This is a genomic window from Paracoccus liaowanqingii (assembly GCF_004683865.2).
Lineage (GTDB): Bacteria > Pseudomonadota > Alphaproteobacteria > Rhodobacterales > Rhodobacteraceae > Paracoccus > Paracoccus liaowanqingii.
In genome coordinates, this window is sequence record NZ_CP040761.1 from 1 (window position 1) to 56,882 (window position 56,882).

Genomic DNA, 56,882 nt, shown 5'->3' on the forward strand with positions numbered 1-56,882 from the left:
GAAAATCGCTCACCGGGCCCTGTCCCCTTGCCCGGCGGCGGAACAACTGACGGCGATTCCGGTTGCGTTCCTATCCAGAGGAAAAAAACGATGATCCGAGCGTTTCTTGCCATGGCCTTCACCGTTGTCGCCGCGTGGCAGTCGAGCGGCCTTGTGTTCACGCAGGCGGACGAGCGTGTGACGGGCGGGCAGGCGCAACTCGGGACGAATTCCGATGCGCGGGGCACGGCCCCGGCCGAGCCGCTGGCGCTTGCCGCGACCCCCTATGACCCCTGGGCGCCGCTTGTCGTCCAGCCGGCCCCTCTGGCACAGGACACCCCCGGCGCCCCGTCCCCGCAGGACCCTGCGCTGGTCCTTCGGGGATCGCAGATGCCGCTGCCGCGTCCGACAGGCGTGGTCACCACGCGCCCGCATCCGCGCCCGCCCTCGGCCGCGCAGATCCTGGACGGGGCGCGCATTCCCGCGCCGCCGGCCAGCCTGCAGAATGCCAGCGACCTGACCTGCATCGCCGTCGCCATCTATCACGAGGCGCGCGACCAGACCGATCTGGGCCAGCGCGCCGTGGCTTCGGTGATCCTGCAGCGCGCGGCGGTCCCGCATCGGTGGGGCCGGACGGCCTGCGACAGCGTCGTGCCGGTCCAGTTCAGCTTCATGACCTCGCGCTACGACTATCCGCCGATCAAGGACATGGAGTCCTGGAAGAAGGCCGTGCAGTTCGCGGCCGAGGCGTTCCTGCAGGGGCCGATGCGCGAATTGCGCGGGGCCGATCACTATCACACCACCGCCGTCTCTCCGGATTGGGCGCCCCGGATGATCCGCGTGCGGGTCATCGACGACCACGTGTTCTATGCCGACCCGAGGTCGCGCCTGTCGCTGTAGGCTCTGCCGATCGAGGGAACGCCCCCTCTGGCAAGATCACGATATCATTGACTGAAATCGCCTTGCGCGCGAAGGATGGCCCCAAGGCCTCGCGACATCGTCGGGGCGGGGATCGGGGGCATGATGGGCGATGACAGAGGGCCGGGCGGGGCATGAAGACCCGGCGCAGGCTGCGCGATCCCTACAGGTCGGCACGGGCGATCGTCGCGCGGCGCCGGTCGGCGGGCAACGACCTGATCCTGGCGACGATCCTGGCGGGCATCGCGGGGGCGGCGAATGCCGGGGGGTTCTTCGCGCTCGGGCAGTACACCTCGCACATGACCGGCTATCTGGCCGCGCTGGCCGACAATGTCGCAATCGCGAACCTGGGGATCGTCGCGATCAGCGCGCTGGCCGTCGCGGCCTTCATCGCCGGGGCCGGGTTCAGCGCGATCCTGATCACCTGGGCGCAGGGCCATGCGGCCAGCCGCCAGCAATATGCCTGGCCCCTGGTCGTGCAGGGTGTGTTCCTGGGCTGCTTCTCCATGGGCGGCCTGCTGACCGGAGAGGTGGGGCGGATCTTCTCGCTGGCCTGCCTGTGCTTCATCATGGGCATGCAGAACGCGACGATCACCCGGATCTCGGGCGCGCGCATCCGCACCACCCATGCGACGGGCATCGTGACCGATATCGGGATCGAGATCGGGCGCGCCATCTGCGGCCGCCTGCGGCCCGGCCTGGGCGTGACGGCCGACCGGGACAAGCTGCGCATGCTGCTGCTGCTCGTGGGGGCGTTCCTGGCGGGCGGCGTCTTCGGGGCGATCGGCTTCGGGCTGACGGGGTTCCTGTTCGCGATCCCGCTGGCGGCGTCCCTTCTGGCCCTGGGCCTGCCCGGCGTGATCGGGACGTGGGCGCGCTGAGCCGGCCGATGCTGAACCGTCACACCCCGCCCCGACATCGCCGCCGCCGCCCCGCCGGGGCGCTTGGTACGGGACTTACACAGGCCGCCCGACCCCCGCATCGTCACGGAACGGACGCAGGACTGTCGTCCCTCTGTCGTCTTCGTCTCGTAGCCGGTCCCCACACCCACCGCCCCGATCTTGCGAGGACGACCGATGACCCGTACCATCCTGACCGCCGCCACCGTCAGCCTGCTGGCCCTGCAGTCCGCCCATGCCGAATTCGCGCTGGACGCGCGCTATGCCGATGCCGACGGCGACATGATCGCCGACATCCCCACCGACGCGGCGCAGCTGTCGGATCCCGACACGCTGGTCTTCGCCTATACCCCGGTCGAGGATCCCGCCGTCTATGCCGAGGTCTGGCAGGAATTCCTGGACCACATGGCCGAGGTCACCGGCAAGCAGGTGCAGTTCTTCCCGGTCAACAGCAATGCCGCCCAGATCGAGGCGATGCGCGCGGGCCGCCTGCATGTCGCGGGCTTCAACACCGGCTCGAACCCGCTGGCCGTGGCCTGCGCGGGCTTCCGGCCCTTCGCGATGATGGCGGCCGAGGACGGCAGCTTCGGCTATGAGATGGAAATCATCACCCATGCCGACAGCGAGATCCAGGAGGTCGAGGACATCCGCGGCGGGCAGATGGCCTTCACCGCCGAGACGTCGAACTCCGGCTTCAAGGCCCCTTCCGCGCTGCTGCAGGCGGAATACGACATGGTCGCGGGCACCGATTTCGAGCCGGTCTTCTCGGGAGCGCATGACAACTCGATCCTGGGCGTGGCCAATCGCGACTATCCGGCGGCGGCCATCGCCAATTCGGTCAAGACCCGCATGACCGAGCGCGAGGTGGTGACCGAGGATCAGTTCCGCACGCTCTATACCTCGGAAACCTTCCCGACGACCGGCTACGGCGTCGCCCACAACCTGACCCCCGAGCTGCAGGAGAACATCCGCCGCGCCTTCTTCGACTTCGACTGGTCGGGCACCGCGCTGGAGGAGGAATTCAGCAATTCGGGCGAATCCCAGTTCATCGAGATCAATTTCGCCGAGACCTGGTCCGTGGTGCGCCAGATCGACGAGACGATGGGCGTGGAATATTCCTGCAGCTGACGCCGCCCGCACGATCCGGGGCCGGGGGTGCCATGCATCCCCGGCCCCCCGCTTTCCAGGAACGGACCCTGCCATGCTGGACCTTCACGGCCTGACCAAGACCTACAAGACCGGCGACCGGGCGGTGAACGATGTCAGCCTGTCGGTGCCCAAGGGGCAGATCGTCGGGCTGATCGGGCCGTCGGGGGCGGGCAAGTCCTCGCTCATCCGCTGCATCAACCGGCTGGTGGAACCGACCGCGGGCCGCATCACCCTGGCCGGGACCGAGCTAACCGGTCTGGGCCCGCGCGCGCTGCGCCGCCAGCGCCGCCGCATCGGGATGATCTTTCAGGAATACGCGCTGGTCGAACGCCTGACGGTGATGGAGAACGTGCTGTCGGGCCGCTTGGGCTATGTCAGCTTCTGGCAGAGTTTCACCCGCCGCTTTCCCCCCGCCGACATCGCGCGGGCCTATGCGCTGCTGGACCGCGTGGGCCTGCTGGACCATGCCGACAAGCGCGCCGACGCGCTGTCGGGCGGCCAGCGCCAGCGCGTGGGCATCGCGCGGGCCCTGGCGCAGGACCCGGAACTGCTGCTGGTCGACGAGCCCACCGCCAGCCTGGACCCCAAGACCAGCCGCCAGATTATGCGCCTTCTGACCGAGATCTGCGCCGAGCGCGACCTGCCCGCCATCGTGAACATCCATGACGTGGCCCTGGCCCGGCAGTTCCTGCCCCGCATCGTCGGCTTGCGCGCTGGTCAGGTGGTTTTTGACGGCACGCCCGCGGATCTGACCGACACCGCCCTGACCCGCATCTATGGCGACGAGGACTGGGACGCCATGCGCCGCGCCGAGGCCGAGGACGAGGCCGAGACCCGCGAGGCGCTGGCCGCCCGCGACGCGATGGTCCTGGCATGACGGCGGCCTATCCGACCCGCTGGCGCCGCCCGCCGCAGATCATCCGGAACCGGCGCCTGGCCCGCGCGCTGCAGCTGGGCTTCGCGATCTGGCTCATCGCGGCGCTGGCCACGCTGGACCTGGACTGGGCGCGCGTGGCCGAGGGCTGGTCCCGGGCCCTGCGCTTCGTCGAGGGCTTCCTGCAACCCGATTTCACCAGCCGCTGGCGCGACATCTCGCGCGGGCTGGTCGAAAGCCTGACGATGACGCTGACCTCGACCGTGGTGGGGGTGGCCATCTCGATCCCCATCGGCATCGGGGCTGCGCGCAACATCGCGCCGCGCTGGATCTATGCGGTCTGCCGGTCGATCATCGCCGTCAGCCGCGCGGTGCAGGAGATCATCATCGCGATCTTCTTCGTGACCATGTTCGGCTTTGGCCCCTTCGCGGGCTTCCTGACGCTGTCCTTCGCGACCATCGGCTTCATCGCCAAGCTGCTGGCCGACGACATCGAGGATCTGGACGAGGCGCAGGTCGAGGCCGTGCGCGCGACCGGCGCGGGGTTCCTGCAGGTCATCAACTATGCCGTCCAGCCGCAGGTGATGCCGCGCCTGATCGGGCTGTCGGTCTATCGCCTGGACATCAACTTCCGCGAAAGCTCGGTCATCGGGATCGTGGGGGCGGGCGGCATCGGGGCGACGCTGAACACCTCGATCGACCGCTACGAATACGACAGCGCGGGGGCCATCCTGCTGATCATCATCGCCATCGTCCTGCTGGCCGAATACGGCAGCTCGTATCTGCGAAAGCACCTGCAGTGACCGAGGCGACCGAGCATCTGGCGGGCAACCGCATCTGGACCTTTCGCACGCCCCGCGCCCGGCTGGCGCTGTGGGCGGGCTGGCTGGGGCTGGTCGCGCTGTTCGTCTTCTGCTGGCAGGTGATGACGCGCGGCACGATCTGGGCCTTTGTCTGGGACGCCCCCACGCAGGCCCGGGACATCTTCGGGCGCATGTTCCCGCCCGCCCTGGCCTATGTCCCCGAGCTGATGGTGCCCCTGTGGGACACGCTGAACATGGCGACGCTTGGCACCATGCTGGGCGTCGCGATGGCGGTGCCGGTGGCGTTCCTGGCGGCGCGCAACACCTCGCCCGCGCCGCGCCTGCTGCGGCCGGTGGCGATGTTCGTCATCGTCGCCTCGCGGTCGATCAACGCGCTGATCTGGGCGCTGCTGCTGGTGGCGATCCTAGGGCCGGGGCTGCTGGCGGGCATCATCGCCATCGCGCTGCGGTCCATCGGCTTCATCGGCAAGCTGCTGTACGAGGCGATCGAGGAGACCGACGCCCGCCAGGTCGAGGCCGTCACCGCCACCGGCGCCAGCCGCGCGCAGGTGGTGGGCTATGCGATCGTGCCGCAGGTACTGCCCACCTTCTGGGGCATCACGGTCTTCCGGTGGGACATCAACATCCGCGAAAGCGCCATCCTGGGGCTGGTCGGTGCGGGCGGGCTGGGGCTGAAGCTGCAGGCCTCGCTGAACACTCTGGCCTGGCCGCAGGTCACGATGATCCTGATCGTGATCCTGGGCACGGTGGTGGTGTCCGAGGGGATCTCGGCCAAGGTGCGCCGGGCGCTGATCTGAGGGGCGGCGGCACCCGAGGGGGTCCGGTCTTGCGTGCGGGGCCTTGCGATGTCACGCTAGGGGGACCCCGGATGCAGGCGCTTGCGGCGATGCGCGGCATCGCCCCGGGCGGAGGACGCCGACAAGAGGATGCCCAGATCCATGACCAAGCCGCCCGCCGCCCCGGATCCAGACGCCCCGAACCTTGATGTCCCGAACCCCGATGCACCGCCCGTGCTGAAAAGCGCCACGCGCCAGGCCAGCTGGCGCCGGGCCAATCCCGCGATGTACAGCGCCCATCTGGCGGTGCAGCGCGCGCTCGGCTCGGGGCAGCTGACCCGGCAATGCTGCGAGGTCTGCGGCGCCAAGACGGTGGACGCCCATCACGACCGCTATGACGAGCCGCTGAACGTCAGGTGGCTCTGCCGCCGCCATCACGTCAAGCTGCACCACTATGGCGAGGACATGTTCCCCATCGGCCGCCGCCGCGAGGCCTGACCTGGCGCCCGGCTGATCCGACCCGACGGCGAAACCGGCGCGCTTGGTAAGGCCAAGGTTAGAGTTCGGGAAGAATCCCCGCCTCTCCGCGCCGCGGCCTTTGCCCACCCCGCCGCCTGCCCTAGCTTCCGACCGAGAGCCCGCAGGCCGATCCGGCGACCGGGCATCGCGCACAGGAGGATATCATGGCGACCATCAACGGCAACGACGAGGCGAACACCCTGACCGGCACGGCCCTGGCCGATGTGATCCGCGGACGCGACAGCGCGGATCTGCTGCGGGGCTTGGGCGGCAACGACCGCCTGTTCGGCGATGATGACGAGGACCGGATCTATGGCGGCGACGGCGCCGACACGATCGCGGGCGGCAAGGGCGAGGACCGCATGTGGGGCGATGCGGGCAATGACGTCATCACCGACGAAAGCGGCAACGACGCCGCCTATGGCGGGGCGGGCAACGACCGCATCTCTCTGGGCGAGGGCAATGACACGCTGGATGGCGGCAGCGGCGACGATTACCTGAACGGCGGCGAGGGCGACGACCGGATGTCGGGCGGCACCGGGCGCGACACGATGATCGGCGGCGAAGGCAACGACACCCTGAACGGCGGCGCCGGGAACGACATCCTGACGGGCGGCGAGGGCAACGACGTGCTGATTGCCGGCGCGGGCAACGACATCCTGACCGGCGGCGATGGCGGGGACCGCTTCGTCTTTTCCAGCGGCAGCGACCGGATCACCGATTTTGAAAGCGGCGACGACGATCTTGACCTGTCGGCGCTGGCCTCGGTCGGCAATTTCTCGCAGGCCATGGCCCGCGCGCGGCAGGTGGGCGACGACGTCGTCTTCACCTTCGCCGAGGGCACGGTCCGGCTGGAGGATGTCCGCCGGTCCAGCCTAGACAGCGACGACTTCATCTTCTGAACCCGCGGCGACCGCTGCCGGCCCTTGACCAGACGGCCCGGGGGGTGGGATGACGATGTCTCTGACCGCCCGGTCCATGAAGGCGAAGATGGCAGAGCCGGATCCCCCCGCCGACGTCACCCTGTCCCCGCGCGATCCCGTCCGGGGCGGGGCCCGCAGGCTGGGCGCCCTTCTGGGCTTCCTGCCGGCGGCCCTGGCCGGGTGGCGCCCCACCTTGGGCGCGCGGGTCGCGGTCTTCCAGGCGATCGTCGTCGCGGCCCTGGGGATCAGCGCCGCGGCCACGCTGTTCGCCATCGAGCGGCTGGACTATTACATCGACCGCGATCGCGTCGCGGGCCGCCAGCTGAGCACCATCGTCCGGCTGTCGGGGCACCTGAACCGCTATTCCGAGAACATCGCCGAACTGCTGCTGCTGGGCCGCACGGTCATCGACGACTTCACCGATGCCCGCGCCCAGGTCGATGCCGGGCTGACCGAATTGCAGCGCCTGATCGAGCAGGAGATCGCGCTGATCCGCGATCCCGCCGACGCCGCGATCAAGCGCTACGAACGGATCCGCGCCGCGCAGATGCGGTCGCTGTTCGAACAAATCGACCGGACAGCGCAGCGCCTGCTGCTGCTGCGCGAGGACGACCGGACGGACGAGGCCATCGTGCTGTTCCGCAACTCGATCGAGGAGGGCCTGGACGCCGAGCTGGAACGCCTGGTCGCTGCCTCGCTGCAGGAGGAGGAGGCCGAGCTGCGCCGCATCGAAGAGCGGACCAACCGGCTGCAGGCGCGGCTGACCTGGTTCGTGGCGACGGTCTGCAGCGCGACGGTGATCATCGCGGTGCTGGCGGGCTTCGGCCTGACCCGCAGCCTCCGGCGGCCGCTGGCGCGCTTTGTCGCCGCCACCCGCGCCATCGGGGCGGGCGATTTCGCCGTGCGGCTGGACGAGGACCTGCCCGGAGAGCTGGGCGATCTGGCGCGGCAGGTCAACCGCTCGGCCGACCGGCTCGGCACCGAGAAGCAGCGGCTGCTGGAGGTGCAGGCGGGGCTGGAGGACGAGGTCGCGCGCCGCACCGCCGAGCTGGCCGAGGCCAATGCCCGGCTGCAGCGCCTGGACCAGATGCGGATGCTGTTCTTCGCCGATATCAGCCACGAGCTGCGCACGCCCCTGACCGTCCTGCGCGGCGAGGCCGAGGTGGCGCTGCGGTCGGGCCAGTCGGATGGCGTGCGCCGCGAGGCCCTGTCGCGGGTGGCCGAGATCGCGCGCCAGATGGGTCGGCTGGTCGAGGACCTGCTGTTCCTGGCCCGCGCCGAGGTCGGCGCCGTCCGGTTCGACATCGAGCCCCTGGACCTGCGGGACGTGGTCGATGTGATGCTGGCCGAGGCCCGCATCCTGGGCCGCGACCGCGCGGTCGAGTTCGACATCCGGATCCCCGACGCGCCCGTCACCGTGGATGCAGATGCGGGGCGCCTTGGCCAGGCGCTGCTGATCGTGATCGACAATGCCGTGAAATATGCCGATCCGGGCACGGTGATCGGCCTGCGGCTGGTTCGCGAGGGACCGGTGGCGGTCTTCACCCTGGCCAATGACGGGCCGACGATCCCCCCGGCCGACCTGCCTTTCATCTTCAGCCGCTTCCATCGCGGCCGCAACGTCCTGCCGGGCGAGGTCGAGGGCAGCGGGCTGGGCCTGTCCATTGCCAAATGGATCGTCGAGACGCACAAGGGCGCGATCGCGCTGACCAGCACCGGCGGGCGGACCCTCGTGTCGATCCGCCTGCCCCTGAAGGACTGAGGAGGCCATCATGGCGCAGCTGCTGCTGGTCGAGGACGACCCCCGGATCGCCCGCTTCGTCCGCAGCGGGCTGGAGGCCGAGGGCCACGCCGTCGAGGTGGCGACAACCGCCCTGGACGGGCTGGCCCTGGCGCGGCGCGGCGATTTCAGCCTGGTGATCCTGGACCGGATGCTGCCCGACATGGACGGGATCGAGATCTGCCGCCAGCTTCGTTCCGAGCATGTCGATATCCGCATCCTGATGCTGACCGCGCGCGACGCCCTGGGCGACCGCATCGGCGGGCTGCGGGCCGGGGCCGACGACTATCTGGCCAAGCCCTTTTCCTTCGACGAGTTCGTGGCCCGGATCGAGGCGCTGCTGCGGCGCGGCGAGCTGCGCCGCCACGAATCCGAATTGCGCGTGGGCGATCTGGTGCTGGACCCGATCACCCGCCGCGTGACCCGGGGCGGGCGCCGCCTGGACCTGACGCCGCGCGAATATGCGCTGCTGCGCTATCTGATGGAGAATGCCGGGGCGGTGGTCAGCCGGACGCAGCTGCTGAACGCGGTCTGGGGCCTGGGCTTCGAGCCGGGCACCAAGGTCGTCGAGGTCTATATCCGCTATCTGCGCCGCAAGCTGGACGAGGCCGACGCGGCCCCCCTGCTGCACACGATGCGCGGCGCGGGCTACGTGATCTCGGCAGAGGCGGAGATGCCGGAGGGCTGAACCTGCGGCCCTGCCTCAGGCGGCGAACTGCATCCGGCGCTTGCGGATCGTCGTCCGGTGGCGCAGCAGGAAGCGGACCATCTCGCGCGAGGCGTCGGGGCCCGACGGATCGACGAAGCGCCCCGCCGGAGAGCCGCCAGACCAGGCATGCCCGCTGCCCTCGATCAGCCAGTGCTCGACGAAGGCACGCCCCTGGCCCACGCGATGGCTGGTGCGGACATAGCTGCGGCCCTTGGGGACCTGCCGCTTCTGCTGCGTCTCGCGCAGATAGGCGAAGGGCTCCAGCGCCCGGAGGGCCACGAAACGGCCGTTTCGGGCGTTCACGACATGGTCCTTGCTGCCGTGGAAGATGATGGTCGGAACCGGATGCGGGCTGGGAATGCCGGGATTGCCCTGCCCCATCGCCGTCATGGCAAAGGCCTTGCCCTGCGCCGCGCCCACGGGCAGGCCGGAATGAACGCCCACGCCCGCGAACAGGTCGGGATAGGCCTGCGCCAGCACCAAGGCCGCCGATCCCCCCGCCGACAGCCCCGCCACATAGACCCGTGCCGGATCCGCCGGGTTCTGCTGCAGCACCTCGCGGGTCAGGCTGGCCAACAGCGCGGGCTCTCCGGCGCCCCGGTGCTGGTCGCCGGGCTGGAACCAGTTCCAGCACCGCTTGGGATGCGCCTCGCGCGTCTGCGCGGGATAGACGACCAGCATCCGGAACTCCTCGGCCAGCGCGTTCATGCGGGTGCCCTTGGCGAAATCGTCCGGCGTCTGGCCGCAGCCATGCAGCATGACCAGCACCGGCAAGGGATCCGCGGACCCCGCCGCCGAGGCCGGGGTATAGATCTTGTAGCCGCGCTGCCCGAAGGCGCAGTCATGGGTCAGGGTGCGAAACGACGCCCGCGCCGGGGCCGTCACCAGACGTGGGCGGGCCGGGGCCTTGACCGCCGCCGTCCTGGCCTTGGCCTTTGTCGCGGGCTTCGACGCCTTGGCGGGCGTCAGCACCAGCGCGGGCACCTTCAGGGCCGAGCGGAAGAATGCGGCCATCATCCGGGCGGCAACCGGGGCTGCGGCCTTCTTTCGACGGCCCCTGGAGGCGGAAAACATGCTCTTGCTCACGCGGACGGCTCTTTCTGCGACATGGCCCCTGTTCGAGGTGGCACCTCTGCAGGGCCGCGGCAAGGCGCAAAGACGGTTCCCGCGCGCAAGGCAGCCATGCCGGCGGCCATCGGCCTGCGGCATGTGCAAATCCGTCATCCGGGCCGCGGCCTGCCGCCCTTGCGCTGCCGGGCCGGCATGCGGGCGACGCGCCCCCCGCGGACGATCTTGCCGCCGCCCGGGCAGGGGCGGAACATTACAGGCGTGAGCGCGCTTGACACCCATGATCCGCATACGCAAGTCCCTCGCCCTTCTTCTGATCGTGGCGACCGCCGGCCTTCCCGCCCTTGCGCAGGATGCCGTCTTCGAAACCCCCGCGCTGAACACCGGCCTTGGCCCCGTGCCCGACCGGATCGACCGCGACACTCCGCGGGCCGCGATGGCCAGCTTTCTGCGGGCCGCCGATGACGAGGATTGGTCCGCCGCCGCGCATCTGCTCGATCTGGGCGAGCTGCCGCCGTCGCGGCAGGCCGCCGAGGGGCCGCGTCTGGCCCATCACCTTTATGACGTCATCGACCGCAAGGCGGTGCTGGACTGGTCCGCGCTGCTGAACCGTCCCGACGCGCTGCAGATCCAGGGCGGCGACACCGAGGCCACCGCCGGCGATCCCCGCCGGTCGCTGCTGCTGCGCGACCTGCCCCTGGACGTGGCCCCGGTCGAGATCCGCCTGAACCGCCTGCAGCCCGAGGGAACGGACCAGCCGGTCTGGGTCTTTCCGGTCGAGACCGTCCGCCACGTGCCCGCCCTGCACGAGATGTACGGCCCCTCGCAATTCGAGCTGGCCCTGCCCGAGGCGATGCGCACGAAGACCGTCGGCGGCCTGATGCGGTGGGAATGGATCGGCCTGCCAGTGCTGATCGTCGCGGCCGTTCTTTTGGGCTGGACCGTGCACCGGACCCTCAGGCTGGCGCGGCGCCATGCGCAGGGGCGGATCGCGACGGGCATCCTTGCGGCCTCGTCCAAGCCGCTGATCATCGCCAGCGTGACGGGGCTGATCTGGTGGGTCACCAGCAACGTCTTCGTCTTCTCGGGCCGGATCGACGTGTTCCTGGCCCCCGCCATCGCGACCGGCTTCGTGACGGCCGCGCTGCTCTTCATCGTCAGCAGCATCGAGGCGCTGCTGAACGGCCTGGTCGCGCCGGGCGAGGATGTCGACCTGACCCTGGCCAAGCAGGCCGAATCCCGCGTCCTTGCGACCCGCCTGAACGCGGCGCGGCGGGTGCTGGTGGTCGTGGTCTTCCTGATCGGCGCCGGGGTGGTCCTGTCCTCGGCCGATCTGGCCAGCAATCTGGGCCTGTCGCTTCTGGCCTCGGCGGGGGCGGTGACGATCGTGCTGGGCTTTGCCGCGCGCAATGTGCTGGGCAACATCATGGCCTCGCTGCAGATCGCGCTGAACCAGTCGGCCCGGGTCGGCGACCGTGTCGTCTACAAGGGCGAGCTGTGCCATGTCGAGCGGATCAACATGACCTTCGTGCAGCTGCGCAACTGGGACAGCACGCGGCTGATCGTGCCGGTCGAGGAGTTCGCCTCCGAGACATTCTCGAACTGGACCCTTCAGGACCCGGCCATGCTGCGGGTCCTCAAGCTGAAGCTGGACCCGCATGCCGATATCGATGCCCTGCGCAGGGTGTTCGACGAGGTCCTGGACCACGTGGCCACCCTGGAGATCGGCCAAAACCTGGGCGATCTGGACGGATCCAGCGTCAATGTGGCCGAGCAGGACATCTTCGGGATCGAGGTCTGGTTCAGCATCCCTTGCGCCGATCCGAACTCCTCGTGGGAGGTGGCTTGCGCCGTGCGCGAGAAGCTGGTCGCCCGGGCGGCGCAGATGGAGAGGGACAGCGGGACCCCGATCTTCGCATCGGCCGCCGCAGCCGGGGCGGCCTGATCGCATGGGGCCCGCAGATCTTGCCAGCATCTGACGCGGCCCCTGCGATGTGTCACGGGCGGCATCCGGGACCGTCATCGCGCGGAATGCGCGCATCCGCGTCCCTGTCGCGGGTCTGGTCTCCGCCAGCGCCGGCAATCTCACAACGGCCCCCTGGCGACATCCTCGGGCCAGATCTCGCTGCCGTGGTCCACCACCTTGACGCATGCCGCCCCCGACAACCGGCCGATCTGCTGCTGCAGGGACAGCTGCAGGGCCGGCGACGGGTTGCAGGATGTGCCCGGCGACGCGTCCTCGGCCAGACGGCCCAGAAACCGCGCCAGCCCATCGGCCTCCTGGCGCAGCAGATCCGCCCGCTGCAGAAGGGCCAGGACTGCGGGTGGCAGATGGCCCAGTGCCATGCCTAGGGCGGTGTCCAGTTCCGCCAAGTCGTCGTAGATATGCTGCGCCTCAGCGGCGGCGCGGGTCAGGACTTTCTTCAGGGACTGGGGTCAGACCCCCTGCTGCGCCGGCGTCACTGCAGCTTTTCAGTCACGGTTTCGATGCAGCGCAAGAGCGCCTCCTCGGTGAAGGGTTTGGCGATGAAGTTGTTCATGCCGGCCTTCTGACCCGGCTCGATCATCTCGCGGGTAGCGGTGCCGGTGATCAGGATGAAGCCCACCCGTTGCGTGCCGGGGTTCCCGCGCAGCGCCTCCAATAGGGCCAGGACGTCCATGCCCGGCATGTTGTAGTCCGAGATGACCAGGTGGACCGGCGCCGCCGCCAGCCTGCGAAACGCTGTCTCGCCATCGGCCTCGGAATCCGCACGCGAGATCAAGGCGCTGGTTTTGGACAGCGCGGCGCTGGTCATGGCGGGATCCGCGCTGGTGGGACGGACGGGCGAAAGCTTGGATCTGATCCTCGGGCGCGCCCGGGAGGTGTCCGAACAGGTCTCCGTCATTGCCCGGGCCGCCAACGAGCAGTCGGTCGGCCTGTCCGAGTTCAATGCCGGCGTGAACCAGCTGGACCAGGTCACCCAGCAGAACGCCGCCGTCGCGGAAGAGACGAACGCAGCCGCCGTCTCGCTGCAGCAGCGAGCCGAGGATCTGCTGCATGACATCTCGGGCTTTCGGGTCAGCGGCAAGGGACGGGCACCGGTCGGTCGGCCGCAAGGGGGTCGTCCAAGCCCTGTCGACCATGGGCCCGACCCTTGCGGGTTGTCGCGGGGCGAAGCGAGGCTGCGGCGCAGCTGTACGAGTTCTGACGGGATGCCGGGCGTGATCTGTGGTCGGGGACATGCTGGCGGGCCGGATCGCCCGTCAGCGACCCTGCGGTCCTCGCCCCTCGCGTCCCTCGTTCGATGCGGTCGGACGGCAAGGTTGCAGCGGGGCGGTGCATCTGCCTCGCCTGCTCCCCATCCTGGCCGAGGCGCCATCGACGTGACGCGGCTGCCGGAGCGCAGACGATCCGTCCGGCAGGGAGGGCCCCTCGGGTCATACCTGCGCCGCGGCCTGACCCTGAGGATGGACGTAGAGCAGGTTGGAGCGGTCCAGATGGGCCTGCATCGCGCGAACGGCGGCATCGGGATCGCCATGCCCGATCAGGTCCGCCATGTCGCGATGTTCGGTCAGGGTGACCTCTTCCTTGCCGGACCAGTGCAGCAGGACCCCGTGATACTGGAACAACCAGCGCAGCATCGACTGGCTGGTCGCCACCAGGATCGGGTTGCCCGTGATCGCCGCGATGCGGTTGTGAAAGGCGATGTCCAGCGTCACGAACTGGGCCGCATCGCCGATGCAGGCGCTCTGGCGGTCGATCAGCGCGTGCAGATCCTGCAGATCCTCAGGCGTGGCCGACCCGGTCGCGACGCGGACGAGGCCGCATTCGAACATGCGCCGCGCCTCCTTCAGATGGTCCAGCTGGTCGGGTTCGGAGGACAGCAGCATCCGTGCCACGTCGTCCACCCGGTTCAGGACGCTGTCGGCGCTCAGCGCGTTCACGCGGCTGCGCTCTCCGTGGTTGATGGTGATGAGGCCCATCGACTGCATGTGCTGCAAGGCCTCGCGCACGGCGGGGCGCCCGACGCCGAAGCGCTCCATCAGATCCCGCTCGGAGGGCATGGGCGCGCCGGGCGCCAACTCTCCGCTGGCCATCAGGTCGCGCAGGCGTTCGAACACCTGATCGGACAGCTTGCGCCGCAGGATGCGATCGGGGGCCTGTCCGTTGCTATTCCTGCTCATCCTGACCCTCCTGTCGCGACATCCCCGACCTATGCGCGATGGGGGGCCAAGGCAACTGCCCGGCGGGCAGGATCTGCCAGCCGAAGCCGGGCAGCGACATGCCGTCCGCCATCGTGCGGGCCTGCGGGGACAGGTTGGCGACGATCACCTCGTCCCCCAGATGCAGCAATGCAAGGTCATCCATGATGTGCGCCGCGTGGACCGGATGACCCGCCCGCACCGATAGGGCCGCGACGACCGCCGCCACGGGGCGCAGCGAGCCGTCAGTCCTGACGAGGCCGCGCGGGCCGTACAGCTCGGCGGGGGTCCAGACGGTCAGCCCGGCCCGGGCCAGCGCGGTGGCCAGCCCGCAGGTCCAGGCCGCGGCGAAGGCGGCGTCTTGGCGCGGGTCGTCATCTGACAGGCAGATGCGCCGGCGGTCGGGATTGGGCACGGTGCGGCTGCCATAGGGGTTGTGGCGCATGGCGATGGTCGAGGGGCCAAGCCGGTACTGGGCCGCGCCGGCGATGGCGCGGACGGAGGCGAGGATCTGGGGCACCGCCTCCAGTGTCTCGATGACCGAGGCGTCGTCGGCGGCATGAACGATGGGGCAGAGACCGTGAGTGACAAAATCAAGCAGCTCCGCGGGCGGGCGCTTGCGGTTCAGTTCGGGAAAGAAGCTGGCGCTGCCGCCGCCCAAGGGAAGGCCCGGCAGGGCGCGGCGGGCGGCGGCATAAATCTGGGCCAGCGGCGGGCAGGCGGGCCAGTCGGACCCCGGCGGGGTCGACTGGCGGTCAACGGCGGGCGTGACCATGATCGCGGCGGCCCGCAGCCCCGAGGCGGCCAGCGCATCGGCATAGGCGCGGAACTCGGCATCAAGATCGCCGTCCGGGGGGCAGGCGGCGATCAGTTCCAGATCGTACGCGGGGCCGGGATGGACCGCCTGCAGGGCGGCGAAGGCCTGCAGATCGGCGGCAAGATCGCCCGCACCGGTGTTCAGATGGCACAGCAGGCGCTGCGGCGCGAGGCTCCGCAGGGCGCCGGGGTCGGCCGCCGCGCGCCGGGCATCGGCGCCGGTCAGCAGAAGCGCGGTCTTCGGAAAGCGCGGATGCGGCGGCGCGGTCTGCAGGGGCGTGCGTGGCCGGGTCTGCGCCAGCGGCCTGTCGGATGCCGGGCCGTGACGGGTCGAGAGGGATGGCTCGGCCCGGCTTTCAGGCGTCGGCCCCGAGCCTTCCGCGGGCGGGGTCAGGGCGGTCGGGACAGCGGCATCCTCCCGCCGCGACCCATCGACAGGACTCAGCCCGGCGCCCTCCGCCTGCCACCAGCGGATCGAGACGGACTGGTCCAGCCCTGCCTTCGGGGTCAGCCGGTAGGGCCAAGGCAGGGCCAGCGGGCGGTTGTAGGTCTTGAACGAGGCGTCGCCCCATTGACGCTGGTCCTCCATCTCGAAGACATCGCCGATGAAGCGGCAGGCGATGCGCCAGGGTCCGGCCTGATGGGTCAGGGCGACGATGTCGCGGAAGGGCTGCCACGGCGCGATCAGGTCGGGGAACTGCCCGCTTGTCCGGGTGCCGTCGGCATGATCGACCTGCAGCGGCGCGCCCGCCACGCCCAGGATCGGGTGCAGCAGGGTAAACCCCGCGCGGTTCGTCCAGACCTCTCCCGCCGCCACCGCCTGCACCCGGGCGTCGAGCCCTTGGGCGGTCAGCTGCACCGTGACCCGCGCCGACAGGCCCGCGTCCAGATCGTGATCGGCACGATAGGTGACGCGGGTGGCCCGGGGCGTCTCGTCGATCCGCAAGTCGCTGATCCGCGGCGCGACGGTGCCCCAATCGCGGTCGCGGACCAGGAAGGCCAGCCCGCGGATCGCCTCCACCCCGTCCACGCGCAGGTGGCGCAACCGGCCCTCCTCCAGCGTGACGCGGGAGGGGCCGCAGGACAGGCTGCGGCGGTCGGGCTGCGGCTGGTCGGTGCCGGCGAGGCTGCGCGGATCGGTCATGGCAGCGCGATCCGGCTGCCGGCCGCGGCCGAGGCATAGGCGGCCTCGACCAGCGCCAGCGTCTGCAGGTTGTCCTGCCCCGAGGTTTCGGGGGTGCCGCCCCCCCGCAGGCAGTCGACGAAATGCTGCTGGATGACCTGCACGCTGTGCTGGATGTTGTGCCACGGCGGCGTCGCCCAAGGCAGAAGCGGCGGGGCCACATCGCGGATCTCCTCGGCCGCGCCGTCGCGCTGGATCACCAGGCGATAGCCCGCATCCAGCCGCAGCGTGCCCGCGCTGCCCTCGACCTCGATCAGGGTCTGGGGGAAGGTCTCGGGCTGGCGCCGCGTGGCATAGGAGCAGTCGACGACCGAGGTCGCGCCGCCCGCATGGTCCAGCAGGATCGTCGCCACATCCTCGCCCCGGATGGCGGGGTTGATGCGCGCGGTGCTGGCGGCCAGCCGCGTCGCGTCGCCCAGGGCCGCGCGGGCGATGTCCAGGATGTGGATGCCCAGGTCCTGGATGATGAAGCGCGGATCCGTGGCCAGATAGGGCTGGCCGGAAAACACGTCATGGCCCGACCGGAAGCTGAAGCGCCCGAAGAAGGGCCGGCCCACCGCGCCGCCCCTCAGGGCCATGATCGCCGCGCGGACGGGCGCCTGCCAGCGAAAGTTCTCGTGCACCATCAGGGTCCGGCCCGCGCGGTCCATCGCCTCGACCATGGCGCGGGCGTCGGCCATCGTCTCGGCGAAGGGCTTTTGGCAGATGGCGTGCAGGCCCGCCTGCCCCGCCGCCTCGACCAGCGGGCGATGCGCGGCGACGGTGGTGGCGATGTCGACGAAATCCAGATCCTCGGCCGCCAGCATCGCCCCGGCATCGGCATAGGTCCGCGCGACGCCGAAGCGCGCGGCGGTTTCGGCCAGCCGAACCGGATCGCGGTCGCAGATGGCGGTGATCCGCACGCCGTCGATGGCCTGCCAAGCCTGCATCTGGTTCTGCGCAAAGAAGCCGCAGCCGATTAGGGCGCCCTTCATGGCATCATCCACCAGCCCAGGCCAAGCGAGATCACCGGCAGGTAGGTGATCAGCGCAAGCGCGATCAGCACCGTCAGGATCGGCCAGAGCAGCGCGCCGAACAGCGCCTGCACCGGCACCCGCGCCACGGCGGCGGCGGCGAACAGGTTCACCCCAAGGGGCGGCGTGATCATGCCAAGCGCCAGGTTGACCACGATGACGATGCCGAAATGCACCGGGTCGATGCCGAAGCCGATGGCCACCGGGGTCAGGATCGGCGCCAGCACCAGGATCGCGGCCGAGGTCTCGATGAACATGCCCACGACCAGCAGCAGCAGGTTGACGCCCAGAAGGAAAGTCAGGGCCGAGCCGAAATTCTCCTGGCTCCAGGTGCCGACCGCGCCGGGCAGGCCCGACAGGCTGATGAGAAAGCTGAACAGCGCCGCGGCCGAGATGATCAGCATCACCGCGCCCGAGGACACCGCCGCCGCGCGGAAGATGGCGGGCAGGTCGCGCCAGTGCAGCTCGCGATAGACCAGGATCGACAGCAGCAGCGCATAGACGACCGAGACCGCCGCGGCCTCGGTCGGCGTGAAGACGCCGCCATAGATGCCGCCGACGATGATCAGCGGCATCAGAAGCGCCCCGAAGGCGCGGCGCAGCGCGGGCCAGACCGGCTGGCGCCCGGCGCCGTCCTGCCGCCCGTGGCCGGTCGCGCGGCACCAGATCTGCACCATCACCACCAGCCCCGCGGCGATCAGCAGCCCCGGCACCAGCCCCGCCAGAAACAGCCGGGTGATCGAGGTCTCGGTCGACACCGCATAGAGGATCAGCGGCACCGAGGGCGGGATGATCACCCCCAGCTCCGCCGACGAGGCCTGGATCGCCCCCGCCATGCCCACCGGATAGCCGTGCTTCAGCATCGCCGGGATCAGGATCGAGCCCACCGCGAAGGTGGTCGCCACCGACGACCCCGAGATCGCCGCGAACAGCATGCAGGTCAGCACGCAGCAGCAGGCCAGCCCCCCCTGCACATTGCCCACCAGCGACTTCACCAGCTCGACCAGCCGCGCCGAGATGCCGCCCTGCGTCATGATCGCGCCCGCCAAGATGAAGAAGGGCACCGCCATCAGCGGAAAGCTGTCCAGCCCGGTGAACATCTTCTGCGGCACGACCAGCAGCGGCAGGTTGGAAAAGAAGTGGATCGCGATGACCGAGGCCAGCGCGATGGACACCGCCACCGGCACCGACAGCGTGAACAGGGCGACAAGGCCGGCAGCGAGGGCGGAGTTCACGGGGTGTCCCTTTCCTGATCCAGATGGCGCAGCAGCACGCCGGGCACGGCCATCAGCGCGCCGAGGGGAATGGCGGCATAGAACCAGCTCATCGACACGCCCATCATCGCCACGCGCTGTCCCTGCACGCGCAGGGTCATCGCCCAGCCCTGCCAGATCAGCACCGCCAGCAGGACCAGCGTCAGAAGGGTGACCAGCCGGATCACCCAGATCTGCGCGCGGGGCGGCAGCAGGCTGCGGATGAAATCGATGGGGATCATCGCGCCAAGCCGGAAGCCGGCGGCGGCGACCAGCAGCGTCGACCAGATGATCAGTCCGCGGGCCAGGATCTCGGACCAGCCGGCCGCATGGCCCAGACCGAACCGCGTGACGACCTGGAAGAAGACCAGCCCGGTCGCCACCGCCAGCAGCAGCGCCGCCAGGTTGTGCGCCAGCCGGACGATCCCCTCGGCCAAGGCCTCGACATGTGTCATGATCGGCTCCGATGTGACGGGCGGGGCCGAACCTGGCCCCGCCGCGGCGGCGTCAGTCCTGCGCGGCGCGGATGCGGTCGATCAGCTCGGGCGCGTAGCGCTCGGCATATTCGTCATAGGCGGGCTGCACGGCGGCGGCGAAGGCGGCCTTGTCAATGTCCTCGATCACCTCCATGCCGTTCTCCTTCATCTGCGCGATGCCGGTGGCCTCGTTCTGGGCGACCGTCTCGCGCGAGGCGGCGGCGGCAGCTTGCGCGGCCTCGACGAACCAGCCCTGCTGCTCTTCGGTCAGGGTGCCCCAGTGGATCGCGGACATGGCGACCACGGCGGGCGAATAGACATGGCCCGTCAGGCTGATATTGTCCTGGATCTCCCACATGTTGTTGGCGGTGACGATGGGGATGGGGTTTTCCTGCCCGTCGATGGTGCCCTGCTGCAGCGAGGTCAGCACCTCGGTCCAGCTCATCGGCGTGGGCGCGGCCCCGGCGGCGCGGAAGGCGGCGATATGGACCTCGTTCTCCATCGTGCGCAGCTTGAGGCCTTCCAGATCGGCGGGCTCGCGGATCGGGCGGACCGAGTTCGTGATGTGGCGGAAGCCGTTCTCGGCCCACGCCAGGCCGATGATGCCATGCGGCTCGAAGCTGGCCAGCAGCTCCTGCCCGATCTCGCCGTCCAGCACCGCATGGGCGCTGGCGTAGTCGTCAAACAGGAACGGGAAATCCAGGGCATAGATCTCGGGCACGAAATTCCCGATCGGGCCGGTGGACGAGATGACCAGCTCGACCGTGCCGATCTGCATCCCCTCGATCACGTCGCGTTCGCCGCCCAGGGCGCCGGCGGGGCGCAGCGCGATCTCGAAGGCGCCGTCGGACAGCGCGTCGATGGTCGCGGCGAAGGCGCGGGCCGCGTCGCCGTAATGGCTGTCGGACGGCACGGTGAAGGCCAGGTTCATGACCTTGGCCTGCGCCAGCGCCGGACCCGCCCCCAGCATCATGGCCAGGACCGAGGCCGCGGTGAACATCTTCGTCATGGTGTCTCCTCCCGTGTTGCGATGGCGACGGGCCCTCCCCGGCCCGCGCGGTGGTCGTCAGGTAATTCTGCGGATGCTGGCCTCGATCTCGTCCCATTCGAGGACGCGTTTCCAGTCGTCGCGCATCAGCATCGGCTTGCCGAACTCGATGGCCTTGTTGCAGGCGTCCGAGAAGGCGCCCTGCCGTTCCTCGAAGATCACCGCGCCCAGGATGTTCATGTGGCCCAGCAGGAAGTCGCGGGCGCAGTCGTGGCTGACGCCGCTGCGGGCCACGCATTCGTCCATCGCCTCCCGCATCACCGACAGCAGGGACGCGCAGACGGTTTCCGATAGGCCCGGCTCCAGCATGGCCATCTGGCGCACGGTGACGCGGTGGCTGCGGACGACCGGGGCATAGATGGCCCGCGCGATGCGGTCGCCCAGGGCATAGTGGTCCTCGGGGCCCTGCATCAGCGCGTTCACGACGCCCTGCTGTGCGGCGACGCCGCCGAAATGGTCGGCCCGGCCCTCGGGCGTGGATTCGTCGTTGAAGATCGGCGGGTGGCAGGGATGGGTGACGAAATAGGTCACGTCGGCGCGCTCGGGCAGATGGCCCGCGAAGGGGGCTGCGGCGTCCAGCACCACGACCATCGTGCCCGGCGCCAGCGTCGGCACGATCTGGGCGGCCACCGCGCGGATCACCGTGTCGGGCACGGCCAGGATCACCACCCCTGCCCCCTGTAGCGCCGCGTCGCGGTCGATGCAGTCGATGCCGAGCTCGGCCTTCAGGCGCGCGCGCCCGGCCTCGCCGATCTCGACATGGGCCACCTCGAAGTCGGATATGGCCAGGTTGGTCGCCAGCCGCACCCCCATCTTGCCCCCTGCCCCCAGCAGCGCCACCTTGGTCATCCGTCCCTCCGCCCCGCCGGAATCATCTTGCCTAACTGGTATGATGACATGATAAAGAGAAGGACATGTCAAGCGCGGAGGAGGGGCGGATGACGGATCGCCGGAACGGGCTGCGCATCGCCTGGCTGGGGGACGACTTCACCGGCTCGGCGGCGGTGATGGAGGTGCTGGCCTTCGCGGGCCTGCCCTCGGTCCTGTTCACCCAAGTCCCCGGGCCGGACCTGCTGGCGCGCTTCGCCGATGTCGCGGGCCTGGGGATCGCCACCACGGCGCGGGCCGAGGGTCCGGACTGGATGGCCGCGCACCTGCCCGGGCTGTTCCGCGCGCTGGACGCGCTGGACCCGGCGCTGATCCATTACAAGATCTGCTCGACCTTCGATTCCGCGCCCCATGCCGGCTCGATCGGGGCGGCGATCGCGGCGGGGCTGGCGGTACGCCCGTCGGAGGCGGTGGCCCTGCTGACCGCGGCGCCCGCGATGCGGCGCTATCAGGCCTTCGGGCATCTGTTCGCGGGCGCGCCGGGCGGGGTGTTCCGGCTAGACCGGCATCCGGTGATGGCCCACCACCCGGTCACGCCGATGGCTGAATCGGACCTGCTGGCGCATCTGGCGGCGCAGACCGACCTGCCCGGCGCGCTGATCGATCTGGAGGCGCTGGCCACGGATCCCCAGGCCCGGCTGGAGGCCGCGCTGGCGGGCGGCGCCCGCATCCTGTCGATCGACAGCATGGAGCCCGGCAGCGAGGCCGCGGCGGGCGCGCTGATCTGGCACAACCGTGCCCGCATGGGGCTGGTCGCGGGCAGCCAAGGCGTCGAATACGCGCTGGTCCGGCACTGGCAGCGGACAGGCGAGATCCCGACCGCCGCGCCGCCGGGATCGGCGGGGGCGGTGGACCGCATCGCGGTCGTGTCGGGCTCGGTCTCGCCGGTGACCGCGGCGCAACTGGCCTGGGCGGAGGGCCGGGGCTTCGCGCTGCTGCCCTTCGACGCCCGCGCCGCCTGCGGCAGCGAGGCCGCGCTGGAGGCCGAGGTCGCGTGCCTGACCCGCGCCGGGCTGGCGGCGGCCGAGGCGGGGCAGAGCCCGCTGATCCATTCCGCCGCCGGGCATCGGGGCGACCAGGTGGCGGCGTTCCGCCATGCGCTGGCCGCCAGCGGCATTGCGGCCGACATCGCGAACCGCCGCATCGGCGAGGCCTTGGGCCGGATCCTGGACCGGGTGCTGCGCGGGTCCGGGATCCGGCGGTCGGTGATCTCGGGCGGGGATACCTCGGGGCACGCGATGCGGCAGCTGGGGCTGCAGGCGCTGACGGCGCTGGCCCCCACGATCCCGGGCGCGGCCCTGTGCCGAGCCTTTGGCGACGGCCCGCATGACGGGCTGGAGATCGCCTTGAAGGGCGGCCAGATGGGGTCGCAGGATTATTTCGGCTGGATCCGCGACGGCGGCGGCCCCCGCAGAGGAACCCCGACATGAGCCAGCCGATGATCCGCGTCACCTACCGCATCGAGACCCCCGGCGATCCGCGGGCCCTTGCCGCCAAGATCGCCGCCGACCAGTCCACCGGCACCTTCACCGAATTGCCCGGAGAGACGGACGCCCTGCGCGCCCGCCATGCCGCCCGGGTCGAGGCGGTGACGATGCTGGAGCCCCTGCCCGCCCCCTCGCTGCCCGAGGCGGGCGGCCATCCCGGCCCCTTCCGCCGCGCCGAGGCGGTGATCGCCTATCCGCTGGACAGCATCGGCACCGACCTGGCGGCGCTGATGACGGTGACGCTTGGCGGGGTCTTCGCGGCGCGCGGGCTGACCGGCATCCGCATCCTGGACCTGGACCTGCCGCCCGACTTCGCCTGCCATCCGGGGCCGCAGTTCGGGATCGAGGGGTCGCGCCGCCTGACGGGGGTGGCCGAGGGTCCGATCATCGCCTCGATCATTAAGCCGTCGCTTGGGCTGACGCCCGAGGAAACCGCCGAGGTCGTGCGGACGCTCTGCGACGCGGGCGTCGACTTCATCAAGGACGACGAGAAGATGATGAACCCCGCCTATGCGCCGCTGGCCGCGCGGGTCGCGGCGATCATGCCGGTGATCCGGGACCACGAGCAGCGGACCGGCAAGCGGGTGATGTACGCCTTCGGCATCTCGGCCGCCGATCCCGACGTGATGATGCGCCACCACGATCATGTCGTGGCGCAGGGCGGCACCGCGGCGGTGATCAACATCAACTCGATCGGGGCGGGAGGGATGGCCTTCCTGCGCAAGCGGTCGGCGCTGTGCCTGCACGCCCATCGCAACGGGTGGGACCTGCTGACCCGGCATCCGGGCTTCGGCTACGATTTCCGCCCCTATCAGAAGATCTGGCGCTTGCTGGGCGTGGACCAGTTCCAGATCAACGGCATTGCCGCGAAATACTGGGAGGGGGACGACAGCTTCGTGCGCTCGTTTGCCGACGTGACGACGCCGATCTTCTCGGAGGCCGACCGGGCGCTGCCGGTGGTCTGTTCGGGCCAGTGGGGCGGGCAGGCCTTCGAGACCTGGCGCCGCACGGGGCGGACGCTGGACCTGATGTATCTGGGCGGCGGCGGCATCCACGGCCATCCCGGCGGCCCCGCCGCCGGGGTCCGCGCGATCCGCGCCGCATGGCAGGCCGCCAGCGAGGGCCTCACCCCCGATCAGGCCACCGCCCGGGATCCGGATCTGAAGGCGGCCTATGACCTCTGGGGCGGCTGAGCCTTGACCAGAGGTTCGGCATCCAGCGCGCTTGTCATCTGGCCGCGCCGCTCGGCCAGCACGGCCTGCAGGTTCGACAGCAGGATGATGCCGCCGCCCAGGAAGACCCACAGGTCGATCGCCTCGCCATAGGCATAGAACCCCACCACCGCCGCCATCGGCACGCGCAGGAAATCGATGGGGATGACGACCGAGGCCTCCAGCCGCTTCAGGGCCTGCGCCTGGCAGAAATGCGCCGACAGCGCGCCGATGCCCGCGACCAGCATCCACGGCACGTCGGTCACATGGACCGGGCGCCAGTCGGTCAGCGCCGCGATCAGGCCCAAAGGCAGCTGGATTAGGATCATCCAGACGACGATGGCCCCGGGCGAGCAATGCCCGGTCAGCCGCTTGACCATGATCAGCGACAGCCCGTAGCCGGCCGCCGCGATCAGGACCAACCCCGCCGCCGGATCGACCATGCCGATGCCAGGCCGCACGATGACCAGGACGCCGATGAACCCGCCCGCCGTGGCCAGCAGGCGCTGGCGGCTGACCTTCTCGCGCAGCAGAAGCCAGGCGAACAGCGTCACCCAGATGGGCATGGTGAATTCCAGCGCGAAGACCGAGGCCAAGGGCAGCAGCACGATGCCGATGGTCCAGAAATACTGCGCGGTGAAATGGACCACGTTGCGCGCCAGATGCAGCGGCACCTGCTGCATGCGCCGGATCTCGGGGAAGACCGCGCGCCCCACGGCCAGGATCACGAACAGCCCCACCAGCGCGCGGAAGAACAGCACCTGCCGGATCGACAGCGTCTCGGCCATCTCGCGCGAGCCCACGGACATGGCGATGAACGAGACCATGCTGAGGCCCATCCAGATCAGCCCCTGGGTGAAGGACGATCCGGGCAGGCTGCGGCCAAGGGTGGGGGTCGGGGACATGGGGGCACCTTCGATGCGGCTGCGGGCCCCTCTTCTTGCCCGGAAAGCAGGCAGAGGGAAGAGCCGGCGGCGCCTTTTGTACGCGCCTAGCCCGCGGGCCTGGGAAAGGGCCGGCTGAGGCCCCGCGCGCCCGCCAGACCGAAGCGCCACGGCAGGTCCTGCGCGCGGCTGATGCCGATGCGCGGACCCTGCAGCAGGCCGGGCCGGGCGTCGGACAGGACCAGCGCCAGATCGCCGCCGTCGAAGGGGGCGCCGTCATCCTCGGGGCGCAGCCCCAGGGCCTGGCTCAACCGCCCCGGGCCGCTGCACAAGGGCCCCTGCCCGCGGCGGGCGCGCATCGCCTCCAGCCCCTGGATGGGCTCCAGCGCGCGGATCAGCACCGCCTCGCCGGGCAGGCCCACCACGTTCAGGCACAGGTGGATCCCGTAGGAGCGATAGACATAGGCGTGCCCCGCCGGCCCGAACATCGCGGCGTTGCGGGGCGTGGGCCCCCGGAAACTGTGCGAGGCGGGGTCGTCCCGGGCATAGGCCTCGGTCTCGATGATCACACCGCCGGCGCCCCGGACGCTCAGCCGCGCGCCGATCAGGCGGCGGGCCAGATCGACCGCGCCAAGGCCGGCGATGGCGGGGGACAGGGGCGGGGCGGGCATGGGGCGGTCCTTGCGACGGAAGATGCGCGACCCTGCCCCGGATCGGCGGCAGGGACCATGCCCCCCGGCGCCGCCCTTGCCATGCTGCACCGCGGCGGGGCGGCCCTGCCCGTCCCGGATGCAGGGCCCGCGGATGCCGCCCCATCGGGCCCGAACGCGGAACATATCCCGCGCTGATCGGTTGAAGGAGCTGACAATTCCGGGAGTGCCACATGACAGCGCAGAAGGTTTCGGCCGACCAGGCGACAGGACAGGCGGCCATATCAGGCAGCACCGACCCGCAGCTGATGGCACTTGCCGCCGAGCGGCTAGCCATCGAAGGAGTCTCGATCGAGGTCGATGGCGGACGCTTTGCCGCCAAGGTCGTCGCGGGCCAGCCCTACGAGGTCGAGGCCGACATCTTTTCGGACGGCCATGACAGCATCGACGCGGTCGTGCTGTTCCAGCGCAAGGGCTCGGACGAGGTGGGCGAGACGCCGATGACCTTCGTCGAGAACGACCGCTGGACCGCCGATCTGACCCTGCCGGAGCCCGGCGACCACGAGGTTTCGATCCTCGCTTGGCGCGACCTGTTCCTGACCTGGCGCAAGGAAGTGGCCAAGAAGCACGCCGCCGGCCAGTCCATCGCGCTGGAACTGGAGGAAGGGCGCCAGCTTCTGTCCGCCGCCCTTGAAAGCGACGGCCGCGCCGACGAGGCCGGTCGCCAGACGATCACCGCGCTTCTGGGCGAGGATGCGGGCCAGCCCGCCTCCGAGGCCGATCACGAGGGGCTGCGCTTTGCCCGGCTTGGCGCCCCCGATGTCGTGGCGCTGATGCGCCGGATCGGGCCGCGCACCAACGCGACGCCCTACAGGTGGCTGCCGGTCTTCGCCGACCGCGAGGCCGCCGCTGTCAGCGCGTGGTACGAGCTGATGCCCCGGTCGCAATCGGGCAGCATGGACCGCCACGGCACCTTCGACGACGTGATCGGCCGCCTGCCCTATATCCGCGATCTGGGCTTCGACGTGCTGTACTTCCCGCCGATTCACCCGATCGGCAAGACCAACCGCAAGGGCCGCAACAACACGCTGACGCCCGCGGACGACGATCCCGGCAGCCCCTATGCCATCGGCGCGCCCGAGGGCGGGCATGACGCGCTGCATCCCGAACTGGGCAGCTTCGACGATTTCGCCCGGCTGGTCTCGGCCGCCCGCGACCACGGGCTGGAGATCGCGCTGGACTTCGCCATCCAGTGCTCGCCCGATCACCCGTGGATCCGCGAACACCCCGAATGGTTCGACTGGCGCCCCGACGGCACCATCAAGTTCGCTGAGAACCCGCCCAAGAAGTACGAGGACATCGTCAACGTCCATTTCTATCGCGGCGCCCTGCCCGACCTGTGGATCGCGCTGCGCGACATCGTGCTCTTCTGGGTGGACAAGGGCGTGCGCATCTTCCGCGTGGACAACCCGCACACCAAGCCCTTTCCCTTCTGGGAATGGATGATCGCCGAGGTGCGCGCCAAGGATCCCGGCGTGATCTTCCTGGCCGAGGCCTTCACGCGGCCCAAGGTCATGGCGCGTCTGGCCAAGGTGGGCTTCTCGCAGAGCTATTCCTACTTCACCTGGCGCAACACCAAGGACGAGCTGACGGAATACCTGACCGAGCTGACCGCGACCGACGTGCGCCACATCATGCGCCCGAACTTCTTCGTGACGACGCCCGACATCAACCCGCGCTTCCTGCATGCCAGCGGGCGGCCCGGCTTCCGCACGCGCCTGGTGCTGGCAGCCACGCTTGGCGGCAATTACGGCATCTACAACGGCTACGAGATCTGCGAGGCCGCCGCGGTGCCGGGCAAGGAGGAGTTCCTGGATTCCGAGAAGTACCAGATCCGGGTCTGGGACATGGACCAGCCGGGCAACATCCAGGACGACATCCGGCTGATGAACCGCCTGCGCCACGAGCATCCGGCCCTGCGGCAGTTCACCGACCTGACCTTCTACGAGGCCGACAGCGACCATGTGCTGGCCTATGGCAAACAGGCGGGCGACGATTTCGTGCTGGTCCATGTCAACCTGGACCCGCATAACGCACACGAGTTCCGGCTGGAGGTTCCCCTGTGGAAGTTTGGCCTGCCCGACGAGGCCTCAATCGAGGTCCGCGATCTGATCAACGGCAACAGCTTCACCTGGCACGGCAAGTACCAGTGGCTGACGCTTGAACCTGACACCCGGCCCTATGCGGTCTGGCAGCTGATTGCCCCGGGGGTGGCATGCTGATGAATATTCCGAACGACCAGAAGACCCAGAGCCAGTTCGCCGTCCGCGGCGGCGTCGACCGCGACGTTGCCGACTGGTACAAGGACGCCGTCATCTATCAGCTGCACATCAAGGCGTTCATGGATTCGAACGGCGACGGCATCGGCGACTTCGCCGGCCTGATGCAGCGGCTGGACTATGTGCAGGAGCTGGGGGTCACGGCCATCTGGCTCTTGCCCTTCTATCCCTCGCCCCTGCGCGACGACGGCTACGACATCGCCGACTATCGCTCGATCAACCCGTCCTATGGCGCGATGAAGGACTTCAAGGCCTTCGTGGCCGAGGCGCATCGGCGCGGCATCCGGGTGATCACCGAGCTGGTCATCAACCACACCAGCGACCAGCATCCCTGGTTCCAGAAGGCCCGCCACGCCAAGCCCGGCTCGGCGGCGCGCGACTTCTATGTCTGGTCGGACACCGACGAGAAATGGCCCGAGACGCGGATCATCTTCCTGGACACCGAGCGGTCGAACTGGACCTGGGACCCGGTCGCGGGGGCCTATTACTGGCACCGCTTCTATTCCCACCAGCCCGACCTGAACTTCGACAACCCCAAGGTTCTGAACGAAGTCCTTAAGGTCATGCGCATGTGGCTGGAGATGGGCGTCGACGGGCTGCGGCTGGACGCGATCCCCTATCTGGTCGAGCGCGACGGCACCAACAACGAGAACCTGCCCGAGACGCATGATGTCCTCAAGGCGATCCGCGCCGATCTGGACAAGCATTTCCCCGACCGGATGCTGCTGGCCGAGGCCAACCAGTGGCCCGAGGACACGCGTCCCTATTTCGGGGACGGCGACGAATGCCACATGGGCTTCCACTTCCCGCTGATGCCGCGCATGTACATGGCGCTGGCGCAGGCGGATCGCCACCCGATCACCGACATCATCCGCCAGACGCCCGAGATCCCGGAAAACTGCCAGTGGGGCATCTTCCTGCGCAACCATGACGAGCTGACGCTGGAAATGGTGACGTCGGAGGAACGCGACTACCTGTGGCAGACCTATGCCGCCGACACGCGCGCGCGGATCAACCTTGGGATCCGGCGCCGGCTGGCGCCCCTGATGCAGAACGACCGGCGCAAGATCGAGTTGATGAACTCGATGCTGCTGTCCATGCCTGGCACGCCGATCATGTATTACGGCGACGAGATCGGCATGGGCGACAACTATTACCTTGGCGACCGCGACGGCGTGCGCACGCCGATGCAGTGGTCGGGCGACCGCAATGCGGGCTTCTCGACCGCCAAGCCGCAGCAGCTGTACCTGCCCGCCATCATCGACGGCGTCTATGGCCATCAGGTCATCAACGTCGAGGCGCAGGCCGACGACCCCTCGTCGCTCCTGAACTGGATGCGGCGCATGATCAATGTGCGCAAGCAGCACCCGGCCTTCGGTCGGGGCACGATGACGCTTCTGTATCCGCGCAACCGCAAGGTGCTGGCCTACATCCGCGAACACGAGGACCGCGCCTATCTGTGCGTGGCCAACCTGTCGGATGCCGCGCAGGCGGCGCAGCTGGACCTGTCGCGCCACCGCGACAAGGTGCCGGTCGAACTGACCGGGCGCTCGGCCTTCCCGCCGATCGGCGATCTGCCCTACATGCTGACGCTGCCGGCCTACGGCTTCTACTGGTTCGCGCTTGGCACGGCCGAGGACATGCCGTCCTGGCACGAGCAGCTGCCCGACATCCTGCCGGAATTCATGACCCTGACCACGCGGGACGGCCATGTGCAGACCGCGCTGAAGGGCCGCGAGGGCACCCAGTTCCAGAACGACGTGCTGCCGCAATGGCTGCCGCTGCAGCGCTGGTTCGGGGCCAAGGACACGGCCATCTCGGGCGTGAAGATGACCTCGCTCGGCCAGATCGAGGCCGACCACGCGCTGGTCTCCATCGATGTCGAACTGGAGGACGGCACCCACAGCTACTTCCTGCCGCTCTCCGCGCGGTGGGGGGACGAGAACCTGCGTCCCGGCGCGCCCAAGCTGTCCTACACGCTTGGCAAGATCCGCCACACCTCGCGCGTCGGCGCGCTAGTGGATGGTGCCTATGACGAGCGCCTGCCGCAGATGCTGCTGGACCTGATGCGCGACGAGGCGACCAAGGGCGACCTGCGCTTCTCGGGCAGCGAGACGTTGCGCGGGATCCTCGATCCGGGCGAGCCGCGCCAGCTGGGCGTGGAACAGTCCAATATCTCGATCGCGTTCAGCGACCAGGTGATCCTGAAGCTGTATCGCCGGTTGCGCAGCGGGCGCCAGCCCGATGTCGAGGTCGCGCGCTTCCTGACCGAGACGGCGGGCTATGCCCATACCCCGCGCTATCTGGGCCAGCTGGTCCATGACGGCGACGAGGAGACCGTGCTGGCCGCCGCCTTCGCCTTCGTCGCCAATCGCGGCGATGCCTGGACCGGCGTGCTGGATGCCCTGATGCTGGAATACAACGAGCACGAGGCCTGGCCGTCCGAGCAGGAGCCCCAGATCGATCAGACCGCCTTCGACTTCCCGCTGAGCATCGCCTCGCTTCTGGGCGAGCGCACGGCGCAGCTGCACAAGGCCTTGGCGACACGGACCGACGATCCGGACTTCCAGACCGAGGATCTGACGGCGGACCACCTGAAGGCCTGGGTCTCGGCCGCCGAGGACGAGGCCACCGCGCTGCTGTCGCGGCTGGAGCAGGCCGAAAGCCAGCTGCCCGCCGAGGCCGCGCCCTTGGCGCGCGCCGTGCTGGACCGGCGCGACGACCTGCTGGCGCGCATCCGTGCCGCGGGCCGGATCGAACCCTCGGGCAGCCTGTCGCGCATCCATGGCGACTATCACCTAGGGCAGGTCCTGCTGGCCCAGAACGACGTGGCGATCATCGACTTCGAGGGCGAGCCGTCGCGGACCCTGGACGAACGCCGCGCCAAGTCCTCGCCGCTGCGCGACGTGGCGGGCATGCTGCGGTCCTTCGACTATGCCGCGCTGTCGGTCATCGCGCGCCACCGCAACGATCCCCCCGCCGGGGCCGAGCGGGCCTCCGCCCGGATCGAGGCCTGGCGCAAGTCGGCCGTGGCCGACTTCCTTGCGGCCTATCGCAGCCAGATCGAGGGCGCGGCCAACGTGCCCGCGACCCCCGAGGCGACGCAGGCCCTTCTGGACCTGTTCCTGCTGCAGAAAGCCGTTTACGAAACCGGATACGAGCTGGGGAACCGCCCGACCTGGGTGGGCCTGCCCCTGCGCGGCATCCTCGACCTGCTGGACGAGGCATCATGAACGACTCCGCCATCCTGAACGACGCCCCCGCCACCTCGGACATCGAGGCGATCCTGCGCGGCAACCACCACGACCCCTTCGCGGTGCTCGGCCGCCATCACGGGACGCTGCGGGTCTTCTCTCCGCAGGCGGCCGAGGTCACGGCCCTGTCGCCCTCGGGCGAGGTGCCCCTGCAGCGCATCCATCCCGAGGGGTTCTTCACCGGCCCGGCCCCCGAGGGCGCCTATCGCCTGCGGATGCGGGCGGGCGAGAACACCTGGGAGGCCGAGGATCCCTATCGCTTCGGCCCCGTCATGGGCGAGATGGACGAGTACCTTCTGGCCGAGGGCAGCCACCGGCGCCTCTATGGCAAGCTGGGCGCCCATCCGGTGACCCATGAGGGCGTCGAGGGCGTGGCCTTCGCGGTCTGGGCGCCCAATGCCCGCCGCGTCAGCGTGGTCGGTCCCTTCAATGCCTGGGACGGCCGCCGCCACCCGATGCGCAAGCGCATCGGCCCGGGCATCTGGGAGCTGTTCGTCCCCGGCATCGGCCGCGGCGAGACCTACAAGTACGAGATCGTCAGCGCCCACGGCGAACGCCTGCCCCTGAAGACCGACCCGGTGGGCTTTTCCCAGGAACAGCCGCCCGAGACCGCCTCGATCGTCGAGGGCCTGAACCGGCACGAATGGCAGGACGGCGACTGGATGTCGGTGCGCGCCGCGCGGCAGGACCGCAAGGCGCCCATCTCGATCTACGAGGTGCATCTGGGATCCTGGCGCCGTGGCGCCGAGGCCGAGATCCTGGACTATGACACGATGGCCGACCTGCTGGTCCCCTATGTGACGCGCATGGGCTTCACCCATATTGAGTTCCTGCCGGTCAGCGAGCATCCCTTCACCGGATCCTGGGGCTATCAGCCCGTGGGCCTGTTTGCGCCCACCAGCCGCTTCGGCGATCCCGAGGCCTTCGCCCGTCTGGTCGACCGGCTGCACGCGGCCGAGATCGGCGTGATCTTGGACTGGGTGCCCGCGCATTTCCCCTCGGACGCGCATGGTCTGGCCCGGTTCGACGGCACGTCGCTGTACGAGCATGCCGATCCGCGCCAAGGGTTCCACCAGGACTGGAACACGCTGATCTACAATTTCGGCCGCCGCGAAGTGTCGAACTTCCTGCAGTCCAGCGCGCTCTATTGGCTGGACCGCTTCCATGTCGATGCGCTGCGCGTCGATGCGGTCGCCTCGATGCTGTATCTGGACTATTCGCGCAAGGATGGCGAATGGGTCCCCAATGAGTTCGGCGGCAACGAGAACCTCGAGGCGATCAGCTTCCTCAAGGACGTGAACGAGCGCGTGCGCCAGGACCATCCCGGCGCCATCACCATCGCCGAGGAATCGACCGCCTTCCCGAAGGTCAGCCGCCCTGTGAACGACGGCGGGCTGGGGTTCAACTTCAAGTGGAACATGGGCTGGATGCACGACACGCTCGGCTATTTCCGGCGCGATCCGCTGCACCGCAAGCATCACCAGCATGATCTGACCTTCGGCCTCGTCTATGCCTTCTCCGAGGATTTCGTCCTGCCGCTGAGCCATGACGAGGTCGTCCACGGCAAGGGATCCCTGATCCGGCAGATGGCGGGCGACCGCTGGCAGAAATTCGCGAACCTGCGGGCCTATTTCGGCTTCATGTGGACGCAGCCCGGCAAGAAGCTGATCTTCATGGGCGGCGAGTTCGCGCAGGACCGCGAATGGAACCACGACCAGTCGTTGGACTGGCACCTGCTGGAGGATCCCATGCACGAGGGGGTCCAGTCGCTGGTGGCCGACCTGAACCGCGTCTATCGCGACCAGCCCGCGCTGCACCGGCTGGATTGCGACCCGGCGGGCTTCGAATGGATCGATGCCAGCGATACCGAGAATTCGGTGCTGGTCTATCTGCGCAAGTCCGACGACGACGCGCCGCCCTGTCTGGTGATCTGCAACCTGACGCCCACGCCGCATCACGACTATCGCGTCGGCGCGCCCCTGCCCGGGCTGTGGCGCGAGGTGATGAACACGGACGAGGCGCGCTATGGCGGCTCGAACCTGGGCAACCACGGGCTGGTGGCGACGGATGAGGCGCCGTGGCACGGGCGGGATCAGTCCCTGTCCCTGACCCTGCCGCCGCTGTCGACCATCATCCTGGTGCCGGAGGCCGCCGCGTGAGCGAGCTTCACGACAGGGCCCTGCGCGCCGGGATCCAGCCCGACTATCAGGGCATGGGCGGCGAGGTCCATCAGGCGCCCGACGCCACGCTGGAGAGCCTTCTGAAGGCCCTTGGCGCCGAGAGCGGCGCGGTTGCCTCCGGCAACCACGCGCTGGAGGCCTATGTCGGCACCCGCTGCCATCTGCCCGAGACGGGCGAGCGGCCGTGGGGCGTGGCGCTGCAGCTGTATCAGCTGCGCTCGGCCCGCAACTGGGGGATCGGCGATTTCGGCGATCTGGCGCAGCTGGCGGGCACCCTGGGTGCGGCGGGGGCCGATTTCATCGGCCTCAACCCGCTGCACGCGCTGTTCCTGGCCAATCCGGCGCATTGCAGCCCCTTCTCGCCCTCGAACCGGCGGTTCCTGAACCCGCTCTATATCGCGGTGGACCGGGTGCCGGGCTTTACGCCCGACATGGCCGACCCCGCGCGGGTTGCAGCATTGCAGCAGGCGCCGCTGGTCGATTACCCGGGCGTCGCGGCCCTGAAGCTTGAGGTGCTGCAGCGCCTGTGGCAGGTGGCGGGCAGCCCCGATGCCGCACCCGGGGTGCTGGCGCAGGGCGGCGACGACCTGCAACGCCATGCGCTGTTCGAGGCAATCTCGGCCCGGATGGTCGCGCAGGGACATGGTGCGGGCTGGCGCGACTGGCCCGCCGACTGGCAAGATGCGACCGGCGAGACCGTGGCGCGGTTCGTTCTGGACCATCCCGCCGAGGCACGGTTCCATCGCTGGCTGCAAGGTCTGGCGCATGAGCAGCTGGATCAGGCCCGCGCGGCCTGCGACCAGGCGGGCATGTCGATCGGGCTCTATCTGGACTTCGCGGTGGGCGAGGCGGCGGACGGGTCGGGGGCCTGGGGCAACCCGATGGTCGTGCCCGGCATCCGCATCGGCGCGCCGCCCGACTATTTCAACGAGACCGGGCAGGACTGGGGCCTGGCGCCCCTGTCCCCGGTGGCGATGGCCGCCGACCGGGCGCGGCCCTTCGCGGACCTGATGGCGCAGGCCACCCGGCAGGCGGGCGCGCTGCGCATCGATCATGCGATGGGGCTGTGGCAGCTGTTCCTGATCCCGGGCGACGCGGGTCCGGCGCAGGGCACCTATGCCCGCTATCCGCTAGCCGACATGCTGCAGGGGCTGGCCGAGGCGTCGCGGGCGAACCGCACCATCGTCATCGGCGAGGATCTGGGCAATGTGCCGCCGGGCTTTCGCGAGGTGATGGACCAGGTGGGCATCCTGTCCTATCGCATCCTGCTGTTCGAGCGGACCGAGGACGGGTTCATCCCCCCTGCCGACTATCCCCGCGACGCGCTGGCCTGCCTGTCCACCCATGACCTGCCGACCTTCCAGGGCTGGTGGCGGGGCGACGACATCACCCTGCGCCACGGGCACGGGCTGATCGGCGACGCCGCGGCCGAGGAGCAGTCCGACAGCCGCCAGGTCGAGCGCGCGCAGCTGCTTGCCGATCTGACAAAGGCCGATTTGTGGACGGGCGAGATCCCGGATACCGACAGGGCGCCCGAGGATCTGGTCGCCGCCGTCCATGCCTGGCTGGCCACCGCGCCCTCGCGCCTCTTCGTGGTGCGGTTGGAGGACATCACCTCGGAGACCGTTCCGGTGAACATCCCCAGCACGACCAACCAGCATCCGAACTGGCAGAGCAAGCTGGGCGCGACCGTGGAACAGATCCCGACCCTGCCCCTGTTCGGCAAGATCGCCGAGAAGCTGCGCACGGCACGCCCCCGCGAGGGGTAGGCGCCACGCCCGATCGTCTGACATGACCGACCCCGCGCAGCCGATCCGGTTGCGCGGGGTTCTCGTTTGGCAGGGCCGTGGGTCAGATCGTCTCCAGCTGATCGACGGCGGCGCGGCAGGCCTCCTCGTCGCCCGCCGCCAAGGCGGCCTCTGCCTCGGCGATTAGCGCGGCGCGGTCGGGCATGGCGTCCGACGTCCCGGCAGACTCCATCGTCGCGGCGTCGTCCGAGATCATGTCGCCATCCGCCGCGACATCCGAGCCTGCGGTCGTGGTGTCATGGGGCATCTCGGTCGTCTCGACCTGATCGGCCACTTCCGCGGCTGTCGGTTCGCCCTCCTGCTGAGCGGCGACGTCTTGGCCCGAGGTGGCGACGGGGGTGCCGGGCTCGGCATCCGTGCCCTGCAGCGGCGCCAGCGATCCGTCCTGGATGATGCCGCCCTCGATCTCGCCGTCGTCGGACGCGGCCATGTCGTCGCCGTCCGCCGCCTCCATGCCATCCGAGGCCGCCATGTCCTCGTCGTCCGAGGCGGCCATGTCGCCTGCCGGGGCGGTGCCGCCGGCATCCGCGGCCGCCATGTCGTCCGAGGCTTCGTCCATCGGCGCGACCGACGCATCGCCCGCCGCGGCCTCGGGGGTTTCCAGCGGTGCCAGAGAGCCGTCCTTGGCGATGCCCTCGGTCCGTCCGGCGCCCGCATCCGCCGCGTGCAGGCGGGCCAGATCCTCGGCGCAGTCCGCCATCGCGGTCGTGCCGATCAGGGCCAGCGCACAGCTGGCCATCAAGGTGGTGTGCAGGTTCATGTGATCCTCCCAGATCCGCCCATCCTCCGGGCATGGGTCTGAAACCACGCCCGGTCATCGGATGTTCCCGGCCTCAGCCTTTAGGAGGACGCTCGGTTCAGTCCGGTTTGGCGGCGGTCACGCGCCAGATCACGTCGCCCACATCGTCGGCCACCAGCAGCGAGGCGCCGTCCGCGCCGATCGCCACGCCTACCGGGCGCCCGAAGGCGATCTTCTCGTCCGGCGACAGGAACCCCCACAAGATGTCGCGCGGCGGACCGGAGGGGCGCCCGCCCGAGAACGGCACGAAGATCACCCGGTATCCGCTGAGGGTCGAGCGGTTCCACGACCCGTGCTGGCCGATCACCATGCCCTCGGGGAAGCCCGGCAGCGTGCCCGCGGGCATCCAGCACAGGCCGAGCGATGCGGTATGCCCGCCAAGCGCATAGTCGGGGGTGATGGCGCGGGCGACCAGCTCGGCATCCTGCGCCACGCGGTCGTCCACCGTCTGGCCCCAGTAGCAATAGGGCCAGCCGTAGAACCCCCCTCCTTCACCGAGGTCAGGTAGTCGGGTGGCGTCTCGTCGCCCAGGCCGTCGCGTTCGTTCACCACCGTCCACAGCGCGCCGGACCCCGGCTCCCACGCCATGCCCACGGCATTCCTCAGCCCCGAGGCGAAGATGCGCGCCTGGCCGCTGGCCAGGTCCAGTTCCCAGATCGCGGCACGGCCCTCTTCGGCGGCCATGCCCTTGTCGCCGATATTGCTGAGCGATCCGACGCCCGCATAGATCCTGGTCCTGTCGGGCGAGACGATCAGGCTGCGCGTCCAGTGGCCGCCGGGCTTGAACTCGACCAGGCGGCGCCCCTCTCCGGTCAGCTGCGTGGCGCCGTCCCGATAGTCGAAGGCCACAATGCCGTCGGTGTTGCCGACATGGAAGGTGTCGCCCACCAGCGCCATGCCAAAGGGCTGGTTCTGCCCCGTGAGGAAATCATGGCGGATCTCGGCCACGCCGTCGCCGTCGGCGTCGCGCCACAGGCTGATGCGGTTGGCGCTTACGCCGATGGCCTTGGCGCGGCGCATGGTGGCCTGCGTCGCGTGATCCATCAGGGTCTTGGGCGGCGAGGGCTGTTCCTTGCTTTCGGCCACCAGCACGTCGCCATTGGGCAGGACCTCGATCCAGCGGGGATGGTCCAGACCCGTGGCGAAGGCGTTCACCGCCAGCCCCGGCGCGGCCGAGGGCACATGGCCCCGGGCCCAGCCCCCGGCGGTGGGCATCTTCAGCGTCATTATGCCCTGCTTGCGCGCCTCGGGGATCTGGGGTTCCTGCCCCACCGCCCGCGTCCGGGGGGCCCCGAAGCGCCGGATCGCCACCATCGTGCCGCCCACGAGGGCGGTCGCTTTCGCCATGAAGTCCATGTGTCGTCCCGCCTGTTCTGTTTTCGCACCTTAACCCCCTGCCCGGCAGGGTCAAATGGCGAAGGCGCACAGGGGGCGCCCGGGGCCTACCCCCCGGCGCGCCCGGCGGCTAGGATCGGCCCCGACAGCCGCAGCAAGGAGACGCCCGATGGCGAAATTCGTTCACAGCATGATCCGGGTCCTGGACGAGGCGCGCTCGGTCGCCTTCTACGACCGCGCCTTCGGCCTCGAGGTCGCCGAGCGGCTGGACTTCGACGAGTTCACGCTGATCTACCTGTCCAACCCCGAAAGCAGCTTCGAGCTGGAGCTGACGGTGAACAAGGCGCAGACCGAGCCCTATGCGCCGGGCACCGGCTATGGCCATGCGGCCTTCGTGGTCGAGGACGTGGACGCCGAACATGCGCGGTTCCAGGATCTCGGCTTGGCGCCGCGCAAGCTGGTCGACCTGACGCATCAGGGACAGGTCAAGGCGCGGTTCTTCTTCGTCCAAGACCCCGACGGCTACATGATCGAGGTGATCGGACGCGGCGGGCGCTTCGGCTGAGACGGGCGTTCAGGCGTCCGGGGCGCTCAGGCGTCCGGGGCGGTCTCGGGCGGGCGCGACGGGGGCAGCTTGAAGTTCCAGCCGATCACCGCGTTCAGGACCACGGCCCCGATCAGCGAATAGATCACCCGGTCCAGCGGCAGCACCGCCAGCGCCACCAGAAAGACCAGCGCGTCGAAGCACATCTGGAACCAGCCGGTGCGGAACCCCGTGCGCTCCTCGACCATCAGCGCCAGCACGCCCAGGCCCCCGGCCGAGGCGTTGTGGCGGAACAGCGCCAGCAGGCCCACCCCACAGCAGCTGCCCGCCAGGATCGCGGCCAGCAGCGGCGGCAGGGCCGCGAACTCGATCCAGCGGCCCAGAAGCGCGCTGGTGACCGAGATGCCCAGCACCGCCGCCACGGTCCGCAGCGTGAAGCTGCGGCTGCGGTGCCGCCAGGACAGCAGCAGGAAGGGCAGGCTGACCAGCAGGAAGACCAGCCCGAAATCCAGCGGCAGGACATAGGACAGCAGCACCGCCGCCCCCGCCGTCTGCCCCGTGGTCAGCGCCGCCGCCTTGAGGAAGGTGACCCCCAGGCTGGTCAGCAGGATCCCGAAGGCGATGCCCTGCAGGTCGTAGATGGTGACGGGCGGTCTGAGGGTCATCGGCGGGGCATCCTTGCAGCGCGCGGCGAGGGGGGTGATCGTGCCGGGACCGGCGGTGGCATTCGGGGGGCAGGGCGATCGGGGACCGCCCTGCCCGGGTCCTGTGCGGCGCGGCGGTGAACCGCCCCGCCGAGGCGCGTCAGCCCTGCCTGGCCATCCAGGCGTCGATGCCCGCCTGCGCGACCTGCTGGTCCTGCGCGGGGCTGCCCGACGAGATGCCGATGCCGCCCACGACCTCGTTCTGCCAGATGACCGGCAGGCCGCCGCCCACGACCATCAGCCGCCCCCCGATCGCCGAGGCGATGCCATAGGCGGGCTGGCCCGGCTGGCTGGCCGTGCCGTAGTCATGCGTGGCCTTCTTGGCGGCGGCGGCTGTGAAGGCCTTGTCGATGGCGATGGTGGACGAGGTGACCTTGCCGCCCTCCATCCGCTCGAAGGCGATCAGCTGGCCGCTCTCGTCGGTGATGGCGATGCACATCGGCACGCCGATCCGCCCGGCCTCGGCCGAGGCGCCCTCGATCAGGCTGCGGGCATCGTCCAGGTCCAGTCGCGTGACTGATTTCATGTGGGTGGTCCTTTTTCCTTGCAGCGCGCGGCCCGCACAGTGCGGGCCCCGGCGCGTCGTCGTTCGGGCGGCCACAACAACATCGCTTCGCGCCCCGCGTCCAGCCCCGGGCGTCAGGTTTCGCCCGCAATCACGACCAAGCCGCCCCGGACGACCACCGGAACCGGGTCCAGCCCGCACTCGGCGCCACCCACCGCCGCCCCCGTCGCGGCATCGAAGCGGGCACCATGCGCGCTGCACATCAGCATCGTCCCGCAGGCCGAGACGATCCGGTCGCGGCGATGGTCCAGCGGCAGATACTGGTGCGGGCAGGCATTCACAAAGGCCCGCAGGCCCCCGCCCGCCCGCAGGACCAGCAGCGGGAACGCCCCCGCCGGGCCGGCGACGGTCAGGGACAGCACCCTGTCCACCTGGTCCGCCGGGCAGACGGGTGTGCCCGGCGCGGGGGCCGAGGCATAGTCGGTCCAAGCCATGCCCCGGGCCTCAGCCCGGATCGGCGGGCACGGCGGTCAGGACGCCGCGGCGGAACTGATCCTCCTCGATGGATTCGAAGAGGGCGCGGAAATTCCCCTCTCCGAAGCCGTCATCGCCCTTGCGCTGGATGAACTCGAAGAAGATCGGGCCGATCACAGTCTTGGAAAAGATCTGCAGCAGGATCCGCGTCTCGCCGCCGCCCACGACCCCCTCGCCGTCGATCAGGATGCCGCGCGCCTTCATGCGGTCGATGGGCTCGTCATGGTCGGTGACCCGCTTGTGCGACATCTGGTAATAGGTGTCGGGGGGGCCGGGCATGAACTGCATCCCCGCATCCGCGATCCGGTCGGTGCCGCCATAGATGTCGTTGGTGGCGATGGCGATGTGCTGGATGCCCTCGCCCTTGTAGGCGCGCAGGTATTCCTCGATCTGGCTGTGATCGTCGGTGGATTCGTTGATCGGGATGCGGATCTTGCCGTCCGGAGAGGTCAGCGCCCGGCTGACCAGCCCCGTCTGCCGGCCCTTGATGTCGAAGAAGCGGATCTCGCGGAAATTGAACGTGTCGTGGTAGAAGCGGTACCAGGTGTCCATGTTGCCGCGGATCACGTTGTGGGTCAGGTGGTCCAGATAATAGAAGCCGAAGCCCTCGGGGCGCGGATCGGGTTCGTCCAGCCAGTCGTAATCGGCCGCATAGGCGCTGCCCGTGTCGCGATAGCGGTCGATAAAGTACAGAAGCGAGCCGCCGATGCCGAGGACGGCGGGCGCCTCGATCGACTTGCCGGGGCCGGTATATTCGGTGGCGCCCAGATCCAGCGCGCGGCGCAAGGCCACCTGCGCATCGACCACCCGCCAGGCCATCGCGGGCGCGCAGGGGCCGTGTTCGGCCACGAAGCCCGCCGCATGGCTGTCGGGATCGGCGTTCAGCAGATAGTTGATGTCGCCCTGCCGATAGAGCGTGATGCCGCGCCGCTTGTGCCGCGCCACGGGGACAAAGCCCATCTGGCGGAAGATGCGGTCCAGCACCTGCGGGTCGGGATGGGCGTATTCGACGAATTCGAACCCGTCGGTCCCGGCGGGGTTCGCGTCGCTGATGACGGCCTTCGGCCCGTCATGCGGAAAGGGTCCCATGATGTCCTCCTTGGTTCGTGCCGGGGCCAAGGATGCCACAGGGCGGGTGCAAACGGCTTGCGTTCGGCGCCGATCCGGGGTCCGATCCGCACGAAACGTGCATCGATATGGGCAACGGCGCATCCGATGATCCTGGACGGCTTCGATATCGCGATTCTGGCCGCCCTGCAGCGTGACGGGGCGATGACCAATGCAGCCCTGTCCGAGGCGGTGAACCTATCGGCCTCGCAATGCTCGCGCCGCCGCACCGCGCTGGAACGCGCGGGGGTGATCGAGGGCTACGGCGCCCGGCTGAGCGCGGCGCGCTTGGGCTATGGGCTGCGGGCGATCATCCGGGTGAACCTGTCCAGCCATGGCCAGACCAAGGAGACCGACTTCGCCCGCTTCGTGGCTCGCTATCCGCAGGTGCGGTCGGCCTTCCTCGTCTCGGGCGATGCCGACTATATCCTGGACGTGCGGACCCGCGATCTGGAGGATTTCGCCGAATTCGTGCACCGGCACCTGCTGCCCAACCCGCAGGTGTCCCAGGTCAGGTCCGAGATCGTGCTGAAGACGATCAAGGACGACCCCGGCATTCCCCCCGCCCCGCCCCCCGGCAGCTGAGCGGTTGCGCGGCGGGCGCGCATCTGCTGATCTGGCGCGAAAAGGAGCCTTGGGACGATGAGCTTCCGGCTGGACGACTTCCTGCCCTATCGCCTGTCGGTGGCGGCGGCGCAGGTCAGCCGCCGCTTTGCCGCGCGCTATGCGGCCGAGGCGGGGCTGACGATCCCCGAATGGCGGGTGCTGGCGCATCTGGACGCCTCGGGCACGGTCAGCGTGCGCGACATCCACCGGCGCGTGAACCTGGACAAGTCAATGGTCAGCCGGGCGGCGACGCGGCTGCAGGGCGCGGGGCTGGTGCGCAAGTCCGGCCATGACACCGACCGCCGCCTGATCGGGCTGGAGTTGACCGCCGAGGGGCAGGCCCTGATGCAGAGGCTGGGGGGCATCGCGCAGGCCTTCCAGGCCGAACTGCTAACCGAACTGGGCGAGGATGCGGCACCCCTGTGCGCCGCGCTGGACCGGTTGGCCAAGGGCGCGCCGGACTGACGTCCGCTAGAGGGCGGTCCTGTCGGACAGCGCGCGCTCCAGGCGGCGCACCAGATCCTTCAGATGCGGCGGGATCGCCTGCGCCTGCGGATGGCTGCGCAATTCGGCCAGACGGTCGTCGAGGTCGGCGTCGAGCCGGTCGTCCTTGGTGTCGGAAATCATCTGGCCCGTCCGCGCGTTGCATCGCCGGACATGAACCGACTGGATCAGTCTAACTCAGATCGGGCGGCGATGCAGGCGCAATGTGACGGTCCCGTGGCAGTGTTTCCGAATTCCCACAAACCCGCCTCAGTGCAGGTGGAACCGTCCGCGCTGCTGGTGCTCGTCGCGCAGCAGGGTCATCAGCCAGGGGCGCATGGCGGGGCCCTGCAGGCGGTTGCCGGCCTCGGCGATGGCGCGCAGCAGCACGCCCTCGACCAGACGCTCGGCGGAACTGTCGTCGGGCATCAGGTGGCGGGCGCGGCGCAGCATCTCGATCACCACGGCGTCCAGGCTGTCCTCGCCCCCCAGCAGGATGGCGTCGTGCTGGCGGTGCAGGTTGGCCAGCAGGGGCGACGCGGTGCTGGGCTTGGCGAAGACGCCGCGATCCTGGAAGCGGAAGGGGATCTGGCGCAGGTCATAGCCGGTCAGGAAGACAAAGGGGATGCCGCAATCGGCCAGGAAATCGGCCACCGGGAACGAGGTCCCGCCCTGCATCCGCACATCGAGGATGGCGCCCTGGATGACGCTGACGCGACCGATCGCGTCCTGGATGTCGGCGAAGGGGCCGACGACCTGGTCGCCATTCGCGCGGATCTCGGATGCCAGCTTGCTGGCCACAAGGAAATCATCCTCGACGACCATGATTCTCAGCCCATTGCCTGTCATCGTCGCTCCTTTGCGGCTTCAGCCTGCCCGGTCCGGACGGGAGGCGCGCCGCAGCGCCAGTATCCGCCATGCGGGCGGGGATGACCAGACCGCATCGTTCATGAATTGTCCCCCGGGTCCAGCAGGTCCCGCACGATCTCCAGCAGATGCCCCATCCTGACCGGCTTGGTGATCAGCGGGCGCGCGGCGTAACGCTGCGGCAGGTCGCTGGCGTCATAGCCGGTCAGGAAGGCCAGCGGGATGCCAAGCGCATCCAGCCGGTCCACGACGGCAAAGCTGTCCTCGGGGCCCAGGTGCACGTCCAGCAGCGCCACGTCGACCAGACCCGCATCGATCGCGTCCAGCGCGGGCGCCACGGCGGGAAAGGGGCCGGTGACGGCCAGGCCCGCGCGTTCCAGCTCCACCGCGCAGAGCGAGGCGATCAGCCAGTCGTCCTCGACGATCAGCACCCGGCGGGCGGGGGCCCGCGCGGTCACGAGGTGACGGCGAAGACGATCCGGGCGCGAAAGCCCCGGGCGTCGAACCAGGTGCGGAACTCGCCCCGCAGGCGATAGCAGATCTCGCCGCGGATGAGGAACAGCCCGAACCCGTCCGAGGCGGGCGGGGTGGCGGGCGGGCCGCCGGTCTCGGTCCAGTCCAGGACCAGCCGCCCCTCCTCCAGCGCCCAGGTGACGGCGATCCGGCCACCGGGCTGGCCGAGCGCGCCGTATTTCACCGCATTGGTGGCCAGCTCGTGGATGACCATGCCCAGGGACATGCCCGGCTGCGGGGCCAGCAGGACCCGGGGGCCGGACAGGTCGAACCGGTCGCTGCCGAAGATCTCGGCCTCGCGGGCCATGATCTCGGGGACCGAGGTGTCCTTCCAGTCGTTGCGCGACAACAGGCCATAGCCGCGCGCCATCGCGTTCAGCCTGCCCGTCAGCCCCTCGGCAAAGCTTTTCTCGGTCGGGTTGCGTTCCAGCATGTGGGCCACGATGCCGATCACCACGGCCAGCACGTTCTTGACCCGGTGGTTCAGTTCCGAGATCAGGATCTGCTGGTGGTCCTCGGCCTCGGCCAGCCGGGTCACGTCGATCAGCGTGACCACGACCCCGTCCGTGTGCCCGCCGTTGCGGCGATAGGGCAGCAGCCGGACCAGATGGTGGCGCCCGTCCGCGTCGCGCGCCAGCTTGTGTTCCATCGTGCGGCCGGTGGCGAAGACGCCGTCGATATGGGTCTGCAGGTCCGGATAGTCCAGCGTGCTGGACAGCTCGGTCAGCGGGCGGCCCAGATCCGTCTCGCGCAGGTTGAAGAAGGCCGAGGCCGCGGGCGTGAAGTTGCGGATCACCAGCTTGCGGTCCAGGAACACCGTGGCGATGCGCGAGCTGTCGAACAGGTTGCGCAGGTCGCTGTTGGCGCGGTCCAGCTCCTCCAGCTTGCCGTTCAGCTCGGCATTGATGGTGCTCAGTTCCTCGTTGAGGGACTGCATCTCCTCCTTGGAGGCTTCCAGCTCCTCGTTCGTGGATTGCGCCTCCTCGTTGACCGAGGCCAGCTCCTCGTTGGAGGATTTCAGCTCCTCGATCGAGGTCTCGTATTCCTCGATGGTCTGCTGCAGGCGCTCGCGGGTGTCGCGCAGCTCGGCCTCCAGCCGGGCGGTGCCCTCGGCCAGGCCGGGATCGCCCTGAAGCTCGGCGCGGCTGCCCGCCAGCGCCGCCGGGATGAACAGGACCAGATAGTGGCGGGCGGACCGGGCGCGGTCGACCAGGGGCTCGACGATCAGGGTCAGCTGCTGGACGCGGTCCTCGTCCTCGGTGACCATGACATTGTCGCGGGTGACGGGCCTGCGGCTGCGCGCGGCCTCCTGCAAGGCCGATTGCAGGTCCAGCCGCAGCCCCTTGCGGGCCATGGTCAGGATCTGGCGGTTGGGCACGCCCTGGGGCGCCTCGAGATAGCGCCCGGTGCGCGACGAGTAATAGACGATGCTGCCATCGCCATCGACGACGACATGGGGCGGCGAGAACTTCTCCAGCACCTGCGTCTCGACCGCGTGGCGCAGCGAATGGGGGGCGGTGCGGCCCGGATCGCGCGGCCCCGCGACGGCGGGCGGGGTCGGGGCGGGCACCAGGGCCGGCGTCCCGCCCACGGTCATCGGCAGGCGATAGCCCTCGGCCACGCGGTCGCGGGCCTGGAAGATGCGGCTTTTCTGGTCGGTGCTGGTGAACAGGTCCGCATGCTGGCTGATGCTTTCCGAGGTGCCGAGGAACAGGTAGCCGCCGGGCTTCAGCGCGTAGTGGAAGGTGGGGATCACCCGCGCCTGCACGTCGGGGCCCAGATAGATCAGCAGGTTGCGGCAGGACACCATGTCCATGCGCGAGAACGGCGGGTCGCGGATGACGCTGTGGGGGGAAAAGACGCACAGCTCGCGCACCTCGCCGCCCAGGGCATAGCTTGCCCCGTCCAGCGTGAAGAAGCGCTGGCGGCGTTCGGGGGTCAGCGCGTCCAGCAGCGCGCGGGGATAGCGCGCCGCCCGCGCGACGGTCAGCGCGCGTTCGTCGATGTCGGTGGCGAAGATCTGCACGCGGGGCGGCTTGGTCAGCCGGTCCATCTGCTCGCGCATCAGGATGGCGATCGAATAGACCTCCTCGCCGGTGGCGCAGGCGGGCACCCAGACCCGCACCGTGTCGCCGGGGCCGCGCCCCTCGAACAGCTTGGGCAGGACCTGGCGTTCCAGCGCGGCGAAGGCCTCGGGGTCGCGGAAGAAGTTCGTCACGTTGATCAGCAGATCGCGGAAGAGGTGCATCGCCTCGTCGGGGTCCTCGCGCAGCGTCTGGACATAGCGCTCGATCCGGTCGACCTGCAGCACGCCCATCCGGCGCCGGACGCGGCGCATGAAGGTCTGCGTCTTGTAGCCCGAGAAGTCGTGCCCCGACCGTTCGCGCAGCAGCGCGTGGATCTGCTGGCGGATGCCGTCCAGCCGGTTTTCGTCGGCATGGCCCTGTTCGGCGGTCAGCGCCGCCAGCGCCTGGAAGCTGCGGTTGAAGGCCAGGATCTTCTCGCCCATCTCCTCGACCGGGATGGCCAGATCGATGACGCCGCTGGCGATGGCGCTGTCGGGCATGCCATGGCCGTGGAAGGGTCCGTCGTCGCCGGTCTGCGCTATGGTCAGGCCGCCGCGCTCGCGCACCACCTTGGCGCCAAGCGTGCCGTCGCCCGCGCCGCCCGACAGGATCACCGCGACGGCGTATTCGCCCTGATCCTCGGCCAGCGCGCCCAGGAAGATGTCCACGGGGTGCAGCTCGCGATGGCCGGGCGCCAGGGGCTGCTGGTGCAGGCAGCCACCGCGGAGGGTCAGGATTACGTTCGGGGGCATCACGTAGACATGGCCCGGCCGGACGCGCAGCCCGTCATCGGCGACCAGCACCGGCATCGTGGTGTGGCGGGCGACGATCTCGGGCAGCAGGCTGTCGCGGTCGGGGCTGAGATGGGTGACGATCACGAAGGCTGCGCCCGGGTCGGCGGGCATGGCGGTGAACAGCCCCTCCATCGCCTGGATCCCTCCGGCCGAGGCGCCGATGCCGACGATGGGAAATCTGTCCGTCACGATGGGCCGCCGCCTCTGGTCACCGGGCGGATCCGGCCGCCGTGCCCCGCCCATCCTAGCCCTGTCGGGCCCGCGATGCCAGCGGGGGTGTCAGGGGTCGGTCGACAGCACCAGCAGATAGCGCGTCGACCGACCCCCCTCGGTGCCGCGGCAGAGCGCGCCCAAGGCCTCCATCTCGGCCAGATCGCGGGTGGCGGTCGCGGCCGAGACGCCCGCGATGCGTGCATAGGGCGCCGCCGACAGGCCCTGCGCGACGCGGCCCGGGCCTTCCGCGAACAGCCGCCGCAGCACCTTGGCCGCGCGGGGCGGCAGGGCGTGGCGGGCCAGATAGGCGTTGCGCGCGACCAGGAAACGGGCATCCGCCACCGCGTCGTCCACCCCCGCAATCAGCCGGTCCAGGAACCACAGCACGAAGGGCGTGGCGTCCAGATGGTCGCCCGCGATCCGCCGCCCCTCCTGCAGGGCGGCATAGTAGCCGCGCTTGTCCGCCTCGATCTGGCGCGACAGCGAGAAGGGCAGCGCGGCGTCCCGGGCGAAGACATGCTCGACCAGCGCCCGGCCAAGCCGCCCGTTGCCGTCCGAGAAGGGGTGGATGGATTCGAACCACAGATGCGCCAGCGCCGCGCGGATCGGCACCGGGCGGGGGTCGTGTTCCAGCGCGGTCAGGAACGTCTGCATCATCGCGGGCACCAGGTCGGGCGGCGGCGCGCTGTACAGCACCTCGTCCCGGCCGGCCGTGGCGCTGCGGGTGATGACCATGGGAAAGCTGCGCCAGCGGCCCTTGTCCTCGACCTCCAGCCCGTGGAACAGCAGCCGGTGCCAGTGCCACAGCACGGGGGCGTCCAGCAACCCCTGCCCTGCCCGCGCCTCCAGCATCAGATCCGCGATGGCATCCGTGCGCCGGCGCGGCTCGGCCCCGCGATGGGCCAGCGAGGCCACCACCGAGGCCTGCACCTCGGCCGCGGGCAGGCTGGCGCCCTCGATGGCGAAGGACGACACCGCCTCATGCGTGACCGCGCGCAGGAAGGCCTCGCGCCGCTCGTCGGGCGAGAGCGATTCGTGCAGACCGGTCATGGCCCCGAGGCGCGTGGAAAACGCGGCAAGCCGGCCTTCGGTCCGGGCCGGGTCATGGCGGAAATGCGGCCAGGCGGGGCTGTTCCAGATCTGCATGAGGGAATGTGCGCGCCATTCCCCTCAGAAACAAGGCCGATCTGAGGGGAATGACGCGGATATTCGCCGCAGGCCGGGGTCCGGGCCCAGATCTCGGCCCCGGGGGCGATCCGGCCACAGCCCGTTGAAATCTGTTGCAGGAATCGGAATGCTGCGTTTAACTTACGCCACAAAGTGAATAAGACGCCGCAAAGCGTAACAGGTCGAGGCAGGATCAGAATGAACGCCAAGGAGCGGATCGACCGGCTGGTCGGAGACCATGCTGCCCGGCTGTCCGAGCGGCTGCAAGCCCATCGCGCGCAGCTGTTTCCCCCCGATGCCCGGCGCGAGCTGCGCAAGTTCACCTCGGGCGAGGTCGCGGACCTGCTGGGCGTCAAGGACGCCTATCTGCGCAAGCTGAACCTGGACGGGCGCGGCCCCTCGCCCGAGACGCGGGCCGGGGGGCGGCGCTATTATTCGCCCGCCGACATCCAGGCCCTGCGCGAGATGCTGGAAAAGGGCGCGAAAAGCCCCGGCACCTATCTGCCCGGCCGCCGCCCGGGCGACCACATGCAGGTCATCGCGGTCATCAACTTCAAGGGCGGCTCGGGCAAGACCACCACCGCCGCCCATCTGGCGCAGAAGCTGGCCCTGGACGGCTATCGGGTGCTGGGGATCGACCTGGACCCGCAGGCCAGCCTGTCGGCCCTGCACGGCTTTCAGCCCGAGTTCGACCTGCTGGACGGCGGCACCCTCTATGACGCGATCCGCTATGACGATCCGGTGCCGTTGCGCAACGTGATCCAGCGCACCTACTTCACCAATCTGGACCTTATCCCCGGGAATCTGGACCTGATGGAGTTCGAGCACGACACGCCGCGCGCGCTCATCGGACGGTCGGGTAACCTTTTCTTCACCCGGATCGGCGACAAGCTTGCCGAGGTTCAGGACGACTACGATGTCGTCGTGATCGACTGCCCGCCGCAGCTGGGATTCCTGACCATGTCGGCCCTGTCGGCCGCCACGGCGATTCTGGTCACCGTCCACCCGCAGATGCTGGATGTCATGTCGATGTGCCAGTTCCTGCTGATGACCTCGAACCTTCTGGGGGTGGTGGCCGAGGCCGGGGGCAACATGAACTATGACTGGCTGCGCTATGTCATCACCCGCTACGAGCCCGGCGACGGGCCGCAGAACCAGATGGTCAGCTTCATGCGCTCGATGTTCGGGGACCATGTCCTGAACCACCCGGTGCTGAAATCCACCGCCATCTCGGATGCGGGGATCACCAAGCAGACCCTCTACGAGGTCGAGAAGAGCCAGTTCACGCGCGGCACCTACGAGCGCGCGATGGAAAGCCTGAATGCCGTAAACGGCGAGATCGAGGGCCTGATCCAGGCCGCATGGGGCCGGGAGGACCGCTGATGGCACGCAAGGACCTGCTCAAGGACCTGATGGCGGGCAAGCCCCCCGAGGACCAGCCGGCCCCGACCCCCCTGCCCCGCTCGCAGCGCGGCGCGATCGGCGCGGTCAGCCAGTCCATCGCCGACCTGAAGTCGCGCGCCCTGATCGAGGTGCCGGCCGAGCTGATCGACATGGCGGGCTTCGCCGACCGGCTGGACGGCGACCCGCAGGGCATCGCCGCGCTGAAGGCCTCGATCCTGGATTACGGCCAGCAGGTGCCCGTGCTGCTGCGCCACAGCCCGACCGCCGAGGGGCGGTTCGACATCGTCTTCGGCCGCCGCCGGGTGCAGGCCCTCAAGGAGCTGCGCCTGCCCGTCAAGGCGATGGTGCGCGACCTGAACGACCACGACCTGGTCATCGCACAGGGGCAGGAGAACAGCGCCCGCAAGGACCTGAGCTTTATCGAGAAAGCGAATTTCGCCGCCCAGATGCAGCGCGGCGGCTATGACCGCAAGGTCATCTGCGACGCTCTGTCGATCGACAAGACGGTGATCTCGCGCATGCTGTCGATCGTCGAGGCGCTGCCGGAGGGGCTGGTCACGGCCATCGGCGCGGCGCCCTCGGCCGGGCGCGACCGCTGGCTGGCCTTGGCCGATCAGGTCCGGGGCCGCCCCGCATCCGAGCTGATCGCCGCCGCAAAAGGCGCCGATTCGGATGCGCGCTTCCTGGCGGTGTTGGCCGCCGCCTCGCCCTCGACCCCAAAACGGCCCCCTGCCCTGCCCGCAACCCTGACGGGCGCGGACGGTGCGGCCTTGGGCAACGTCAGGAAAACTCATGGAAAAGCTGTGATCGAGCTGACCGGGGAGGGCCGTGCCTTCGCCGACTGGTTGCTGGATCACATCAAGGACCTTCACCGCGACTGGTCGGACAAGAACCGGTAACGGGAAGACGGCAGGCAACACAAGCAAGGAGGCACGACGGGTCAGAACACAAAGAAAAGCCCTCCAGGACATACATCCCGAAGGGCCGCTTCTCGAACTCGCACCTCGAAGATAGCGGCTTTCGTTGACAGCTGTCAACACCGTCCTTGCGGGCGAACGATGGTTCGTACCCTGTGATCGACATCATGAGGCATATTTCAATGACGCCCTTCGGGCGGCAACCGGTCGTCGCTGGCCTACTGGCAACGCATGCCTTGGCCGAGGCCCCTGCCCCGCAGGCCAGCGTCGACAAATGGGCGCTGCTGCGGGACCTGACCACGGCGCGTGCCGCCTTTGGGATCAGCGACCGCGATCTGGTCGTGCTGTCGGCGCTGCTGTCCTTCCACCCTGCCCCGCAGCTGGTGGATGGCGCGATGCTGGTTGTCTTTCCGTCCAACGCCTCGCTGGCGCAGCGCGCGCATGGCATGGCCGAAAGCACCCTGCGCCGGCATCTGGCCGCGCTGGTGCGGGCCGGGCTGATCCTGCGCCGCGACAGCCCCAACGGAAAGCGCTATGCCCGGCGCGGGCCTTCGGGCACCCTGACGCGCGCCTTCGGCTTCGACCTGCGGCCGCTCCTGGTCCGTGCACCCGACATTGCCCACGCAGCAGAGGATGCGCGGGAGGCAGACCATGCCCTGCGCTGTCTGCGGGAGACGGTCGTTCTGCGGCTGCGCGACCTGACTAAGCTTGTGGACTGGGCGGTGAGGACCGGTCCGACGACGTGGTGCCATGTGCAGCAGGCGTGCACAGAGATGCAGCGGCGACTGCACCGCAAGCTCTCGAGCCAGGATCTGAGCGTGTTGGACGCGCGGATCGAAGAGCTGATCGCCCTGATCCCGGCACCCGACATCACGCTTGAAACCGTCGAAATGGGCGGCAGTGACGTCCAAAATGAGCGGCACCAACAGAGATCAAATAAAGATATCCTTGAATCTGAAAACTGCGATGAGGCAACCCCGGCATCGACGCCGAGCATTCCTCTGGACGTCGTGCTGAAGGCCGCGCCCGCGATTGCGAGCTATTCGGTCGATCCAGTCAGGACCTGGCGGGATCTGATCGGCCTGGCCGCCTTCGTGGCCCCGATGATGGGGATCACCAAGGACGTCTGGCAGCGCGCCTGCAGCCGGATGGGTCCGGATCAGGCCGCAGTAACCTTGGCCTGCCTGCTGCAGCGCGGTGAAGGCATCGCATCTCCCGGCGCCTATCTGAGGCGGTTGACCGATCAGGCGGAGGATCGCGGGTTTTCGGCGGCGCCCATGGTGATGGCGCTGATTCGGGCCGAGAACCGGCATGCTGTGTGACAGGACGACATTGCCCGTGACGACCAGAAGCCGCCGCCCGACATGCGAACGGCCCGAAGGGCGGATGCCTTCGGGCCGTTGCGGAAAGCCTGATGCAGTTGACAGCTGTCAACCGACGACGTCAGCCGACATAGGCCACCAGCGTGGCGCGAACGCCATCGCGCCTCACCGCCGTCAGGGCCTGGGTGAAGGCCTGGACGAAGCCTTCGTCCTGCGGCAGGTCGCCGAAGATCGCGGGTTGGTCGAGGAAGGCGGCAGGTCGATCCCGGGCCGCCAGCGCATGCCGCTGCAGGACCGCGTGCCCATCGTCGTTCGGCGCGATGGGCGTGCCATCCTCGGCCGTACCCTCGCAATAGCGGCACCAGAGCGCCAGCTCCAGCGCCAGACCTTCGACCGATCCGCCTGCGGTCAGGCGGTCGCGCAGGGTCGGCAGTATGAACTTGGGCTGCCGGTTCGACCCGTCCAGGCACAGCCGGGGGATCGTGTCACCGATCCGCGGGTTCGAGAAGCGATCGACGATCAGGGCCAGATAGTCGTCATAGCTGACGCCCTCGATCGGCTGCAGGGTCGGGATGATCTCGCGCGTCTCCAGCGCCACCAGCCAGTCGCGGATCTGCGGGTCGGCCATCGCGTCATGCACGAAGTGATGGCCCAGCAGCGACGAGGCATAGGCGATGGCCGCATGGCCGCCGTTGAGGATCCGCAGCTTCATCAGCTCGTGCCGGCCGACATCCGCGACGAACTGCGCGCCGGCGTCCTGCAGGGCAGGGCGGCCTTGCGGGAAATGGTCCTCCAGCACCCATTGGCGGAAAGGCTCGCAGACGACCGGGGCGTTATCCTCGATCCCGAACTGGTCGCGCACCAGGTCCCGCTCGCGGTCCGAGGTGGCGGGGGTGATGCAATCGACCATCGAGTTGGGGAAGGCGATGGTCGCCGCGATCCAGTCGGCCAGCGCCGGCTCGGACTGCCGGGCAAGGCCCACGACAGTGCGCGCGCAGACATGGCCGTTCTCGGGCAGGTTGTCGCAGGACAGCACGGTGAAGGGCGCATGGCCCGCATCGCGGCGGGCGCGCAGGGCGGCCAAGATCATGCCGAAGACGCTTCGCGGCGCGTCGGGGTGGGCGGCGTCATGGGCCATGTCGGGATGGCCCACATCAAACCCGTCGGTCTTGGCGTCGACATAGTACCCGCCCTCGGTGATGGTCAGCGAGACGATGCGGATGGCGGGATCGGCCATGGCGGCGATGGTCGCGGCGGGGTCGACCTCCACGAAGTCGATCATCGATCCCAGCACCTGCGCCGACAGGCCCGAGGGGTCCAACTCGACCAGCGTGGTCAGCCAGTCCTGCCGGGCCAGCCGGTCGCGCATGGCGGCGTCGCCCGGGCGCACCCCGGCGCCGACCAGCGCCCAGTCATGGTCGCGGCCCTGCGCGAACAGCCGGTCCAGAAACCATGCCATATGCGCGCGGTGGAAGTTGCCGACACCCACATGCAGGATGCCGGGGCGCAGGGCCGCGCGGTCATAGCCGGGGCGCGTCACCTGGGGCGGCAGCTGGGGCAGGGCGGTTTGGGTCAGCCGGATGGCCATGGTCGGACCTTTCATCATGGCGCCATCCCCCGCACCCCGGGGGGCGCAAGGAAAGACGTTCTGCATCAATGGGTTAAGATGGGTCGGGCGTCAGATCGGCGCGGCGATGCGATCGCCTTCGGCGTCAAAACGGTGCATCTGCGCGGGGTCGGGGGTCAGGAAGACCGTATCGCCGTGATGCAGGTCGATATCGCCGCCCGCGCGCACGGTGATCGTCTCGGCCAAACCCGTGTCCTCGACATAGAAGAAGGTGTCGGATCCCAGATGCTCGCTGACGCCCACGCGGCCCTGCCAGGTGCCCGTCGTGGCCGAGACGCCGATATGCTCGGGGCGGATGCCGATGGTCTCGGCCCCGTAGTCGGCCGCGACCGGGCCCGACAGCAGGTTCATCCTGGGGCTGCCGATAAAGCCCGCGACGAACAGGTTCTTCGGTGCGCGGTACAGGTCCATCGGGCTGCCGACCTGCTCGATCCGGCCCGCATGCAGGACCACGATCTTGTCGGCCATGGTCATTGCCTCGACCTGGTCGTGGGTCACGTAGACCATCGTGGTCTTCAACCGGTTGTGCAGCTCGCTGATCTCCAGCCGCATGCCGACGCGCAGGGCGGCATCCAGGTTCGACAGCGGCTCGTCGAAGAGGAAGGCCGAGGGTTCGCGCACGATGGCCCGCCCGATGGCCACGCGCTGGCGCTGCCCGCCCGACAGCTGGCCGGGCTTGCGGTCCAGGTAGTCGGTCAGGTTCAGCGCCTTGGCGGCGGCCGTGATGCGGCGGTCCTGTTCGTCCTGCGGCACGCTGGCCATGCGCATCGGGAAGGCGATGTTCTTTCGGACCGACATATGCGGGTAGAGCGCATAGGATTGGAACACCATCGCCAGACCGCGCTTGGCCGGGGGCGTCTCGGTGGCGTCCTGACCGTCGATCAGGATGCGCCCGCCGCTGGTATCCTCCAGCCCCGCGATCAGGCGCAGCAGGGTAGATTTCCCGCAGCCCGACGGGCCCACGAAGACCACGAACTCGCCGTCGTCGATGTCCAGGTTCAGGGGCGGGATGACCTCGACGTCTCCGAACCGCTTCGTCACGTTTTCCAGGGTGATGCGTCCCATGGTCGTCCCCTTATTTCACCGCGCCGAAGGTCAGGCCGCGGACAAGTTGTTTTTGGCTGAACCAGCCCATGATCAGGATCGGCGCGATGGCCATGACCGAGGCTGCCGACAGCTTGGCCCAGAACAGGCCCTGCGGGCTGCTGAAGGATGCGATGAAGGCCGACAGCGGGGCCGCGTTGGTGGTGGTCAGCTGGATGGTCCAGAAGGCTTCGTTCCACGCCAGGATGACGTTCAGAAGCATGGTCGAGGCGATGCCTGGAATGGCCATCGGCGTCAGCACGTACAGGATCTCTTCGCGCAGGCCGGCGCCGTCCATCCGCGCGGCCTCCAGGATCTCTCCGGGAATCTCGCGGAAATAGGTGTACAGCATCCAGACCACGATCGGCAGGTTGATCAGCATCAGCATGACAGTCAGGCCGATCCGCGTGTCCATCAGCCCGGTGCGCAGGAAGATCAGATAGATCGGCACCAGCACCGCGACGGCGGGCATCATCTTGGTGGACAGCATCCACATCAGGATGTTCTTGGTGTGCTTGGTGGGCGAGAAGGCCATCGCCCAAGCCGCCGGGATCGCCACGATCAGCGCTAGGATGGTGGACCCGACCGCCAGGATCACCGAATTGGTGAAGGGCTTCCAGTAGTCGTTCTGAGTCTGCACCGCCTCGAAGCTGGACAGCGTGAAGGACGGGATCAGGCTGAAGCCCGAGATCGCCTCCTGTTCCGTCTTCAGGCTGGTGATGATCGTGTAGAGGATCGGAAAGAACAGCGTCAGGGCCACGGCCCATGCGGCGATGGTATAGCCGATCTTGCTGCGAGTGCTGCTTGCGCGTGCCATGATATCCCCTCAGTCCAGGTTCTTGCCGACGGCGCGCATCAGGAAGATGGCGACCAGGTTGGCCAGGATGACCGCGATGATGCCGCCTGCGGCAGCACCCCCGATGTCGAAGTTCAGGCGTGCGGCGCGATAGATCAGATAGGTCAGGTTCGTGCTGGCATTGCCGGGGCCGCCATTGGTGGTCACCAGGATCTCGGCATAGATGCCCAGCAGGAAGATCGTCTGGATCAGGATGACCACGGTGATCGCGCGGGCCATGTGCGGCAGGGTCAGGTGGATGAAGCGGCTGACCGAGCCCGCGCCGTCCATCTCGGCGGCCTCCATCTGCTCGCCGTCCAGCGATTGCAGGGCGGTCAGCAGGATCAGCGTCGCAAAGGGCAGCCATTGCCAGGCCACGATGATGACGATCGAGGTCAACGGATATTGCGCGAACCAGTCCACCGGCTGCAGGCCCAGGAAGCGCGCGATGTCGGCGAAGACCCCATAGGAGGGGTGCATGATCATGTTCTTCCAGATCAGCGCGGCCACCGGCGGCATCACGAAGAACGGCGAGATGATCAGGATCCGCACGATCCCCTGGCCCCAGATCGGCTTGTCGATCAGCAGTGCGATGGCGATGCCGCCGATCACGGTGATGGCCAGCACGCCCAGCACCAGGACCAGCGTGTTGACGATCGCGGCCATGAAGGCCGGGTCTGTGACGAAATACTGATAGTTGAACCATCCGGCCCAGCTGGTCACCGCCGGGTTCAGCAGATTGTAGTTCAGGAACGAATAATACAGCGTCATTGCCAAGGGGACGACCATCCAGATCAGCAGCAGGATGATCGCAGGCGCGCGCATCAGGCGCGCAAGACTCTGGGTCTGGCGGGTGGCCATGGCGGGCGTCCTCCGGGGCGCATGGGTGGGGCAGGGGGGGCGCCGCCCCGTCAGGCGGGGGGCGGGCGCTAGGTTGGGTGGGATCGCTTACTTCGGATAGCCGGCGCGGGCCATCTCGCGGGCGGTCGTGGACTGGGCCGCGGCCAGCGCGTCCTCCGCCGACATCTGGCCGGCGAGCGCGGCCGAGAAGGTCTGTCCGACCTGCGTGCCGATCCCTTGGAACTCCGGGATCGCGACGAACTGACCGCCCGTGTAGGGGATGTCCTGCACGGAGGCCTTCTGCGTCTCGGCCGCGTTGATCGATTCCAGCGTCATCGCGGCAAAGGGCGCGGCTTCCTGGTAGGCGGGGTTCTCATAGAGCGAGGTCCGCGTGCCCGGAGGGGCGGCGCGCCAGCCCTCGGCCTCGGCCACCATGTCGGTGTATTCCTTGCTGGTCGCCCACGCGACGAAGGCCTTGGCCGCGTCCTGCTTCTGGCTGGAGGCCGGGATGGCCAAATTCCACGCCCACAGCCAGTTGCCGTGGTTGTCGACGCCGTCCTTGTTGGGGAACTGCGCAAATCCCACGCTGTCGGCGACGGTCGAATCCTCGGGGTCGGTCACGAAGCTGGCGGCGACGGTGGCGTCGATCCACATGCCGCACTTGCCCTGCTGGAACAGCGACAGGTTCTCGTTGAAGCCGTTCGACGACGCGCCCGGAGGGCCGTATTCGTTCATCAGCGTCAGATAGTCGGTCAGCGTCGCCTGCCATTCCGGGCTGTCGAACTGCGGGGTCCATTCGGTGTCGAACCAGCGCGCGCCATAGCTGTTGGACATGGCAGTCAGGAAGGCCATGTTCTCGCCCCAGCCAGGCTTGCCGCGCAGGCAGATGCCATAGATCTCGGCGTCGCGGTCGGTCATCGCCTCGGCCGCTGCGGTGATCTCGGTCCAGGTCGGGTTGTCCGAGATGGTCACGCCCGCGGCCTCGGCCAGGTCGGTGCGGTACATCACCATGGCGGATTCGGCATAGAAGGGCGCGGCATAGAGCGTGTCGTCGACCGACAGCGCATCGCGCACGGCGGGGACCAGATCGTCCACGTCGTAATCCTCGGGCAGGTCGGACAGCGGCGTCAGCCATTCCTGCGCGGCCCAGATCGGCACCTCGTAGGTGCCGATGGTCAGCACGTCGTACTGCCCGCCATTGGTGGCGATGTCGGTCGTCACGCGCTCGCGCAGCACGTTCTCTTCCAGCGTCACCCATTCCAGCGTGATGTTCGGGTTCGCCTCGGTGAAGGCGCCGGTCATCTGCTGCATGCGGATCATGTCGCCATTGTTCACGGTGGCGATGGTCAGGGTGACGGGATCCTGCGCGGCGGCGACGCTGCCTGCGGCGCACAGGGCCGTGGCGCCCAGAAGGGCGCGGAATGTCGTGGTCATGGTAGTCCTCCCTTGGCGGTTGAGCATTTGCCCTTCCGATGGGCATATTCTCACCAATCGACACGAATCTGTCAACGGTCATTCCCCGCCGCG

General features: G+C 69.1%; 50 protein-coding genes and 1 pseudogene. 23 read left to right on the forward strand and 28 right to left on the reverse strand.

Annotated features, from left to right (window positions below; translation table 11 throughout):
• Positions 1-90 precede the first annotated feature (90 nt).
• From E4191_RS17555 to E4191_RS17600, 10 genes are all read left to right on the forward strand, one after another.
• Positions 91-879 carry a cell wall hydrolase gene (locus E4191_RS17555; RefSeq protein WP_139615767.1) on the forward strand — a complete coding sequence of 263 codons (789 nt, stop codon included), beginning with the start codon at positions 91-93 and terminating at the stop codon, positions 877-879.
• 152 nt (positions 880-1,031) lie between these two features.
• Complete coding sequence (locus E4191_RS17560; protein ID WP_139615768.1) at positions 1,032-1,778, forward strand: YoaK family protein; 747 nt, start codon at positions 1,032-1,034, stop codon at positions 1,776-1,778.
• A 195-nt stretch (positions 1,779-1,973) separates the two neighbouring features.
• On the forward strand, positions 1,974-2,924 hold the full coding sequence (gene phnD, locus E4191_RS17565; RefSeq protein ID WP_139615769.1) for a phosphate/phosphite/phosphonate ABC transporter substrate-binding protein: 951 nt from the start codon (positions 1,974-1,976) through the stop codon (positions 2,922-2,924).
• Between the two features lie 73 nt (positions 2,925-2,997).
• Positions 2,998-3,822 carry a phosphonate ABC transporter ATP-binding protein gene (phnC, locus tag E4191_RS17570; protein ID WP_135816660.1) on the forward strand — a complete coding sequence of 275 codons (825 nt, stop codon included), beginning with the start codon at positions 2,998-3,000 and terminating at the stop codon, positions 3,820-3,822.
• A complete protein-coding gene (gene phnE / locus E4191_RS17575) occupies positions 3,819-4,622 on the forward strand; it encodes a phosphonate ABC transporter, permease protein PhnE (protein WP_135816661.1) in 804 nt (267 codons plus the stop codon). Before phnC ends, phnE (E4191_RS17575) begins: the two co-directional genes overlap by 4 nt.
• Before the next feature lie 17 nt (positions 4,623-4,639).
• Entirely contained in the window at positions 4,640-5,440 is an 801-nt protein-coding gene (gene phnE / locus E4191_RS17580; protein ID WP_407947087.1) for a phosphonate ABC transporter, permease protein PhnE, read from the forward strand.
• A gap of 213 nt (positions 5,441-5,653) precedes the next feature.
• Positions 5,654-5,917, forward strand: a complete 264-nt coding sequence (locus tag E4191_RS17585; RefSeq protein WP_139615915.1) for a hypothetical protein — start codon at positions 5,654-5,656, stop codon at positions 5,915-5,917.
• Between the two features lie 185 nt (positions 5,918-6,102).
• Positions 6,103-6,840, forward strand: a complete 738-nt coding sequence (locus E4191_RS17590) for a calcium-binding protein (protein WP_139615771.1) — start codon at positions 6,103-6,105, stop codon at positions 6,838-6,840.
• Between the two features lie 49 nt (positions 6,841-6,889).
• Positions 6,890-8,623, forward strand: a complete 1,734-nt coding sequence (locus tag E4191_RS17595) for a sensor histidine kinase (protein WP_139615772.1) — start codon at positions 6,890-6,892, stop codon at positions 8,621-8,623.
• Positions 8,624-8,633: 10 nt separating this feature from the next.
• Complete coding sequence (locus E4191_RS17600) at positions 8,634-9,329, forward strand: response regulator transcription factor (RefSeq protein WP_135816665.1); 696 nt, start codon at positions 8,634-8,636, stop codon at positions 9,327-9,329.
• Positions 9,330-9,344: 15 nt separating this feature from the next.
• Here E4191_RS17600 and E4191_RS17605 read toward each other — a convergent pair whose 3' ends face one another.
• Entirely contained in the window at positions 9,345-10,436 is a 1,092-nt protein-coding gene (locus tag E4191_RS17605) for an extracellular catalytic domain type 1 short-chain-length polyhydroxyalkanoate depolymerase (RefSeq protein WP_228461832.1), read from the reverse strand.
• Between the two features lie 262 nt (positions 10,437-10,698).
• On the opposite strand from E4191_RS17605, the gene E4191_RS17610 reads away from it, so the two are divergent.
• The gene (locus E4191_RS17610) at positions 10,699-12,363 is read left to right on the forward strand and encodes a mechanosensitive ion channel family protein (RefSeq protein WP_139615773.1); all 1,665 of its coding nucleotides are present in this window, start codon (positions 10,699-10,701) and stop codon (positions 12,361-12,363) included.
• Between the two features lie 140 nt (positions 12,364-12,503).
• On the opposite strand, the gene E4191_RS17615 is transcribed toward E4191_RS17610, so the two are convergent.
• From E4191_RS17615 to E4191_RS17660, 9 genes are all read right to left on the reverse strand, one after another.
• Entirely contained in the window at positions 12,504-12,764 is a 261-nt protein-coding gene (locus tag E4191_RS17615; protein WP_139615774.1) for a hypothetical protein, read from the reverse strand.
• A 113-nt stretch (positions 12,765-12,877) separates the two neighbouring features.
• The gene (locus tag E4191_RS17620; protein ID WP_135816667.1) at positions 12,878-13,213 is read right to left on the reverse strand and encodes a response regulator; all 336 of its coding nucleotides are present in this window, start codon (positions 13,211-13,213) and stop codon (positions 12,878-12,880) included.
• Between the two features lie 622 nt (positions 13,214-13,835).
• Positions 13,836-14,582 (reverse strand): transcriptional regulator NanR, encoded by a 747-nt coding sequence (locus tag E4191_RS17630; RefSeq protein WP_135816668.1) that lies wholly within the window; start codon positions 14,580-14,582, stop codon positions 13,836-13,838.
• Positions 14,569-16,560: a hypothetical protein gene (locus E4191_RS17635; RefSeq protein ID WP_139615775.1), complete on the reverse strand. Its 1,992-nt coding sequence runs from the start codon at positions 16,558-16,560 to the stop codon at positions 14,569-14,571. Before E4191_RS17635 ends, E4191_RS17630 begins: the two co-directional genes overlap by 14 nt.
• Positions 16,557-17,573, reverse strand: a complete 1,017-nt coding sequence (locus tag E4191_RS17640) for a Gfo/Idh/MocA family protein (protein WP_139615776.1) — start codon at positions 17,571-17,573, stop codon at positions 16,557-16,559. Before E4191_RS17640 ends, E4191_RS17635 begins: the two co-directional genes overlap by 4 nt.
• The gene (locus E4191_RS17645; protein ID WP_139615777.1) at positions 17,570-18,847 is read right to left on the reverse strand and encodes a TRAP transporter large permease; all 1,278 of its coding nucleotides are present in this window, start codon (positions 18,845-18,847) and stop codon (positions 17,570-17,572) included. The genes E4191_RS17640 and E4191_RS17645 overlap by 4 nt, the downstream gene beginning before the upstream one ends.
• On the reverse strand, positions 18,844-19,320 hold the full coding sequence (locus tag E4191_RS17650) for a TRAP transporter small permease (RefSeq protein ID WP_135819025.1): 477 nt from the start codon (positions 19,318-19,320) through the stop codon (positions 18,844-18,846). The genes E4191_RS17645 and E4191_RS17650 overlap by 4 nt, the downstream gene beginning before the upstream one ends.
• 52 nt (positions 19,321-19,372) lie before the next feature.
• Positions 19,373-20,350: a TRAP transporter substrate-binding protein gene (locus tag E4191_RS17655; RefSeq protein ID WP_135819024.1), complete on the reverse strand. Its 978-nt coding sequence runs from the start codon at positions 20,348-20,350 to the stop codon at positions 19,373-19,375.
• Positions 20,351-20,407: 57 nt separating this feature from the next.
• Positions 20,408-21,238, reverse strand: a complete 831-nt coding sequence (locus E4191_RS17660) for a phosphogluconate dehydrogenase C-terminal domain-containing protein (RefSeq protein ID WP_139615778.1) — start codon at positions 21,236-21,238, stop codon at positions 20,408-20,410.
• A gap of 65 nt (positions 21,239-21,303) precedes the next feature.
• Here E4191_RS17660 and E4191_RS17665 point away from each other — a divergent pair, with 65 nt between their 5' ends.
• The gene (locus tag E4191_RS17665) at positions 21,304-22,707 is read left to right on the forward strand and encodes a four-carbon acid sugar kinase family protein (protein WP_228461833.1); all 1,404 of its coding nucleotides are present in this window, start codon (positions 21,304-21,306) and stop codon (positions 22,705-22,707) included.
• Between the two features lie 8 nt (positions 22,708-22,715).
• On the forward strand, positions 22,716-23,957 hold the full coding sequence (gene oiaX / locus E4191_RS17670; protein ID WP_139615917.1) for a 3-oxo-isoapionate-4-phosphate decarboxylase OiaX: 1,242 nt from the start codon (positions 22,716-22,718) through the stop codon (positions 23,955-23,957).
• On the opposite strand, the gene E4191_RS17675 is transcribed toward oiaX, so the two are convergent.
• Both E4191_RS17675 and E4191_RS17680 read right to left on the reverse strand, forming a co-directional pair.
• Positions 23,936-24,880 carry a DMT family transporter gene (locus E4191_RS17675; protein ID WP_139615780.1) on the reverse strand — a complete coding sequence of 315 codons (945 nt, stop codon included), beginning with the start codon at positions 24,878-24,880 and terminating at the stop codon, positions 23,936-23,938. The genes oiaX and E4191_RS17675 overlap by 22 nt on opposite strands.
• Positions 24,881-24,966: 86 nt before the next feature.
• Positions 24,967-25,530, reverse strand: a complete 564-nt coding sequence (locus tag E4191_RS17680; RefSeq protein WP_135816920.1) for a DNA-3-methyladenine glycosylase — start codon at positions 25,528-25,530, stop codon at positions 24,967-24,969.
• 287 nt (positions 25,531-25,817) lie between these two features.
• Here E4191_RS17680 and E4191_RS17685 point away from each other — a divergent pair, with 287 nt between their 5' ends.
• The 4 genes from E4191_RS17685 to malQ are packed head-to-tail and all read left to right on the forward strand — an operon-like array spanning position 25,818 to position 35,051.
• Positions 25,818-27,791, forward strand: coding sequence for an alpha-1,4-glucan--maltose-1-phosphate maltosyltransferase (locus E4191_RS17685; protein ID WP_139615918.1), 1,974 nt, complete (start codon positions 25,818-25,820; stop codon positions 27,789-27,791).
• A complete protein-coding gene (gene treS / locus E4191_RS17690; RefSeq protein WP_228461834.1) occupies positions 27,785-31,081 on the forward strand; it encodes a maltose alpha-D-glucosyltransferase in 3,297 nt (1,098 codons plus the stop codon). Before E4191_RS17685 ends, treS begins: the two co-directional genes overlap by 7 nt.
• A complete protein-coding gene (glgB, locus tag E4191_RS17695) occupies positions 31,078-33,261 on the forward strand; it encodes a 1,4-alpha-glucan branching protein GlgB (protein WP_139615781.1) in 2,184 nt (727 codons plus the stop codon). The genes treS and glgB overlap by 4 nt, the downstream gene beginning before the upstream one ends.
• Positions 33,258-35,051, forward strand: a complete 1,794-nt coding sequence (malQ, locus tag E4191_RS17700) for a 4-alpha-glucanotransferase (protein WP_228461835.1) — start codon at positions 33,258-33,260, stop codon at positions 35,049-35,051. Before glgB ends, malQ begins: the two co-directional genes overlap by 4 nt.
• A gap of 82 nt (positions 35,052-35,133) precedes the next feature.
• Here malQ and E4191_RS17705 read toward each other — a convergent pair whose 3' ends face one another.
• Together E4191_RS17705 and E4191_RS17710 are read right to left on the reverse strand one after the other, a co-directional pair.
• The gene (locus tag E4191_RS17705) at positions 35,134-35,850 is read right to left on the reverse strand and encodes a hypothetical protein (protein ID WP_139615782.1); all 717 of its coding nucleotides are present in this window, start codon (positions 35,848-35,850) and stop codon (positions 35,134-35,136) included.
• 97 nt (positions 35,851-35,947) lie between these two features.
• Positions 35,948-37,245 (reverse strand): annotated as a pseudogene (locus E4191_RS17710) (PQQ-dependent sugar dehydrogenase).
• Between the two features lie 148 nt (positions 37,246-37,393).
• Here E4191_RS17710 and E4191_RS17715 point away from each other — a divergent pair.
• Positions 37,394-37,789: a VOC family protein gene (locus E4191_RS17715; RefSeq protein ID WP_135816925.1), complete on the forward strand. Its 396-nt coding sequence runs from the start codon at positions 37,394-37,396 to the stop codon at positions 37,787-37,789.
• A gap of 26 nt (positions 37,790-37,815) precedes the next feature.
• Here E4191_RS17715 and E4191_RS17720 read toward each other — a convergent pair whose 3' ends face one another.
• From E4191_RS17720 to hppD, 4 genes are all read right to left on the reverse strand, one after another.
• On the reverse strand, positions 37,816-38,433 hold the full coding sequence (locus E4191_RS17720; RefSeq protein WP_139615783.1) for a YitT family protein: 618 nt from the start codon (positions 38,431-38,433) through the stop codon (positions 37,816-37,818).
• A gap of 139 nt (positions 38,434-38,572) precedes the next feature.
• Entirely contained in the window at positions 38,573-38,998 is a 426-nt protein-coding gene (locus tag E4191_RS17725; protein ID WP_139615784.1) for a GlcG/HbpS family heme-binding protein, read from the reverse strand.
• A gap of 113 nt (positions 38,999-39,111) precedes the next feature.
• Entirely contained in the window at positions 39,112-39,471 is a 360-nt protein-coding gene (locus tag E4191_RS17730; RefSeq protein WP_139615785.1) for a Rieske (2Fe-2S) protein, read from the reverse strand.
• A 10-nt stretch (positions 39,472-39,481) separates the two neighbouring features.
• A complete protein-coding gene (hppD, locus tag E4191_RS17735; RefSeq protein ID WP_139615786.1) occupies positions 39,482-40,600 on the reverse strand; it encodes a 4-hydroxyphenylpyruvate dioxygenase in 1,119 nt (372 codons plus the stop codon).
• Positions 40,601-40,726: 126 nt separating this feature from the next.
• Here hppD and E4191_RS17740 point away from each other — a divergent pair, with 126 nt between their 5' ends.
• Together E4191_RS17740 and E4191_RS17745 are read left to right on the forward strand one after the other, a co-directional pair.
• On the forward strand, positions 40,727-41,203 hold the full coding sequence (locus tag E4191_RS17740; protein ID WP_139615787.1) for an Lrp/AsnC family transcriptional regulator: 477 nt from the start codon (positions 40,727-40,729) through the stop codon (positions 41,201-41,203).
• 57 nt (positions 41,204-41,260) lie between these two features.
• Positions 41,261-41,689 (forward strand): MarR family winged helix-turn-helix transcriptional regulator, encoded by a 429-nt coding sequence (locus tag E4191_RS17745; protein WP_139615788.1) that lies wholly within the window; start codon positions 41,261-41,263, stop codon positions 41,687-41,689.
• A 6-nt stretch (positions 41,690-41,695) separates the two neighbouring features.
• On the opposite strand, the gene E4191_RS23875 is transcribed toward E4191_RS17745, so the two are convergent.
• From E4191_RS23875 to E4191_RS17765, 5 genes are all read right to left on the reverse strand, one after another.
• A complete protein-coding gene (locus E4191_RS23875; RefSeq protein WP_176562795.1) occupies positions 41,696-41,851 on the reverse strand; it encodes a hypothetical protein in 156 nt (51 codons plus the stop codon).
• Positions 41,852-41,977: 126 nt separating this feature from the next.
• On the reverse strand, positions 41,978-42,556 hold the full coding sequence (locus E4191_RS17750) for a hypothetical protein (RefSeq protein WP_139615789.1): 579 nt from the start codon (positions 42,554-42,556) through the stop codon (positions 41,978-41,980).
• A gap of 98 nt (positions 42,557-42,654) precedes the next feature.
• The gene (locus tag E4191_RS17755; RefSeq protein WP_176562796.1) at positions 42,655-43,032 is read right to left on the reverse strand and encodes a response regulator; all 378 of its coding nucleotides are present in this window, start codon (positions 43,030-43,032) and stop codon (positions 42,655-42,657) included.
• Positions 43,029-46,190 (reverse strand): CheR family methyltransferase, encoded by a 3,162-nt coding sequence (locus E4191_RS17760; protein ID WP_139615790.1) that lies wholly within the window; start codon positions 46,188-46,190, stop codon positions 43,029-43,031. Before E4191_RS17760 ends, E4191_RS17755 begins: the two co-directional genes overlap by 4 nt.
• 36 nt (positions 46,191-46,226) lie before the next feature.
• Entirely contained in the window at positions 46,227-47,306 is a 1,080-nt protein-coding gene (locus E4191_RS17765) for a Fic family protein (RefSeq protein WP_139615791.1), read from the reverse strand.
• A 219-nt stretch (positions 47,307-47,525) separates the two neighbouring features.
• Here E4191_RS17765 and repA point away from each other — a divergent pair, with 219 nt between their 5' ends.
• From repA to repC, 3 genes are all read left to right on the forward strand, one after another.
• A complete protein-coding gene (gene repA / locus E4191_RS17770) occupies positions 47,526-48,710 on the forward strand; it encodes a plasmid partitioning protein RepA (RefSeq protein ID WP_135816872.1) in 1,185 nt (394 codons plus the stop codon).
• Positions 48,710-49,630 carry a plasmid partitioning protein RepB gene (gene repB, locus E4191_RS17775; protein WP_139615792.1) on the forward strand — a complete coding sequence of 307 codons (921 nt, stop codon included), beginning with the start codon at positions 48,710-48,712 and terminating at the stop codon, positions 49,628-49,630. Before repA ends, repB begins: the two co-directional genes overlap by 1 nt.
• 173 nt (positions 49,631-49,803) lie before the next feature.
• The gene (gene repC / locus E4191_RS17780; protein ID WP_139615793.1) at positions 49,804-50,970 is read left to right on the forward strand and encodes a plasmid replication protein RepC; all 1,167 of its coding nucleotides are present in this window, start codon (positions 49,804-49,806) and stop codon (positions 50,968-50,970) included.
• A gap of 121 nt (positions 50,971-51,091) precedes the next feature.
• Here the strand turns inward: repC and E4191_RS17785 are convergent, their stop codons facing one another.
• The 5 genes from E4191_RS17785 to E4191_RS17805 form a co-directional block, all read right to left on the reverse strand.
• A complete protein-coding gene (locus E4191_RS17785) occupies positions 51,092-52,558 on the reverse strand; it encodes a mannitol dehydrogenase family protein (protein ID WP_139615922.1) in 1,467 nt (488 codons plus the stop codon).
• Positions 52,559-52,648: 90 nt separating this feature from the next.
• The gene (locus E4191_RS17790; RefSeq protein WP_139615794.1) at positions 52,649-53,662 is read right to left on the reverse strand and encodes an ABC transporter ATP-binding protein; all 1,014 of its coding nucleotides are present in this window, start codon (positions 53,660-53,662) and stop codon (positions 52,649-52,651) included.
• A gap of 10 nt (positions 53,663-53,672) precedes the next feature.
• Positions 53,673-54,497: a carbohydrate ABC transporter permease gene (locus tag E4191_RS17795; RefSeq protein ID WP_139615795.1), complete on the reverse strand. Its 825-nt coding sequence runs from the start codon at positions 54,495-54,497 to the stop codon at positions 53,673-53,675.
• A gap of 9 nt (positions 54,498-54,506) precedes the next feature.
• Entirely contained in the window at positions 54,507-55,376 is an 870-nt protein-coding gene (locus E4191_RS17800) for a carbohydrate ABC transporter permease (RefSeq protein WP_135816867.1), read from the reverse strand.
• 87 nt (positions 55,377-55,463) lie between these two features.
• Entirely contained in the window at positions 55,464-56,789 is a 1,326-nt protein-coding gene (locus E4191_RS17805) for an ABC transporter substrate-binding protein (protein ID WP_135816866.1), read from the reverse strand.
• Positions 56,790-56,882 lie beyond the last annotated feature (93 nt).

Bases quoted from the DNA above. Each gene is read 5' to 3' on its own strand.
- E4191_RS17555 (WP_139615767.1), top strand. From the start codon at position 91: ATGATCCGAGCGTTTCTTGCCATGGCCTTCACCGTTGTCGCCGCGTGG.
- E4191_RS17560 (WP_139615768.1), top strand. From the start codon at position 1,032: ATGAAGACCCGGCGCAGGCTGCGCGATCCCTACAGGTCGGCACGGGCG.
- phnD (WP_139615769.1), top strand. From the start codon at position 1,974: ATGACCCGTACCATCCTGACCGCCGCCACCGTCAGCCTGCTGGCCCTG.
- phnC (WP_135816660.1), top strand. From the start codon at position 2,998: ATGCTGGACCTTCACGGCCTGACCAAGACCTACAAGACCGGCGACCGG.
- phnE (WP_135816661.1), top strand. From the start codon at position 3,819: ATGACGGCGGCCTATCCGACCCGCTGGCGCCGCCCGCCGCAGATCATC.
- E4191_RS17590 (WP_139615771.1), top strand. From the start codon at position 6,103: ATGGCGACCATCAACGGCAACGACGAGGCGAACACCCTGACCGGCACG.
- E4191_RS17595 (WP_139615772.1), top strand. From the start codon at position 6,890: ATGACGATGTCTCTGACCGCCCGGTCCATGAAGGCGAAGATGGCAGAG.
- E4191_RS17600 (WP_135816665.1), top strand. From the start codon at position 8,634: ATGGCGCAGCTGCTGCTGGTCGAGGACGACCCCCGGATCGCCCGCTTC.
- E4191_RS17610 (WP_139615773.1), top strand. From the start codon at position 10,699: ATGATCCGCATACGCAAGTCCCTCGCCCTTCTTCTGATCGTGGCGACC.
- E4191_RS17615 (WP_139615774.1), bottom strand. From the start codon at position 12,764: ATGGCACTGGGCCATCTGCCACCCGCAGTCCTGGCCCTTCTGCAGCGG.
- E4191_RS17620 (WP_135816667.1), bottom strand. From the start codon at position 13,213: ATGACCAGCGCCGCGCTGTCCAAAACCAGCGCCTTGATCTCGCGTGCG.
- E4191_RS17630 (WP_135816668.1), bottom strand. From the start codon at position 14,582: ATGAGCAGGAATAGCAACGGACAGGCCCCCGATCGCATCCTGCGGCGC.
- E4191_RS17635 (WP_139615775.1), bottom strand. From the start codon at position 16,560: ATGACCGATCCGCGCAGCCTCGCCGGCACCGACCAGCCGCAGCCCGAC.
- E4191_RS17640 (WP_139615776.1), bottom strand. From the start codon at position 17,573: ATGAAGGGCGCCCTAATCGGCTGCGGCTTCTTTGCGCAGAACCAGATG.
- E4191_RS17650 (WP_135819025.1), bottom strand. From the start codon at position 19,320: ATGACACATGTCGAGGCCTTGGCCGAGGGGATCGTCCGGCTGGCGCAC.
- E4191_RS17655 (WP_135819024.1), bottom strand. From the start codon at position 20,350: ATGACGAAGATGTTCACCGCGGCCTCGGTCCTGGCCATGATGCTGGGG.
- E4191_RS17660 (WP_139615778.1), bottom strand. From the start codon at position 21,238: ATGACCAAGGTGGCGCTGCTGGGGGCAGGGGGCAAGATGGGGGTGCGG.
- E4191_RS17665 (WP_228461833.1), top strand. From the start codon at position 21,304: ATGTCAAGCGCGGAGGAGGGGCGGATGACGGATCGCCGGAACGGGCTG.
- oiaX (WP_139615917.1), top strand. From the start codon at position 22,716: ATGATCCGCGTCACCTACCGCATCGAGACCCCCGGCGATCCGCGGGCC.
- E4191_RS17675 (WP_139615780.1), bottom strand. From the start codon at position 24,880: ATGTCCCCGACCCCCACCCTTGGCCGCAGCCTGCCCGGATCGTCCTTC.
- E4191_RS17680 (WP_135816920.1), bottom strand. From the start codon at position 25,530: ATGCCCGCCCCGCCCCTGTCCCCCGCCATCGCCGGCCTTGGCGCGGTC.
- E4191_RS17685 (WP_139615918.1), top strand. From the start codon at position 25,818: ATGGCACTTGCCGCCGAGCGGCTAGCCATCGAAGGAGTCTCGATCGAG.
- treS (WP_228461834.1), top strand. From the start codon at position 27,785: ATGCTGATGAATATTCCGAACGACCAGAAGACCCAGAGCCAGTTCGCC.
- glgB (WP_139615781.1), top strand. From the start codon at position 31,078: ATGAACGACTCCGCCATCCTGAACGACGCCCCCGCCACCTCGGACATC.
- E4191_RS17705 (WP_139615782.1), bottom strand. From the start codon at position 35,850: ATGAACCTGCACACCACCTTGATGGCCAGCTGTGCGCTGGCCCTGATC.
- E4191_RS17715 (WP_135816925.1), top strand. From the start codon at position 37,394: ATGGCGAAATTCGTTCACAGCATGATCCGGGTCCTGGACGAGGCGCGC.
- E4191_RS17720 (WP_139615783.1), bottom strand. From the start codon at position 38,433: ATGACCCTCAGACCGCCCGTCACCATCTACGACCTGCAGGGCATCGCC.
- E4191_RS17725 (WP_139615784.1), bottom strand. From the start codon at position 38,998: ATGAAATCAGTCACGCGACTGGACCTGGACGATGCCCGCAGCCTGATC.
- E4191_RS17730 (WP_139615785.1), bottom strand. From the start codon at position 39,471: ATGGCTTGGACCGACTATGCCTCGGCCCCCGCGCCGGGCACACCCGTC.
- hppD (WP_139615786.1), bottom strand. From the start codon at position 40,600: ATGGGACCCTTTCCGCATGACGGGCCGAAGGCCGTCATCAGCGACGCG.
- E4191_RS17740 (WP_139615787.1), top strand. From the start codon at position 40,727: ATGATCCTGGACGGCTTCGATATCGCGATTCTGGCCGCCCTGCAGCGT.
- E4191_RS17745 (WP_139615788.1), top strand. From the start codon at position 41,261: ATGAGCTTCCGGCTGGACGACTTCCTGCCCTATCGCCTGTCGGTGGCG.
- E4191_RS23875 (WP_176562795.1), bottom strand. From the start codon at position 41,851: ATGATTTCCGACACCAAGGACGACCGGCTCGACGCCGACCTCGACGAC.
- E4191_RS17750 (WP_139615789.1), bottom strand. From the start codon at position 42,556: ATGACAGGCAATGGGCTGAGAATCATGGTCGTCGAGGATGATTTCCTT.
- E4191_RS17760 (WP_139615790.1), bottom strand. From the start codon at position 46,190: ATGGGCGGGGCACGGCGGCCGGATCCGCCCGGTGACCAGAGGCGGCGG.
- E4191_RS17765 (WP_139615791.1), bottom strand. From the start codon at position 47,306: ATGCAGATCTGGAACAGCCCCGCCTGGCCGCATTTCCGCCATGACCCG.
- repA (WP_135816872.1), top strand. From the start codon at position 47,526: ATGAACGCCAAGGAGCGGATCGACCGGCTGGTCGGAGACCATGCTGCC.
- repB (WP_139615792.1), top strand. From the start codon at position 48,710: ATGGCACGCAAGGACCTGCTCAAGGACCTGATGGCGGGCAAGCCCCCC.
- E4191_RS17785 (WP_139615922.1), bottom strand. From the start codon at position 52,558: ATGGCCATCCGGCTGACCCAAACCGCCCTGCCCCAGCTGCCGCCCCAG.
- E4191_RS17790 (WP_139615794.1), bottom strand. From the start codon at position 53,662: ATGGGACGCATCACCCTGGAAAACGTGACGAAGCGGTTCGGAGACGTC.
- E4191_RS17795 (WP_139615795.1), bottom strand. From the start codon at position 54,497: ATGGCACGCGCAAGCAGCACTCGCAGCAAGATCGGCTATACCATCGCC.
- E4191_RS17800 (WP_135816867.1), bottom strand. From the start codon at position 55,376: ATGGCCACCCGCCAGACCCAGAGTCTTGCGCGCCTGATGCGCGCGCCT.
- E4191_RS17805 (WP_135816866.1), bottom strand. From the start codon at position 56,789: ATGACCACGACATTCCGCGCCCTTCTGGGCGCCACGGCCCTGTGCGCC.